The organism is Streptomyces sp. NPDC107521, assembly GCF_055598485.1.
Map to the genome: position 1 here is coordinate 1 of NZ_JBVKAT010000032.1, position 57671 is coordinate 57671.

The 57671-nt window shown below is 74.4% G+C and carries 38 protein-coding genes and 7 pseudogenes (1 of these 45 running past the window's edge); 28 read left to right on the plus strand and 17 right to left on the minus strand.

Annotated elements, in window-relative coordinates:
- From ACZ7LB_RS30585 to ACZ7LB_RS30600, 4 genes and pseudogenes are all read left to right on the plus strand, one after another.
- A pseudogene (locus ACZ7LB_RS30585) lies at window positions 1-146 on the plus strand (flavodoxin-dependent (E)-4-hydroxy-3-methylbut-2-enyl-diphosphate synthase); the annotation flags it as partial.
- Between the two features lie 98 nt (window positions 147-244).
- Window positions 245-1093 (plus strand): GNAT family N-acetyltransferase, encoded by an 849-nt coding sequence (locus ACZ7LB_RS30590; protein ID WP_471472741.1) that lies wholly within the window; start codon window positions 245-247, stop codon window positions 1091-1093.
- 497 nt (window positions 1094-1590) lie between these two features.
- On the plus strand, window positions 1591-2154 hold the full coding sequence (locus ACZ7LB_RS30595) for a GNAT family N-acetyltransferase (RefSeq protein ID WP_471472743.1): 564 nt from the start codon (window positions 1591-1593) through the stop codon (window positions 2152-2154).
- 74 nt (window positions 2155-2228) lie between these two features.
- On the plus strand, window positions 2229-3932 hold the full coding sequence (locus ACZ7LB_RS30600; RefSeq protein ID WP_471472745.1) for a proline--tRNA ligase: 1704 nt from the start codon (window positions 2229-2231) through the stop codon (window positions 3930-3932).
- 215 nt (window positions 3933-4147) lie between these two features.
- On the opposite strand, the gene ACZ7LB_RS30605 is transcribed toward ACZ7LB_RS30600, so the two are convergent.
- Genes ACZ7LB_RS30605 through ACZ7LB_RS30615 form a run of 3 tightly spaced genes read right to left on the minus strand, consistent with a single transcriptional unit; the run spans window position 4148 to window position 6104 of the window.
- Window positions 4148-5047: an aminoglycoside phosphotransferase family protein gene (locus tag ACZ7LB_RS30605; RefSeq protein WP_471472747.1), complete on the minus strand. Its 900-nt coding sequence runs from the start codon at window positions 5045-5047 to the stop codon at window positions 4148-4150.
- 38 nt (window positions 5048-5085) lie between these two features.
- On the minus strand, window positions 5086-5547 hold the full coding sequence (locus tag ACZ7LB_RS30610) for a ferritin-like domain-containing protein (RefSeq protein ID WP_471472749.1): 462 nt from the start codon (window positions 5545-5547) through the stop codon (window positions 5086-5088).
- On the minus strand, window positions 5544-6104 hold the full coding sequence (locus ACZ7LB_RS30615) for a hypothetical protein (protein ID WP_471472751.1): 561 nt from the start codon (window positions 6102-6104) through the stop codon (window positions 5544-5546). The genes ACZ7LB_RS30610 and ACZ7LB_RS30615 overlap by 4 nt, the downstream gene beginning before the upstream one ends.
- Before the next feature lie 241 nt (window positions 6105-6345).
- On the opposite strand from ACZ7LB_RS30615, the gene rimP reads away from it, so the two are divergent.
- The 9 genes from rimP to ACZ7LB_RS30660 all read left to right on the plus strand — a co-directional run bounded on the left by rimP (window position 6346) and on the right by ACZ7LB_RS30660 (window position 20403).
- Entirely contained in the window at window positions 6346-6909 is a 564-nt protein-coding gene (gene rimP / locus ACZ7LB_RS30620; RefSeq protein WP_471472753.1) for a ribosome maturation factor RimP, read from the plus strand.
- 2 nt (window positions 6910-6911) lie between these two features.
- Window positions 6912-7949, plus strand: coding sequence for a transcription termination factor NusA (gene nusA, locus ACZ7LB_RS30625; RefSeq protein ID WP_471472755.1), 1038 nt, complete (start codon window positions 6912-6914; stop codon window positions 7947-7949).
- Window positions 7950-8051: 102 nt separating this feature from the next.
- A complete protein-coding gene (locus ACZ7LB_RS30630; RefSeq protein WP_471472757.1) occupies window positions 8052-8333 on the plus strand; it encodes a YlxR family protein in 282 nt (93 codons plus the stop codon).
- A 174-nt stretch (window positions 8334-8507) separates the two neighbouring features.
- On the plus strand, window positions 8508-11579 hold the full coding sequence (gene infB / locus ACZ7LB_RS30635; RefSeq protein WP_471472759.1) for a translation initiation factor IF-2: 3072 nt from the start codon (window positions 8508-8510) through the stop codon (window positions 11577-11579).
- Window positions 11580-11733: 154 nt separating this feature from the next.
- Entirely contained in the window at window positions 11734-12027 is a 294-nt protein-coding gene (locus tag ACZ7LB_RS30640; protein ID WP_471472761.1) for a DUF503 domain-containing protein, read from the plus strand.
- Between the two features lie 51 nt (window positions 12028-12078).
- Window positions 12079-12534, plus strand: a complete 456-nt coding sequence (gene rbfA / locus ACZ7LB_RS30645) for a 30S ribosome-binding factor RbfA (RefSeq protein ID WP_265296272.1) — start codon at window positions 12079-12081, stop codon at window positions 12532-12534.
- Window positions 12531-13436, plus strand: a complete 906-nt coding sequence (gene truB / locus ACZ7LB_RS30650; protein WP_471472763.1) for a tRNA pseudouridine(55) synthase TruB — start codon at window positions 12531-12533, stop codon at window positions 13434-13436. Before rbfA ends, truB begins: the two co-directional genes overlap by 4 nt.
- A 497-nt stretch (window positions 13437-13933) precedes the next feature.
- A complete protein-coding gene (locus ACZ7LB_RS30655) occupies window positions 13934-18805 on the plus strand; it encodes a hypothetical protein (RefSeq protein ID WP_471472765.1) in 4872 nt (1623 codons plus the stop codon).
- A gap of 638 nt (window positions 18806-19443) precedes the next feature.
- The gene (locus ACZ7LB_RS30660; RefSeq protein WP_471472767.1) at window positions 19444-20403 is read left to right on the plus strand and encodes a bifunctional riboflavin kinase/FAD synthetase; all 960 of its coding nucleotides are present in this window, start codon (window positions 19444-19446) and stop codon (window positions 20401-20403) included.
- 550 nt (window positions 20404-20953) lie between these two features.
- Here the strand turns inward: ACZ7LB_RS30660 and ACZ7LB_RS30665 are convergent.
- The 4 genes and pseudogenes from ACZ7LB_RS30665 to eccE form a co-directional block, all read right to left on the minus strand.
- Window positions 20954-22585, minus strand: a pseudogene (locus ACZ7LB_RS30665) (MinD/ParA family ATP-binding protein); the annotation flags it as partial.
- Between the two features lie 1743 nt (window positions 22586-24328).
- A pseudogene (locus ACZ7LB_RS30670) lies at window positions 24329-24457 on the minus strand (SCO5717 family growth-regulating ATPase); the annotation flags it as partial.
- Between the two features lie 338 nt (window positions 24458-24795).
- On the minus strand, window positions 24796-25569 hold the full coding sequence (locus tag ACZ7LB_RS30675; RefSeq protein ID WP_471472769.1) for a hypothetical protein: 774 nt from the start codon (window positions 25567-25569) through the stop codon (window positions 24796-24798).
- Entirely contained in the window at window positions 25569-26894 is a 1326-nt protein-coding gene (gene eccE, locus ACZ7LB_RS30680) for a type VII secretion protein EccE (protein ID WP_471472771.1), read from the minus strand. The genes ACZ7LB_RS30675 and eccE overlap by 1 nt, the downstream gene beginning before the upstream one ends.
- A gap of 218 nt (window positions 26895-27112) precedes the next feature.
- On the opposite strand from eccE, the gene eccB reads away from it, so the two are divergent.
- The gene (gene eccB, locus ACZ7LB_RS30685) at window positions 27113-28636 is read left to right on the plus strand and encodes a type VII secretion protein EccB (protein WP_471472773.1); all 1524 of its coding nucleotides are present in this window, start codon (window positions 27113-27115) and stop codon (window positions 28634-28636) included.
- Entirely contained in the window at window positions 28636-29928 is a 1293-nt protein-coding gene (gene mycP, locus ACZ7LB_RS30690; RefSeq protein WP_471472775.1) for a type VII secretion-associated serine protease mycosin, read from the plus strand. Before eccB ends, mycP begins: the two co-directional genes overlap by 1 nt.
- Window positions 29929-30144: 216 nt before the next feature.
- On the opposite strand, the gene ACZ7LB_RS30695 is transcribed toward mycP, so the two are convergent.
- The 6 genes and pseudogenes from ACZ7LB_RS30695 to ACZ7LB_RS30720 form a co-directional block, all read right to left on the minus strand.
- Complete coding sequence (locus tag ACZ7LB_RS30695; protein WP_471472777.1) at window positions 30145-30825, minus strand: hypothetical protein; 681 nt, start codon at window positions 30823-30825, stop codon at window positions 30145-30147.
- Complete coding sequence (locus ACZ7LB_RS30700) at window positions 30798-31619, minus strand: ABC transporter ATP-binding protein (RefSeq protein ID WP_471472779.1); 822 nt, start codon at window positions 31617-31619, stop codon at window positions 30798-30800. The genes ACZ7LB_RS30695 and ACZ7LB_RS30700 overlap by 28 nt, the downstream gene beginning before the upstream one ends.
- 824 nt (window positions 31620-32443) lie before the next feature.
- Window positions 32444-33510 (minus strand): annotated as a pseudogene (locus tag ACZ7LB_RS30705) (IS630 family transposase).
- A gap of 60 nt (window positions 33511-33570) precedes the next feature.
- Entirely contained in the window at window positions 33571-34200 is a 630-nt protein-coding gene (locus ACZ7LB_RS30710; RefSeq protein WP_471472781.1) for a hypothetical protein, read from the minus strand.
- An 11-nt stretch (window positions 34201-34211) separates the two neighbouring features.
- Window positions 34212-36482, minus strand: coding sequence for a hypothetical protein (locus ACZ7LB_RS30715; RefSeq protein ID WP_471472783.1), 2271 nt, complete (start codon window positions 36480-36482; stop codon window positions 34212-34214).
- A 60-nt stretch (window positions 36483-36542) separates the two neighbouring features.
- Complete coding sequence (locus ACZ7LB_RS30720) at window positions 36543-37028, minus strand: hypothetical protein (RefSeq protein WP_471472785.1); 486 nt, start codon at window positions 37026-37028, stop codon at window positions 36543-36545.
- Between the two features lie 466 nt (window positions 37029-37494).
- Here ACZ7LB_RS30720 and ACZ7LB_RS30725 point away from each other — a divergent pair, with 466 nt between their 5' ends.
- The 4 genes from ACZ7LB_RS30725 (at window position 37495) to ACZ7LB_RS30740 (ending at window position 42035) form a co-directional block, all read left to right on the plus strand.
- Window positions 37495-37947 (plus strand): hypothetical protein, encoded by a 453-nt coding sequence (locus ACZ7LB_RS30725; protein WP_471472787.1) that lies wholly within the window; start codon window positions 37495-37497, stop codon window positions 37945-37947.
- A 1856-nt stretch (window positions 37948-39803) separates the two neighbouring features.
- A complete protein-coding gene (locus ACZ7LB_RS30730) occupies window positions 39804-41114 on the plus strand; it encodes a S8 family serine peptidase (protein WP_471472789.1) in 1311 nt (436 codons plus the stop codon).
- A gap of 64 nt (window positions 41115-41178) precedes the next feature.
- Window positions 41179-41526 carry a WXG100 family type VII secretion target gene (locus ACZ7LB_RS30735; RefSeq protein WP_471472791.1) on the plus strand — a complete coding sequence of 116 codons (348 nt, stop codon included), beginning with the start codon at window positions 41179-41181 and terminating at the stop codon, window positions 41524-41526.
- Between the two features lie 209 nt (window positions 41527-41735).
- On the plus strand, window positions 41736-42035 hold the full coding sequence (locus ACZ7LB_RS30740; protein WP_161225666.1) for a WXG100 family type VII secretion target: 300 nt from the start codon (window positions 41736-41738) through the stop codon (window positions 42033-42035).
- Between the two features lie 253 nt (window positions 42036-42288).
- Here the strand turns inward: ACZ7LB_RS30740 and eccCa are convergent, their stop codons facing one another.
- Window positions 42289-46269 (minus strand): type VII secretion protein EccCa, encoded by a 3981-nt coding sequence (gene eccCa / locus ACZ7LB_RS30745; RefSeq protein ID WP_471472793.1) that lies wholly within the window; start codon window positions 46267-46269, stop codon window positions 42289-42291.
- A gap of 505 nt (window positions 46270-46774) precedes the next feature.
- Here eccCa and eccD point away from each other — a divergent pair.
- Window positions 46775-48352 (plus strand): type VII secretion integral membrane protein EccD, encoded by a 1578-nt coding sequence (gene eccD, locus ACZ7LB_RS30750; protein WP_471472810.1) that lies wholly within the window; start codon window positions 46775-46777, stop codon window positions 48350-48352.
- A gap of 389 nt (window positions 48353-48741) precedes the next feature.
- Here eccD and ACZ7LB_RS30755 read toward each other — a convergent pair whose 3' ends face one another.
- Window positions 48742-49077: a DUF397 domain-containing protein gene (locus ACZ7LB_RS30755; RefSeq protein ID WP_471472795.1), complete on the minus strand. Its 336-nt coding sequence runs from the start codon at window positions 49075-49077 to the stop codon at window positions 48742-48744.
- A gap of 317 nt (window positions 49078-49394) precedes the next feature.
- On the opposite strand from ACZ7LB_RS30755, the gene rpsO reads away from it, so the two are divergent.
- The 5 genes from rpsO to ACZ7LB_RS30780 all read left to right on the plus strand — a co-directional run bounded on the left by rpsO (window position 49395) and on the right by ACZ7LB_RS30780 (window position 54984).
- The gene (gene rpsO / locus ACZ7LB_RS30760; RefSeq protein WP_161225662.1) at window positions 49395-49682 is read left to right on the plus strand and encodes a 30S ribosomal protein S15; all 288 of its coding nucleotides are present in this window, start codon (window positions 49395-49397) and stop codon (window positions 49680-49682) included.
- 404 nt (window positions 49683-50086) lie between these two features.
- Window positions 50087-52309 carry a polyribonucleotide nucleotidyltransferase gene (locus ACZ7LB_RS30765; RefSeq protein WP_471472797.1) on the plus strand — a complete coding sequence of 741 codons (2223 nt, stop codon included), beginning with the start codon at window positions 50087-50089 and terminating at the stop codon, window positions 52307-52309.
- Window positions 52306-53685 (plus strand): M16 family metallopeptidase, encoded by a 1380-nt coding sequence (locus ACZ7LB_RS30770; RefSeq protein ID WP_471472799.1) that lies wholly within the window; start codon window positions 52306-52308, stop codon window positions 53683-53685. The genes ACZ7LB_RS30765 and ACZ7LB_RS30770 overlap by 4 nt, the downstream gene beginning before the upstream one ends.
- 30 nt (window positions 53686-53715) lie before the next feature.
- Window positions 53716-54468, plus strand: coding sequence for a 4-hydroxy-tetrahydrodipicolinate reductase (gene dapB, locus ACZ7LB_RS30775; RefSeq protein ID WP_471472801.1), 753 nt, complete (start codon window positions 53716-53718; stop codon window positions 54466-54468).
- Window positions 54469-54525: 57 nt separating this feature from the next.
- Window positions 54526-54984 carry a tetratricopeptide repeat protein gene (locus tag ACZ7LB_RS30780; protein ID WP_471472803.1) on the plus strand — a complete coding sequence of 153 codons (459 nt, stop codon included), beginning with the start codon at window positions 54526-54528 and terminating at the stop codon, window positions 54982-54984.
- A gap of 184 nt (window positions 54985-55168) precedes the next feature.
- Here the strand turns inward: ACZ7LB_RS30780 and ACZ7LB_RS30785 are convergent, their stop codons facing one another.
- Together ACZ7LB_RS30785 and ACZ7LB_RS30790 are read right to left on the minus strand one after the other, a co-directional pair.
- Window positions 55169-55723 (minus strand): hypothetical protein, encoded by a 555-nt coding sequence (locus ACZ7LB_RS30785; RefSeq protein WP_471472805.1) that lies wholly within the window; start codon window positions 55721-55723, stop codon window positions 55169-55171.
- Between the two features lie 172 nt (window positions 55724-55895).
- A complete protein-coding gene (locus tag ACZ7LB_RS30790) occupies window positions 55896-56135 on the minus strand; it encodes a hypothetical protein (protein WP_471472807.1) in 240 nt (79 codons plus the stop codon).
- A 236-nt stretch (window positions 56136-56371) separates the two neighbouring features.
- Between ACZ7LB_RS30790 and ACZ7LB_RS30795 the strand changes: the two are divergent.
- The 3 pseudogenes from ACZ7LB_RS30795 to thyX form a co-directional block, all read left to right on the plus strand.
- Window positions 56372-56719, plus strand: a pseudogene (locus ACZ7LB_RS30795) (FAD-dependent thymidylate synthase); the annotation flags it as partial.
- A 246-nt stretch (window positions 56720-56965) separates the two neighbouring features.
- Window positions 56966-57559: pseudogene (locus tag ACZ7LB_RS30800) on the plus strand (HNH endonuclease); the annotation flags it as partial.
- Window positions 57560-57562: 3 nt separating this feature from the next.
- Window positions 57563-57671, plus strand: a pseudogene (gene thyX, locus ACZ7LB_RS30805) (FAD-dependent thymidylate synthase) (its annotated part continues 341 nt past the right edge of the window); the annotation flags it as partial.

Sequence of the window (57671 nt, forward strand, 5' to 3'; positions counted from 1 at the left end):
AGATCTTCGTGAAGGGCGAGGTGATCAGGACGGTGCCCGAGTCGAAGATCGTGGAGACCCTGATCGACGAGGCCCTGAAGATCGCCGAGCAGATGCAGAAGGACGGCGTCGCCTCCGGCGAACCCTCCGTCTCCGTCTCCGGCTGACCCGAGCCCGCCGGCCCGCGCCGCCCTGGCGGCGGCGCGGCACAGGCCCGGCAGGTACAGTGCGGAGACCAGCAGAACTCAGGGTGAGGCCGCCGCACGTGTTGACGCAGACCACCTCCCGTGTGCTCGAACCGGGGGACCTGGAGGCCGCGCTGGCCGTCCTCGGCCGCGAGCCGGTCGCCAACGCCTTCGTGACCGCCCGGGTGCAGATCGCCGGCCTCGACCCCTGGCGGCTCGGCGGCGAGATGTGGGGCTGGTACGAGGACGGCACGCTGACCTCGCTCTGCTACGCCGGAGCCAACCTCGTCCCCATCTGCGCCACTCCGCGCGCCGTGCGCGCCTTCGCGGACCGCGCCCGCCGGGCCGGGCGCCGCTGCTCCTCCATCGTCGGCCCCGCCGAGCCCACCGCCCTGCTCTGGCGGCTCCTCGAACCGGGCTGGGGCCCGGCCCGCGAGGTCCGCGCCCGCCAGCCCCTCATGGTCACCGACCGGATGCCCGCCGGCGTCGCCCCCGACCCCTACGTCCGCCGCGTCCGCAAGGACGAGATGGAGCGGATCATGCCGGCCTGTGTCGCGATGTTCACCGAGGAGGTCGGCATCTCCCCGCTGGCCGGCGACGGCGGCCTGCTCTACCAGGCCCGGGTCGCCGAACTCGTCGGCTCCGGGCGCTCCTTCGCCCGCTTCGACGCCGACGGCAGGGTCGTGTTCAAGGCCGAGGTCGGCGCCGCGACGGACCGGGCCTGCCAGATCCAGGGCGTCTGGGTCGCCCCCGAGCACCGGGGCCGGGGCCTCGCCGCCCCCGGCATGGCCGCCGTCCTGCGCTACGCCCTCGCCGACGTGGCCCCCGTCGTCAGCCTCTACGTCAACGACTTCAACACCGCCGCCCGGAGCACGTACCGGAAGGTGGGCTTCCAGGAAACCGGCACGTTCATGAGCGTCCTCTTCTGACACCCGCCCCACCCGCGCGGGAGCCCGCCCTCCCCGGCGAAGCCCCCCGGCGGGCCGGCATCCTGCGGTCCCCGCCGGGTGCGCCCCGGGCCCCGGCCGGAGGCGGCTCCGGACCGCCGGGACCCCGGGTGCACCCGGCGTCCCGCCGGAGGCGAGTCCAGAGTCCCGGGGCTCCGGGGTGCCATGGGGCTCCCCCGGGGCGGCTGCGGACCCCCGGGCTCCGGCCGTTCCCAGGGCCCCACCGGGGACGGCTCCCGGATTCCTGGGCCCCGGGCGCTTCCCCGGCCCCTGCCGGGCACCCGGGATCCGGGGTGCCTCGGCCCGCGCCGGAGCGGCTTCCGGCCCCCGGGCTCCGGGCGCTCCCCGGGCCCCGCCGGAGGCGGCTCCGGGCATCCGGGCATCCGGGGCTCCCGGCGTCCCCCGGGTTCCCGCCGGGGGCGAACCGCTCGGCCACCCCGCACCTCACCCCCGTCGAAAACTGCCGGTAGGCTCCCCGCATGGACCTCACGATCGGCCCTCTCGACCTCTCCGCGCACGTCGACGAGGCCCTGGCCGTGCAGGCCGCGGCCTTCGGACTCGGCCCCGACGAGGTGGCCGTACGCCGCCAGATCGTCCTGCGCCACATGTCCTACCGCGACGCCCGCGCCCTCGGCGCCACCGTCGGCGGCAGGCTCGTCGGCTTCGTCTACGGCATGCCCAACGACCGCGTCCAGTGGTGGTCCACCGTCGTCGAGCCCTATCTGCGGGCCCAGGGCAACGGCGACTGGCTCGACGACTCCTTCGTCATCACCGAACTCCACGTCCACCCGTCCCACCAGAAGCGCGGCCTGGGCCGGGCCCTGATCACCCGGATCACCGACGCGGCCACCCAGCCCCGCTCGATCCTCTCCGCCATCGACACCGAGAGCCCCGCCCGCCACCTCTACCGCTCCCTCGGCTACCAGGACCTCGCCCGCCGGGTCCTCTTCCCCAGCGCCCCCAAGCCCTACGCCGTGATGGGCGCCCCCCTCCCGCTGCTGCGCCCCGCGCCCGGCCACCGGGACGCCGCCCCGGGCGCGTAACCGATTACCGCCCCGCCGCGCCCCCCGGCTAACCTCCTTGGCACCACCCTTTCGCAGCAGGAGATACGAGAACCATGGCCAAGGCACCGGTCCAGCGCATGTCGAAGTTGATGGCGAAGACGCTGCGCGACGACCCGGCGGACGCCGAGGTCCTCAGCCACAAGCTGCTGGTCCGTGCCGGATACGTGCGCCGCACCGCGGCCGGCCTCTGGAGCTGGCTGCCCCTCGGCAAGAAGGTCCTGGCCAACGTCGAGCGCGTCGTCCGCGAGGAGATGGACGCCATCGGCGCCCAGGAGGTGCTGCTCCCCGCCCTGCTGCCGCGCGAGCCCTACGAGGCCACCGGCCGCTGGGAGGAGTACGGCCCCGAGCTGTTCCGCCTCCAGGACCGCAAGGGCGGCGACTACCTCCTCGGCCCCACCCACGAGGAGATCTTCACCCTGCTGGTCAAGGACCAGGCGTCCTCCTACAAGGACCTGCCGGTCATCCTCTACCAGATCCAGAACAAGTACCGCGACGAGGCCCGCCCCCGGGCCGGCATCCTGCGCGGCCGCGAGTTCCTGATGAAGGACTCGTACTCCTTCGACGTGGCCGACGAGGGCCTCGCCGAGTCCTACGCCCTGCACCGCGCCGCCTACCGGCGGATCTTCGAGCGCCTCGGCCTCGACTACCGGATCTGCGCGGCGACCGCCGGGGCCATGGGCGGCTCCAAGTCCGAGGAGTTCCTCGCCCCCGCCGAGGCCGGCGAGGACACCTTCGCCGACTGCCCCGCCTGCGACTACGCCGCCAACACCGAGGCCGTCACCTTCGGGCTGGAGCCGGTCGACCCGGCGGGCGTCCCCGCCGCCGAGGAGATCCCCACCCCCGACACCCCGACCATCGAGACCCTCGCCGCCGCCCTCGGTGTCCCCGCCTCCGCCACCCTGAAGAACCTGCTGGTCAAGGTGGACGGCGAGATCGTCGCCGTGGGCGTCCCCGGCGACCGCGAGGTCGACCTGGGCAAGGTCGAGGCGCACTTCGCCCCCGCCGAGGTGGAGCTGGTCACCGCCGAGGACTTCGTGGGCCGCCCCGACCTGGTGCGGGGCTACGTCGGCCCGCAGGGCCTCGGGGACAAGGTCACGTACGTGGCGGACCCGCGCGTCGCCCCCGGCACCGCCTGGATCACCGGCGCCAACAAGGAGCACACGCACGCCCGGAACGTCGTCGCGGGCCGCGACTTCGAGGTCGACGCCCACGTCGACGTCGTCGTCGTCCAGGACGGCGACCCCTGTCCCAACTGCGGCACCGGGCTCAAGCTGGACCGCGCCATCGAGATCGGCCACATCTTCCAGCTCGGCCGCAAGTACGCCGACGCGCTCAAGCTCGACGTCCTCGGCCAGAACGGCAAGCCCGCCCGCGTCACCATGGGCTCCTACGGCATCGGGGTCTCCCGCGCGGTGGCCGCCCTCGCCGAGCAGCACGCCGACGACAAGGGCCTGGTCTGGCCCGCGGAGGTCGCCCCGGCCGACGTGCACGTCGTCGCCGCGGGCAAGGCCCTCCAGACGGAGCTGGCGCTGGAGGTCTCCCGGAAGCTCGCCGACGCGGGCGTCCGCGTCCTGGTCGACGACCGCGCCGGGGTCTCCCCGGGCGTGAAGTTCACCGACGCGGAGCTGATCGGCGTCCCGCGGATCCTGGTCGCCGGGCGCCGCTCCGCCGAGGGCGTCGTCGAGCTGAAGGACCGCCGCACCGGGGAGCGCGAGGAGCTTCCGGTCGACGAGGCCGTCGCCCGCCTCACCACCTGACCCCGCCCGGCCCGCCCCGGGGCGCCCGCACCACCGCGGCGCCCCGGCGCCGGGACCACGTCAACGGGGCGCCGGGGCCCCGCCCACGGCACCGGCGCGGGAGCCGCCCGCCCCCGCGCCGCCCCGCGCCGCCCCGTGCCGTTTCCGGCCCTCCGGACGCGCGCGCCGGGCGGCGCCGTCGTCGTGGGCGTCGGCCCGGCCGGCCGCGGCCCGCGTCAGAGCCAGCTCGCGAACTCCAGCAGCAGTTCCGCGTCCCGGTCGCGGCCGACCCGGCGGGCGCGGGCGCCCGACTCGACCGCGCGGAACAGGGTCCAGCCGCGCAGCCGCTCCCGGTCGACCTCCAGCGACTCCGCGAGCCGCTTGATCCGCCGCCGGGTCGTCGCGGCCCCGGACGGCTGGGCGACCAGGTCCTCCACCCGGTCCCGCACCAGCCGCGCCAGGTCGAACGCGGTCTCCCCGACCACCGGGTCCGGACCCACCGCCAGCCACGGCACCCGGTCCCCGGCGAGCACCTTGCTCTGCCGGAACGTGCCGTGCAGCAGCCGCCGTTCGGGCGGCGCGGCCAGCAGCTCCGCACGGGCCGCGAGGGCCGCGTCCACCAGCGGCGCCAGCTCCGGCGCGCCGTCCGCGCCCGCCCGCATCGCCTGCGCCTGCCGCCCGGTCCGCTCCGCCACCGTCTCGAAGCCGTGCCCGGCCGGCGGCTCCACCCACAGCCGCCGCAGTGTGCCCGCCGCCTCCAGCAGCGCCCGCGACTCCGGCAGCGAGCGCACCGAGACGTCCGGGTGCAGCCGCTCCAACGGCAGCACCCCCTCCTCCGCCGGTCCCTCAAGGAGCCGGACGGCACCCCGCCCGCCCCAGTGCGCCAGCGCCGCCCGCTCGCTCTCCGGACGCGCCCGGGGCGGCGCCAGCTTCAGCACCTCCGGCGTCCCGTCGGCCGCGCGCGCCAGGAGGACCAGACTGCCGCGCCCGCCGGGCACCTGCACCCGTTCGACGGTCAGGCCGCGCGACCGCGCCGCCCGCTCGGCCGCCTCCGGCAGCCCCGCCAGCCAGTCGTCGCCCTCCGGTGCCGTCTCACCGAGCGCCCTGACCAGACGCCGCGGCGGTTCGAATGCCATGCGCGAGCCATTCCCTTCCCGTACGGGCCCCGTACGCGTCACGCGGTCGGTGACGGCCGTCCGGGGCCGTCGGCCCGCTCCGCGAGCCCAGGGAAGGCTACGCTCCCGCCGCGCCAGCGCACGGCCCGCACCGCCGCCTCCCGCAGCGCCGCCGCGGCCGAGGCCCGGACCCCGCCGGAGGAGGCCCGCACCAGATCGGAGCAGACCCCGGCGACCCGGTCCTCCAGCTCGGCCGCCAGCCGCACCGCCGCCGCCCGGTCCGCCACCTCGAACGGCAGCGCGTACCCCGCCGCCGAGGCGGCCGGCGTGCCGCCCCGCTCCCGGACGGCCCGCGCCAGCGCGTCCCGCCGGGCCCGGTGCGCGTCGTGCGCCGAGCGGGCCTCCGCCCGTCGCTCCTCGCCGATCCGGCCGCCGACCACGCCGTAGCCGTACACGGCCGCGTGCTCGGCGGCCAGCGCCGCCTGGAGCGCCGTCAGCTCCCGTTCCTCCGTGCCGCTCACGCCGCCGTCCCCTTCGTCAGCAGATACACGTGCGCCGCCCCGGCCGCCGCCACCGACGCCATCAGCCGGGCCAGCTCCCCGGGCAGGCCGTCCAGCGCCCCGGTCCGACGGTCCGCCAGCTCCCGCTCGTCCCGGACGAGCCCGGCCAGCGCGTCCTTCTCCGCCGCCGGTACGCCGCCCGGGTCGTCGCCGGGGTCGCCGGACGGCCCGGCCGCCCGCGCGGAGACAGAGGGGGAGGGAGGCGGCGAGGGCGACGCGGACGCGGCCGGGAAGGCACCGAGGGCCGCCGCGTGCCGCTCCACCTCGTCCCGCAGCGGCCGCAGCCGCGCCGCCAGCCCCGGATGGGCGGCGATCACCGCGCCGTACCGCGCGGCCAGCCCCTCGCTGTCCCGCGCCGCCCGCGCGCGCACCCGCTCCGCGGCCGAGGGCAGCGCGCTCCCGGGCGCGCCGCCGGACCCTCCGGCGCAGCCGGTGAGCAGGACCGCGCCGGCGGCCGAGGCGAGCAGACTCCTGCGGCGCGGCCCCGGGGGCGCGCTCGACGGTGAGGGGAACGGCACGGCAGACGTCCTCGGCAGACTCGTACGGAAGCGAAGGGCGGACCAGGGCGGAGGGCGCGCGGCGGCGGGCGCGGGGCCCGCGGCGCGGTCCGCCGGTGATCACGGTACCCGTGCGGCGGGCGGGCACCACTCAGCGGCACCACCGCTCCCGGGTGGACGGCAACACCCTTCGGGACCGGATACCCTTTGACCCGAGACGCGACCATCCCACAACAGCACACGCGGCCGAGGAGTCACCCGGATGAGCACCACCCAGAGCGAGAGGCTGCGAGAGCTGCTGGAGCCGCTCGTCGCCGCCCAGGGCCTGGACCTCGAAGAGATCGCGGTGGACTCGGTCGGCCGCCGGCGGGTGCTGCGCGTCGTGGTCGACTCGGACACCGGTGCCGACCTGGACCGGATCGCCGAGGTCAGCCGCGCCCTCTCGGCGAGGCTCGACGAGAGCGACGCGATGGGCGAGGGGGAGTACACCCTGGAGGTCGGCACCCCCGGCGCGGAGCGCCCCCTGACCGAGCACCGGCACTACGCGCGCGCCACCGGCCGCCTGGTCCGTTTCCACCTCCACGAGGGCGGTGAGCTGGCCGCCCGCGTCCTCTCCGTCGACGACGAGGGGCTCGACCTCGAAGTGCCGGGCGTGAAGGGCCGCAGGGCCACCGCCCGCAGGCTCGCCTTCGGCGACATCGACCGGGCCCGCGTCCAGGTCGAGTTCAACCGCAAGGACCAGCAGGACGACGGGGACCGGCAGGACCGGCCGGACCCGCAGCAGCAGAAGGACCACAAGGACATGACGGAAGAGGAGGAGGCGTAGCCGTGGACATCGACATGAGTGCCCTGCGGGGCCTGGTGCGGGAGAAGAAGATCTCCTTCGACCTGCTGGTCGAGGCGATCGAATCGGCCCTCCTCATCGCCTACCACCGCACCGAGGGAAGCCGCCGGCACGCGCGGGTGGAACTCGACCGGGAGACCGGGCACGTGACCGTGTGGGCGAAGGAGGACCCGGACGACCTCGAAGAGGGCCAGCGGCCCCGTGAGTTCGACGACACCCCGTCCGACTTCGGCCGCATCGCCGCCACCACCGCCAAGCAGGTCATCCTGCAACGGCTGCGCGACGCCGAGGACGACGCCACGCTCGGCGAGTACGCGGGCCGCGAGGGCGACATCGTCACGGGCGTGGTCCAGCAGGGCCGCGACCCGAAGAACGTGCTGGTCGACATCGGCAAGCTGGAGGCCATCCTGCCGGTGCAGGAGCAGGTGCCCGGCGAGACCTACCCGCACGGCACCCGGCTGCGCAGCTATGTCGTCCGGGTCGCCAAGGGCGTGCGCGGACCGTCGGTGACGCTGTCGCGCACCCACCCGAACCTGGTGAAGAAACTCTTCGCCCTGGAGGTGCCGGAGATCGCCGACGGCTCCGTCGAGATCGCCGCCATCGCCCGCGAGGCCGGCCACCGCACGAAGATCGCGGTGCGCTCCATGCGGTCGGGCCTGAACGCCAAGGGCGCCTGCATCGGCCCGATGGGCGGCCGGGTGCGCAACGTGATGGGCGAGCTGAACGGCGAGAAGATCGACATCGTCGACTGGTCGGACGACCCGGCCGAGATGGTCGCCAACGCGCTCTCCCCGGCCCGGGTCTCCAAGGTGGAGGTCGTCGACCTGGCGGCCCGCTCCGCCCGGGTGATCGTGCCCGACTACCAGCTCTCGCTGGCGATCGGCAAGGAGGGCCAGAACGCCCGCCTCGCGGCCCGGCTCACCGGCTGGCGCATCGACATCCGGCCCGACACCGAGCAGCCGTCCGGCGACCGGCCCCCAACCCGGTCCGGCGAGGGCCACGGGGAGCGCTCGGGGGAGTAGATCCGCGCCGCGGTCGGCCGGGATCACGCCGGTCTTCCGTGCGGGAAGTGTTCGATGCCTCACCCGAAGGGGTGAGGGCGGTACGGGGAGGTAGACTGAGGAGTGTCTGGCCGGACACGTACCGGAGCATGCCCTGAGCGCACCTGCGTGGGCTGCCGGGAGAAAGCGGTCAGGACCGCGCTGCTGCGGACCGTGGCGATCGAGGACGCGTGCGTCCCCGACCCGCGCGGTACGCTGCCCGGCCGGGGTGCGTACGTCCACCCCTCCCCGGTCTGCATCGACCAGGCGGAGCGCCGCAGAGCGTTCCCCAGGGCGCTGCGTGTTCCGGGTCCGCTCGACGTAAAGGCGTTGCGCCGCTACGCCGAGCAGGCACAGGGTTGCTGAAAGCACCATGTGAGCGACGTGGTAAGGAAGACGTGCCGTGCGGAGCCCCGCGCGGCCAGGTACCTCGCGAGTCGAAAGCAGGTCGAGATTGCGATGAGCACTCGATGAGTACGCGATGAGTACGCCCATGAACTAGCGACGGTCCGGACGCAACCCGGACCTCAAAGGAGCGAAGTGGCTAAGGTCCGGGTCTACGAACTCGCCAAGGAGTTCGGTGTCGAGAGCAAGGTCGTCATGGCCAAGCTCCAGGAACTCGGTGAATTCGTCCGTTCGGCGTCTTCGACCATCGAAGCGCCCGTAGTACGCAAGCTGACCGACGCCTTCCAGGGCGGTGGCGGCGGCAGGTCCGCGAAGCCCGCCCCGCGCAAGGCGGCCCCCAGGCCCGGCGCGCCGTCCCCGGCGCAGGCGGGTGGCCCCTCCCGGGCCGCCAAGCCGTCCGGTGACCGTCCGGCCGCCCCGCGTCCGGCCGCGCCCCGGCCCGCCGCGCAGCAGCCCGCCGCGCCGTCCGCCCCGGCGGCGGCGCCCGGTCCGCGCCCGACGCCGGGTCCCAAGCCGGCTCCGAAGCCGGCCCCGGCCGCCCCGGAGTTCACCGCGCCCCCGGCGGCCCCCGCCGCCGCCCAGGCGCCGTCCGGTCCGCGTCCCGGTGGTGCCCGTCCGGGCGCCCCGAAGCCCGGCGGTCGTCCCGCCGGTCCCGGTCAGGGGCAGCAGGGCCAGGGTCAGGGCCAGCAGGGCGGCCAGGGCCGTCCCGGTGGCCAGCGCCCCGGTGCCGCCGCGCCGCGTCCCGGTGGCCGTGCCGCCGGTCCGCGTCCGGGCAACAACCCCTTCACCTCCGGCGGCAACGCCGGCATGGCCCGTCCGCAGGCGCCGCGCCCGCAGGGCGGCCCGCGTCCCGGCGGCCCCGGTGCCCCCGGCGCCGGTCCGCGCCCGCAGGCCCCCGGCGGCCAGGGCGGTCCCCGTCCCCAGGCTCCGGGCGGCAACCGCCCGACCCCGGGTGCGATGCCGCGTCCGCAGGGCGGTCCCGGCGGTCCCCGTCCCGGTGGTCCGCGTCCCAACCCCGGCATGATGCCGCAGCGTCCCGCTGCCGGTCCGCGCCCCGGCCCCGGCGGCCGCGGTCCGGGCGGCGCGGGCCGTCCCGGCGGTGCCGGCCGTCCCGGTGGCGGCGGCGGCTTCGCCGGTCGTCCCGGCGGCGGCGGCGGTGCCGGCCGTCCCGGTGGCGGCGGCGGCTTCGCCGGTCGTCCCGGTGGTGGCGGCGGTTTCGCCGGCGGCGGTGGCCGTCCCGGCTTCGGCGGCCGTCCCGGCGGTCCCGGTGGCCGCGGTGGCACGCAGGGCGCCTTCGGCCGTCCCGGCGGTCCCGCGCGTCGCGGTCGCAAGTCGAAGCGGCAGAGGCGCCAGGAGTACGAGGCCATGCAGGCCCCGTCGGTCGGCGGCGTGATGCTGCCCCGCGGCAACGGCGAGGCCATTCGCCTGTCGCGCGGTGCGTCGCTCACCGACTTCGCGGAGAAGATCAACGCCAACCCGGCGTCGCTCGTCGCGGTCATGATGAACCTGGGCGAGATGGTCACGGCCACCCAGTCCGTCTCCGACGAGACGCTGGAGCTGCTGGCCGGCGAGATGAACTACACGGTTCAGATCGTCAGCCCGGAGGAGGAGGACCGCGAGCTCCTGGAGTCCTTCGACCTCGAGTTCGGCGAGGACGAGGGCTCCGAGGAGGACCTGGTCGTCCGTCCGCCGGTCGTCACCGTCATGGGTCACGTCGACCACGGAAAGACCCGGCTGCTCGACGCCATCCGCAAGACGAACGTCATCGCGGGCGAGGCCGGCGGCATCACCCAGCACATCGGTGCCTACCAGGTCACGACCGAGGTCAACGAAGAGGACCGCCGGATCACCTTCATCGACACCCCGGGTCACGAGGCGTTCACCGCCATGCGTGCCCGTGGTGCGAAGTCGACCGACATCGCGATCCTGGTCGTCGCGGCCAACGACGGCGTCATGCCGCAGACGGTCGAGGCGCTCAACCACGCCAAGGCGGCCGACGTCCCGATCGTCGTCGCGGTCAACAAGATCGACGTCGAGGGCGCGGACCCGACCAAGGTGCGCGGCCAGCTCACCGAGTACGGGCTGGTGGCCGAGGAGTACGGCGGCGACACCATGTTCGTCGACATCTCCGCCAAGCAGGGGCTGAACATCGACAGCCTCCTGGAGGCCGTCGTCCTCACCGCCGACGCCTCGCTCGACCTGCGGGCCAACCCGACGCAGGACGCGCAGGGCATCTCGATCGAGTCCCGGCTCGACCGCGGCCGCGGTGCCGTGGCCACGGTCCTCGTCCAGCGGGGCACCCTGCGGGTCGGCGACACGATGGTCGTGGGCGACGCCTACGGCCGGGTGCGCGCCATGCTCGACGACAACGGCAACAACGTCGCCGAGGCCGGGCCCTCCACGCCCGTCCAGGTGCTGGGTCTGACCAACGTGCCCGGCGCCGGCGACAACTTCATCGTGGTCGAGGAGGACCGTACGGCCCGCCAGATCGCGGAGAAGCGCGCCGCCCGGGAGCGCAACGCCGCGTTCGCCAAGCGCACGCGCCGCGTGTCGCTGGAGGACCTGGACAAGGTGCTCAAGGCCGGCGAGATCCAGCAGCTCAACCTCATCATCAAGGGCGACGCGTCCGGTGCGGTGGAGGCTCTCGAGTCCTCGCTGCTCCAGCTCGACGTCGGCGAAGAGGTCGACATCCGGGTCCTGCACCGCGGCGTCGGTGCGGTCACGGAGTCCGACATCGACCTGGCGATGGGCTCCGACGCCATCGTGATCGGCTACAACGTGCGCGCCGCCGGGCGTGCCGCGCAGATGGCCGAGCGCGAGGGCGTGGACGTCCGGTACTACTCGGTCATCTACCAGGCGATCGAGGAGATCGAGGCGGCCCTCAAGGGCATGCTCAAGCCGGAGTACGAAGAGGTCGAGCTGGGCACGGCGGAGATCCGCGAGGTCTTCCGCTCGTCCAAGCTGGGCAACATCGCGGGTGTCCTCATCCGCTCCGGCGAGGTCAAGCGCAACACCAAGGCGCGCCTCCTGCGCGATGGCAAGGTCATCGCGGAGAACCTCAACATCGAGGGTCTGCGTCGCTTCAAGGACGACGTCACCGAGATCCGCGAAGGCTTCGAGGGCGGTATCAACCTCGGGAACTTCAACGACATCAAGGTCGACGACGTCATCGCGACGTACGAGATGCGCGAGAAGCCGCGGGTGTGACACACCCCGGTTTCCGGGACGACGCGGTCCGGGGCCGGTCGACGGAGAGCAATATCCGTCGATCGGCCCCGGCCGTTCGTTGTACGGTTCTGATGGCCCCGCCCCGTGGACGGCGGGGCCATCGATCCCGGACCGGCGGGTGAACCGGTGACACATGTATGTGGGGACGCTGTCCTTCGACCTGCTCCTCGGCGACGTGCGCTCGCTGAAGGAGAAGCGGTCCGTCGTCCGCCCGATCGTCGCCGAACTCCAGCGGAAGTACGCGGTGAGCGCGGCCGAGGTGGACCACCTGGACCTGTACCGGCGAGCCGTCGTCGGCCTGGCCGCGGTGAGCGGCGACGCCGGGCACCTCAGTGACGTGCTCGACCGGTGCGAACGGCTGGTGGCCGGCCGCCCCGAAGTGGAGCTGCTGTCCGTCAGGCGGCGCCTCCACGGCGACGACGACTGACCCACCAACCCCCAATGACACGGAAGCACAGAAAGAACGGGAGACGGACCAGTGGCCGACAACGCGCGGGCGAAAAGGCTGGCGGACCTCATCCGAGAGGTGGTGGCCCAGAAGCTGCAGCGCGGGATCAAGGACCCGCGGCTCGGCACGCACGTCACCATCACGGACACCCGGGTCACGGGTGACCTGCGGGAGGCGACCGTCTTCTACACGGTGTACGGCGACGAGGAGGAGCGGCAGGCCGCCGCGGCGGGCCTGGAGAGCGCCAAGGGCATCCTGCGCTCCGAGGTCGGCAAGGCGGCCGGGGTGAAGTTCACCCCGACCCTCGCCTTCGTCATGGACGCCCTGCCGGACAACGCCCGGAACATCGAGGACCTCCTCGACCGGGCGCGCCAGTCCGACGCCAAGGTGCGCGAGGCGTCCGCGGGCGCCGCGTACGCCGGCGAGGCGGACCCGTACCGCAAGCCCGGTGACGAGGACGACGAGACGGACGACACCGCCGAATGACCGAGAAGAACACCACGCCCGACGGCCTCGTCATCGTCGACAAGCCGTCGGGCTTCACCTCGCACGACGTGGTCGCCAAGATGCGGGGCATCGCCCGCACCCGGCGCGTCGGGCACGCCGGCACGCTCGACCCGATGGCGACGGGCGTCCTGGTTCTCGGAGTGGAGCGGGCGACCAAGCTCCTCGGGCACCTCGCCCTCACCGAGAAGGAGTACCTGGGCACCATCCGGCTCGGGCAGAGCACCCTCACCGACGACGCCGAGGGCGAGCCCACCGGGTCCACGGACGCCTCCAAGGTCACCCGGGAGGCCGTCGACGCCGGTGTCGCCCGGCTGACCGGCGAGATCATGCAGGTGCCCTCCAAGGTCAGCGCCATCAAGATCAACGGAGTGCGCTCCTACAAGCGGGCCCGCGACGGCGAGGAGTTCGAGATCCCGGCCCGGCCGGTCACCGTCTCCTCGTTCGCGGTGTACGACATCCGGGACGCCGTCGCCGACGACGGCACCCCCGTGCTGGACCTGGTGGTGTCGGTGGTCTGCTCCTCCGGCACCTACATCCGCGCCCTCGCCCGCGACCTGGGCGAAGGGCTCGGCGTCGGCGGCCACCTCACGGCGCTGCGCCGCACCCGGGTCGGGCCGTACAAGCTCGACGGCGCCCGGACCCTGGACCAGCTCCAGAAGGAGCTGACCGTCATGCCCGTCGCGGACGCGGCCACCGCCGCCTTCCCGCGCTGGGACGTCGACGCCCGGCGGGCCCGGCTGCTCACCAACGGCGTACGGCTCGACATGCCCGGGGAGTACGCGGGCGCCGGTGCCGTCGCCGTCTTCGCGCCCGAGGGACGCCTCCTCGCGCTGGTGGAGGAGGAGCGGGGAAGGGCCAAGAGCCTGGCCGTCTTCGGCTGAGCCGACCGGGGCGGGACGTGCCGGACGGCAGGCGAGCGGGACGGGCCCACCGGCATGGGACCGTGCCGAGCCGGCCGACCGGAGCGGCCCCGTCCCGGCCGGTGCGCGAGCGGGGCGGACCGGCCGAAGTGCGAGCGGGCCTACCGGGGCGCGGGCGGATGCGCCCCGTGTGCCCCGCGTGCCCGGTGGCGGGGGCGGCGCCCGGGAAGGGGCCGCGCGGCGCACGCCGGGCGGCCCCGGCCGGGGCCCGGCCGCTCCCGGCGGCGCCCCGCCGCCCCGCGACCCCTTCCGCGCCCGCGCGCCCCCGCTCCGCGCCGTCCCTGGTCCGGGCGTCCCGGGACGGGTCGGGGACCCCGCCGGACTCACCCGTCCGGCCGGGCGCTCGGAGCGAACCGGGGGAGTGCAGGGGGGCGCGTTCACCCGGGGAACTGTCCCGCCGAACACCACCCGCCTACCGTCGGGGACGGAGCACGGAGGTACGGCGGGGAGGGTCGACGATGGCGTCGCGGAACCGGTCCCGGGAGGCGGGCGGCAGCCCGCGGCGGTCCCCGGGCGAGCTTCGGGGGCCCGGCCTCCCCGGTCCCGGACCGGCCGGGCCCCCTGCCGCGCCGCCCGCCCCGGACGACGCCCTGGTCCGCGTCCACGACCTGGCCGGGCGCCCGCGCGGCACCGGGTTCGCCGCCGACCACCACGGCACCGTGATCACCAGCCACGAGGCCGTCGACGGCGTCTCCCGGCTCGTCCTGCACGGCGCGGGCGACCACCGCCGGGTCGTCTCCGCCGCCGATGTCACCGCCCTGCCCGGCCTCGGCCTCGCCCTGGTCCGCGCCGAGGGCCTCGGCGGCCGTCCGCTGCCGCTCACCGTCCGCGACCGCGCCGACCCCGGGACCTACGTCCGGATCCCCGCCGGGGGCTGGCGCGAGGCCCGGGTCCTCGGCACCACCGACGTCACCTACACCGCCACCGACCGCTTCCACCGCCTGCGCGGCGCGCTGGAGCTGGCGATGGGCACGGCGGGCCGCGACGCGCTGCGGCTCGGCGGCGGCGCGGCCGGCGGCCCCGTCCTCGACGCCGCCACCGGCGCCGTCCTCGGGGTCCTCGGCACCGCCCTCGCCTCCGGCCACCGCGACGTCGGCTTCGCCGTGCCGCTGCGCCCCGCCGACGGCGGTCCGCTGGCCGGACTGCTCGCCGACAACGCCGCCACGGTGCCCGCGTACGGCGCCGACCTCAATCTGGCCGGTGTCCTCGAACTGACGGCCACCTCGGTGGGCGAGGACGGCCCGCCCGGCCGCGACGGCACCGGCCTGGGCACCGTGGCGCCCGTCGAACGCGCCGCACCGGCACGGGAGTTCGCCGCCTTCGCGGCGGGCCGCGCCGAGGTGCTGGCCCTCGTCGGAGCCCCCGGCAGCGGCCGGACGACGGAGCTGGCGGCCCTCGTCGCCCGCCGCGCCCGGGGCGCGCGCCCGGCCCCCACGCTGTGGCTGCGCGGCGCCGACCTGCGCGCGGACGACGGCTCCGTCGCGGACGCGGCGCGGCGGGCCCTCGCACGGGCCGCCCGTATCGTGGCCGCCGACGGCAGCCGCCCCCGCCCCGCCGGGCTGGGCGTCATCACCCCGGACCGGCTGGCCCGCCTCGCCCGCGCCGCCGGGCGGCCCCTGCTGCTGCTCCTGGACGGTCCCGAGGAGATGCCGCCCCTGCTGGCCCACCGCCTCCCCGCCTGGACCGGGGGCACGGCCACCTGGCTCCACGAGACCGGCGCCCGCCTGGTCGTCGCCTGCCGCCCGGAGTACTGGGAGCGCGCGGGAGCCCATTTCCCCCCGGAACTGCTCCACACACCGGGCACGGTGCGGCTGCCGCCGGGCGGCACGTGGACGGGACGCGGTTCCGGCCACCGGACGGGGCCGGGGGACCCGGGGGGCGAGGGATCCGCCGGGGAGCGGGCCGGACACGGCGACGGCACCGGGTACGGCGACGGCACCGGACACGGCCCGGGAGCCGCGGCGGACGGGGGACCGGGTGCCGTGGAGGGCGCGGGGGGAGCGCGCGGATGCGTGGGGCGTGCGGGTGGCCCGGGCGCGGGTCGGGGAGACGGTGTTCCCGGGGGCGGTCCGGCGGTGGACCGGGTGCCGGGGAGGTGGGGGCGCGGCGCCACTGGGGCGGGGGGAGCGTACGGGAACGTGGGGCGGGCGGCCGGTCCGGGAGCGCCCGGGGGGCCGGAGAAGCGTGAGGGGCCGGGAGGCGGTTTCCCCGGGGGCGGTCCTCTGAGGGATCGGGTGTCAGAGACGGGGAGGCGGGGTGCCGCCGGGACCGCCAGGACCGCCGGGGCGGGCGGAGCGGCGGGCGCTGGCGCGCCCGCGGTCGGTCCGGGCGCGTCCGGGGAGCCGACGCGGGGTGACCGTCCGGGAGAGGGCCGCCCCGCCGGTCACCCCACGCACCCGGCGGCAGGGGAGCGGGACGCCGCCGGGCCAGGACCGGCGGGTGCGGAACCGCCCGCGCCGGGACGGCCGGGAGCGGTGGGCGCCGGTGGCGGCGCGGCGGTGGAGCAGTGGGTCCGGGCCTCCCCGTACGACGGCGGCGGACAGGCATCGTCGCACGGGATCGGTGACCCCGGTTCCGCCCACGGGAGGGGTGAGCCGGGTCAGTCCTACGGGAGCGGTGATCCGGACTCGCCGTACGGGGCCGGTGACCCGGGCACCCGGCACGGGACCCGCGGCCCTGAGTCCTCGTACGGGAGCAGCGGGTCGGGGTCCTCGTACGGGATCGGTGATCCGGGCTCCTCCCACCGAACCGGTGAGCCGGGTTCTCCGTATGGGAGCGGCGACCCGGGTTCTCCCCGCGGGAGGGGCGACCTCGGTCCCTCGCACGGGACCGGTGACCCGGGCCCGGCGTGCGGGGCCGGTGACCCGGGCCCCCCTTACGGGATCGCTGACCCGGGCTCTCCGTACGGGGTCGGTGAGCCGGGTCAGTCCTACGGGAGCGGTGATACGGACTCGCCGTACGGGGCCGGTGGGTCGGGGTCCTCGTACGGGGCCGGTGGCCAGGGTCCCCCGTTCCGGATTGCTGACCAGGGCTCCCCCTACGGGGTTGGTGACCAGGGCTCCGTCCACGGAGGTGGTGGGGGCCGGGGGGCCGGGGTGGTCGCCGTTGTGGGGGGCGGTGCGTGGGGCGGGGGGCTGCCGCCCTGCGTGGTGCTCGGGGACCTCGGGGCGGACGAGGCGCGGGAGGCACGCGGGCGGTACCGGGTGCCGGAGGGGGTCCTGTCGCCCGCCGACGAGCGGCACCCCCTCACCCTGCGCCTGCTCTCGGAGGTGTACGCCGCGCTCCCCGGCCCGCCGCCGCCCGTCCGGGTCGACCGGGACACGGTTTTCGCCGCCCACCTGGACCTGATGTGCCTGCGGATCGCCGCCCGGCTCGCCGCCGGGAACGGCCTCACCGGCACCGCCGTGCGCAGGCTCGCCGCCAGGGTCTCCGGCCGGGTCCACGAGGCCGCGCGGCGCAGCCTCGGGCCCGGCCAGGGCGAGCTGGACCGGGAGTCGTTCGAGGCCGTGTTCCCGTGGGGCCCCGCGCCCGCCCGGCCCGGCGGCGTCACCGGCTGGGCCTCCGCCGTGCTCGCCGAGGGCCTGCTGGTGCCCGCCGGGGCGGGCTACCGCTTCGCCCACGAGGAACTGGCCGACTGGGTCCAGGGCGGTCACCTCGATCTGGACGAGGCGCTCCGCGTCCTCGTGCACCGGCGGCGCGAAGGACGGGACGCCGCCGGCCCGCCCGTGCCGCACCACCGCATCGGCCCCGTCGCCGAGGCCCTCCTGCTGCTCGCCCGCCACCACGGCACCCCCCAACTCGCACTCACGCTGGAGGAGTTGGTGCAGGCCCTGGACGCCGGGCCGGACTCCTGGTGGGCCGCCCGGCTGCTCGCCGGGACCCTGACCCGGGTGCCCGACGCGACGCCGTACACCGAGGTGCTGCGGATGCTCGCGGACGGTGTCGCGGAACGCGGCGGCGGGGAGCGGGACGCCCCGGGACGGTTCGGGCCCGCCTTCTGGACCGGCCTGCGGCTGCCGGCCGCCGTACGGCTCGACCTGCTGCGCCGGGTCGTCCCCACCGACGGCCCCCCGCACCGTCCCGCCGCCCGCCACCTCGACGCCGCCGCCCGCCAACTCACCGCCGACCCCGTCGCCGTACAGCCGCTCCTGGCACGGTGGTTCGACGACGACCGCCCGCTGCCCGCCACCCCGCACGCCACCGTGGCGACCGCCGCGCAGGCCCTGCTGCACACCCACCGGCACCGCGCCCCCGACCACCTCGTCGAAGTGCTCGCCAGGTGCGGGCACCGGCGGGCCGACGAACTCCTCGCCGTCCTGGCCGAGGAGGAGCCGGCCGCCCTCTGCCGGGCCGTCGCCCGCTGGTCCCGCGACGAGCGGCCCGACCGGCGCGCGGCGGCCGTCGCCAACGGCCTGCTCGCCGCCCCGCACACCCGGACCGCCGCCGACCGCGCCCTGCTGAGCGACGCCGCCCTCGCCCTCCTCGCCCGCCCCGCGGACGCCACCCTGCACGGCGGCGCGCTCGCCCTGCTGCTCCAGGACCCCGGCAGCCGTGGACGCCATCTCCCGCGCGCCCTGGTCCACTTCACCGCCGGTGACCCCTGTCTGCCGGCCGCCGCCGTGGCCGCCACGCTGCCCGACCACCCGGAGCCCGTCCTCGACGCCTTCCGCACCCGGCTGCTGCGCGGACCCGACGCCGACGCCGTGCTGCGTGCCCTCCTCGACGCCACCCCGCCCGGCCTCGCCCACCGGGTGGCCGACCTCGTCGCCGCCGTGGCCGCGGAGCACCCCGGGACCGCCGGGCACCTCGCCGGACACCTCGACAGCGCCCTCGGCCGGGACGGCGCGGCCGGCACCCCGCTGCGCCCCCTGGTCACCCGGCTGCTGGACCGGGGGCCCGAGCCGGTGCGGGCCGCCCTCGCCGGGGTCCTCGCGCCCGACGGGACCGGCACCCCGGCCCGGGACCACCTCCGCCGCGAGCTGTGCGCGCACCTGCTGGCCCACGAGCGCGACCCCGCCGTCCTCGACGCCCTGCTGCGCGCCGCCGCCGCCCGCTGCGCCGCCGGGGACCTGCCCGCCCTCGTCCACCGCACCGGCCTGCTCCTCGGCCGCACCCCCGACGGCGCGGAACGCCTCGACCGGGCCCTGGCCGACCTCGCCCGCCATCTCCCGGGCTTCGCCGCCCGCCTCGCCGGATGGCTCCGTGCCGCGCCGGGGGAGTGGGCGCCCCTGGTGGGTCCGGACACCCGCCGCACCGTGGAGGAACCGGCGGAGCCCCGGACCCCGGCGCGGTCCGGTCCCGGTCCGGCCCGGCCGGGGGCGCGGGGATGAGGAGGGGTGCGGCGGGGTACGGCCTCGCCGGGGTGCGGACCGGCGGTGACGGCGGCTGCCGGGGCGCCCCCTCCGGTCGACCGCCGGTGCGCCGACGCCCCACGGCCGGGGCGGTCGGGCGTCCGCGGTCCGGGTCGGCGGCCGGGGCGGTCGCGGGTGCGCCGCAGGGCCCTCCGACCGCGCGCTGGTCGCGGGTCCGCGCCCACCGGCTCGTCGGCGGCGGGTGCGGTCCCGCGCCGCACCGGCCCGCGTCCGCGCCGGACCTGCGCCGCACCGGCCCGTATCCGCGCCATCTCCGCGCCGGGTCGGCGCGGGGTCCGCGCCCGGTCCGCGCCCGAACGGTGCCGGATCATCCCCCGCTCCCGGCCCGGCCGGTGCGGGGCCGCGACCCCGCCGGTGCCCGTGCCCCTGGCGGTCGCACCGGCCCCGTACCGCGCCCGACCGGCCCCGCCGCGGCCGTGCACCGCCCCGCACACCGCCCCCGGCGCGGGCCCGGGAACGGCCTCCCGGAGGCCCCCGTCGACGTGCGGACCGTCACAGCGTCCATGCCGATGCGGGCGGGGGCCCGAGGGCATGGCACCCTTAGAGTCGCGTAAGAGGCTTCGACTTCGACGAGTTTGCGACAAGGAGCAGACACAGTGCAGCGCTGGCGTGGCTTGGAGGACATCCCCGAGGACTGGGGACGCAGCGTCGTCACCATCGGCTCCTACGACGGTGTCCACCGGGGGCACCAGCTCATCATCGAGCACGCGGTGGACCGCGCCCGGGAACTGGGCGTCCCCGCCGTCGTCGTCACCTTCGACCCGCATCCCAGCGAGGTCGTCCGGCCCGGCAGCCACCCGCCGCTGCTCGCCCCGCACCACCGCCGTGCGGAACTCGTGGCGCGGCTGGGCGTGGACGCGCTGCTGATCCTGCCCTTCACCCCGGAGTTCTCGAAGCTGTCGCCCGCCGACTTCGTGGTCAAGGTGCTGGTCGACCGGCTGCACGCCAAGGCCGTCGTCGAGGGCCCCAACTTCCGCTTCGGCCACCGCGCCACCGGGAACGTGGACTTCCTCGCCGAACAGGGCAAGGTCTACGACTTCGAGGTCGAGGTCATCGACCTGTACGTGTCCGGCGAGGCGGGCGGCGGCGAGCCGTTCTCCTCGACCCTCACCCGCCGTCTGGTCGCCGAGGGCGACGTGCGGGGCGCCGCCGAGATCCTGGGCCGCCCGCACCGCGTCGAGGGCATCGTCGTCCGGGGCGCCCAGCGCGGTCGCGAGCTGGGCTTCCCCACGGCCAACCTGGAGACGCTGCCGCACACCGCCATCCCGGCCGACGGTGTCTACGCCGGGTGGCTGCACGCCCAGGACGAGGTGATGCCGGCGGCGATCTCCGTCGGCACCAACCCGCAGTTCGACGGCACCGAGCGCACGGTGGAGGCGTACGCCATCGACCGCGTCGGCCTCGATCTGTACGGGCTGCACGTCGCCGTCGACTTCCTGGCCTTCGTCCGGGGGCAGGCCCGGTTCGACACGCTGGAGGCACTGCTGGAGCAGATGGCCGCCGACGTGGCGCGCTGCCGCGAGCTGCTCGCCGTCGCCGAACGGCCGCCCACCTAGGGCCTCTCGTTTGGATCATGCCGGGCTCGCGGGCCCTGGCGCCGCACCTCGCCGCGTTGCCGTCGGTCGCCGGGGCTCCGCCCCGACTCCCTCCTCCGCCTCGCGACGCACGGCGCCGGACCCCGCTCCCCGATCCGGCCCGATCCGAGCGAAAGACCCTGGAGGGTTCCCTCCCGCCCGGAGGCTTCCCGCCCGTGCCGTGCGGTGTCGCCGTGCGGCACCGCATCGCCGGTCGGAAGCGGCCGCCGGGCGGGATCGTGCCCGGTCCCGTGCCACGGGGCTCCGCCGGGGGCGTACGGCTCCGGCCGGCGCGGTTTCGGCGGGTGTGCGGCGCGGGGTGCCGTGAGAAGCGGTGTCCAGGACGTCCGAGGGCGGCCGGTGCGCGGTGCGCCGGCCGCCCTTCGCTCTGTCCCTACTGGCCCGGCGGGTGCGGTGCCTGGCCCGGAAGGGGCTGTCCCGGATACGGCTGCCCGCCCTGCTGGTGGGGGTGGGGCGGCTGGGCCTGCTGCTGGGGGGCGTACGGCCCGCCCGGCTGCGGGTGGGGCTGTCCCGGCTGCGGATACGGCTCCCCGGGCTGCTGCTGGGCCTGCTGCTGCGGGTACGGGCCGGGAACGTCCGGCCGGGCCGGGGCGCCGGGGACCTGCTGCCCGGGCAGCGGCGGGGCGGCCACCGGGGGCGGGTTGCCGTCGGAGGTCCAGAGGCCGTGCGACTGCTGGTGGCGCACGAAGTCCTCCGCGACCATGGCCGCGAGGGTGAAGTACGCCTCCCTGACCTTCGGCCGCATCATGTCGAGGTCGACCTCGGCACCGGCCGCCAGGTGCTCGTCGAACGGCACCACCACGACCCCCCGGCACCGCGTCCGGAAGTGCGCCACGATGTCGTCGACCTTGATCATCTTGCCGGTCTCGCGGACCCCCGAGATGACGGTCAGGGAGCGGGAGACGAGGTCGGCGTACCCGTGCGCGGACAGCCAGTCCAGCGTCGTGCTGGCGCTGCTGGCCCCGTCCACCGAGGGCGTCGAGATGATGATCAGCTGGTCGGCCAGGTCGAGCACGCCGCGCATGGCGCTGTAGAGCAGTCCGGTGCCCGAGTCGGTCAGGATGACGGGGTACTGCTTGCCCAGCACGTCGATGGCGCGCCGGTAGTCCTCGTCGTTGAAGGCGGTGGACACGGCGGGGTCGACGTCGTTGGCGATGATCTCCAGCCCCGACGGCGCCTGTGAGGTGAACCGCCGGATGTCCATGTACGAGTTGAGGTACGGGATCGCCTGGACGAGGTCCCGGATGGTGGCCCCGGTCTCGCGGCGGACCCGGCGGCCCAGCGTGCCCGCGTCCGGGTTGGCGTCGATGGCCAGGATCTTGTCCTGCCGCTCGCTGGCGAGGGTGGCGCCGAGGGCGGTGGTCGTGGTCGTCTTGCCGACGCCGCCCTTGAGGCTGATGACCGCGATGCGGTAGCAGGACAGCACGGGCGTGCGGATGAGCTGCAACTTCCGCTGCCGCTCGGCCTCCTCCTTCCGGCCGCCCAGCTTGAAGCGCGAACCGCCCACGGGACGGGTGCTCTTGGGCTTCTGCCGCCTGGTGTTGAGCAGCCGGTCCGACGACAGCTCGACGGCCGCGGTGTAACCCAGGGGTGCGGCACCCGGGTTGGTGGGCTGCCGCTGGTCGTGCCGCATGGGCTGCGGCCAGGCGGACCCGAGCCGGGGGTCCGTCGGTGGCTGGGCCGGCTGGGGGACCTGCGGGGCGGGCCGCTGCGCCGGAGGAACCCGCTGTGCCTGCTGCGCCTCCGGGGGCGCGGCCGGGGGCTGGTGGGGCTGCTGCTGGTGCGCCGGGGGTTGCGGGGGGACGTAGGGGGACTGCGGGGCCTGCGCCGGCTGCGCGCCGTGGGGCGGCCGGGCGGCCTGCGGGGCGAACTCGTGCGGCACCGGGGGCTGCGGGAAGCCGTGGCCGGTGGGCTGCGCGGGCGGCTGCGGCACGCCCGGCACGGATGCCGTCTGCGGGGGCGCCACCGGGGGCGCGGAGCCCTGGGGCGGGAAACCGTACCCGGCCGGGGGTGGGAAGCCGTACCCGGCCGGGGGCGGGAAGCCGTACCCGGCGGGGGGCGGAGGCGCCGTCGGCGGGCGCGGCACGGCGGGCGCGGGGTCCCACGCGGCGGGCGCCGGCTGCGGGGCCTGCGGCTGGTATGGGGACGGCGGCAGCGGCACCGCCCGCTCCTCCGTCGCGGGGGCCGGGACCGGCGGATGCGGGGGCCACCGGTCCGCCGAGGCGGGGGCGGCCGGAGGCGGCGCCGGGGTCGCGGCCCGCGGTGCGGCGTCCCCGGGCGGGGTGCCGTGGGCCGTGATGCCCTGGGGAGGCGTGCCCGGGGACGAGGTGCTCCGGGACGGGGCGCCACCGGGCGGGCCGTCGCCGGAGGCGGTGTCGGCGGCGCCGACGGGAGGGAGGCCGACGGAGGGGGCAGTGCCCGGGGACGCGCCCTGGTGCGGGGTTCCCGGGGCCGCCTCGGCGTCCGTGCGGGGTGTGCTCCCGGGGGTGCCGATAGCGGTGTCGGGGGCGGCGTCGCTGTCTGTGCCGGTGCCCTGGCTCTGGCTCTGGCCGGGGACGGTGCTTGCGCCGGTGTCCGGAGCGGGCGCGGCTGTGGTGCCTGGATCCGGGACGGGTCCGCCGTCAGGGACGGAGGCGCGGTCGGCGCGGGAAGCGGTGTCCGTGCCGGTGGGGGAGCCCGGGCCGGTGACGAAACCGGGGCCGGTGCCGGTGTCCGGAGGGGTGCCGAGGTCGGGGGCGGCGCCGAGGCCGGGGTCCGAGCCCGTTTCCGTGCCGGTGTCGCCGTCGGGGGCGGAAGCCTCGCCGTCCGGCGTCCCGGAACCGAAGGCGCCGCCGACCGTGCCTGCGCCTGCGCTGCCTGCGCTGCCTGCGCTGCCTGCGCTGCCTGCGGTGCCTGCGGGGACGGCGCCACCCTCGCCGGTGCCCGCGGGGACGGTGCTCACGGGGACAGCGCCTGCGGTGTCGACCGTGCCGCTGCCCGCGCTGCCCGCGCTGCCCGCGCTGCCCGCGCTGCCCGCGCTGCCCGCGCTGCCCGCGCCGGCCTCGCCGGTGCCGACCCCGTCCTCCGCCGTGTCGTCCGGCCCGGCGGGCGCCCGGAGTCCGGACCGCGCGCCCTCTCCCTCGTCGCCCCCGGCGTCGCTCCCGTCCGGTGCCTCCGCCGCCGGGGCCACGCCTCCGGTGGTTCCGGGAGGCTCGGCCGCCCCGTCGACACGGGTTTCACCGGCGGCCTCCGGTCCCCCGGGGGTTGCGGTCCCCGAAGCGGTCCCGGTCTGCCCGGCCGACTCCCCGGCACCGAGCGCTCCCGCCCCGCCCGTGCCCGCGTACGAACCCGCGTCCGGGTCCGTGTGGGAAGCCGTGCCCGCACCCTCCGGCTCCCCGGCCGGGGGCTGCCCCGAGCCGTCGGCCGCCTCCGGGTGCGCCCCGGCCGGGGCGACGGCCTCCGCCGGCTCCCGCCTCAGCGCGGCGGCCGAGAACCGGATGGTCGCCCCGCTCTCCAGGCCACCGGCGCCGGACCCGAACCCCGGCTCCGCTCCCTGGGGCTCGAACCCGCTTCCCACGGGCAGGCCCGGAACCCCCACCGCCCCGGTCACCGGAGGCGCGGACGGCGGCGGGGGAGGCGTGACGGCCGTGCCGGGGAAGGGGGGCGGGGCGGCCGGTGCCGGGTCCGCCGGCCCCGGAGCGGCCCCGCCCGCCGCGCGGGGACCGAAGGCCTCCGACGGGGCCGGCCCCGTCGCCATGGCCCCCGGCGGAACGGGCCCCGGACCACCGGGTCCGGGCTGGATGGCCCCCGGAACACCGGCCCCTGGCGGAACGGCCCCCGGCGGAACGGCCCCCGGCGGAACGGCCCCCGGCGGTACGGACGGTGGTGTCATGCCGGTCGCGTTCTGCGTGTACCAGGCCGGTGGCGCGTAGTCGATGGTGAACTCGCCCGTCGCCTCGATCGCGGACTCCGCGTCGGGCTGGTCGTCGCCGGGCGTCGCCCAGCCCCCGCGCGTCCCGTCCCGGTCGCTGCTCACAGTTCCTCCTGGTGTGGTCGCGCATCCGACTGCCGTACCGGGGGCGACCCTTGCTCGTCATCCGCAGTTGTCCGAGGCCGTTCGGGGGCGTCCGGTCCCACCGGTCCCCCGGGACGCCGACGCCGTTCCCGGGCGTCGCGCCGCGCCGGTACCCAGCCTAATCACCCGCGACGCCGCCCCGGCAGCCCCGGCGGCCACCGACCCGCCCCGCGCGGAACCAACCGCGCCCGGAACATACCCCGTTCGCGGCCCCGGACGCCGTGCCCGCCGGGCCGCGGGTCCGTCCGCACGGGGAGACCGGAGCGGGCGGACCGTCCCGCGCGGCCGGAGCGCCCGGGTCAGTCCATCCGGCGCGGCGCGCCCAGCAGTCCGGCCTCGGCGTCCGTGGGCCGCGTCATCACATACCGCCGCTCGCGGCCGGCGCACCACAGCGTGACCCCGTCGGCGAGGGTGGGCAGGGCCTCGTACTCGTCCCGGGGCAGCCGTGCCTCGCGGCCGATCCGCTCCGCCTCGTCGGGGGAGACGCGCTGCACCCCCGTCAGACGCGCCTGGCGCATCAACCGGGGTGCCACCGGGCTCAGATAGGGCAGGACGGTGAGCACCGACTGCCAGGGCGCCGCCGTCACCCGGCCGCGCGGCGGACGCATCCCGCAGTCGCGGACCACCAGCACCGGGCTCATCGCCGACGCCCCCTGCGGAGGCACCCGCCCCACGTCGTGCACGGTCATGCCGGACTGCCCGCCGCCGACGGCCCGCACGACCTGGGCCCAGTGCTCCGGCCTGCCCGTCTCCACCGCGACCCGGGCGCCCGTCGCCGCCACCCGCAGCGCCAGCACCTGGGCCGTCCACAGGCCGCCGATGAACAGGATGTCGAACGGCGCCGGACGATTCACCCCGAGCACCGCGGGCCGCTCGTCGGAGCCGACCCCCACCACCACCCCGTCGTCCCCCACCGGCACGGCCAGCGCGTCCAGTCGGGACAGGGAGAGCACATGGCGCGGATGCCGGGGGCCCGACAGGCCCGCCCCGGCGCGCAGCCGCCGCAGGATTCCGGAGCCGGACGGCCGGGGCCCCTCGGGACCGCCGGGCGTCGGCGACGCGGTCACGGACATCAGCGGGCGCCTCCGAGGGGCAGGGTGGCGAGCACACCGGGCAGTTGCTCCCGGTCGAGGCGGACGATCCCGGTCCGCGCCTCGCGCGCGGCCCGCTCCAACGCCCACCGTGCTTCGGACAGTTCGGTACTGCTGCGCCCGGTGACCCGCAGGTGCCCGGTGACCGCCGCCTCCCGGGCGCCCGCCGGGGCCAGCGTCAGGCTGAAGGTGGTCGCCAGGGCCGGGACGGATGTCAACCGGGCGACCAGTTCCGGCAGTCCGCCCCCCGCTCCGCCGAGCCGGGGCCACCGGCGCACCCAGTACGTCGTGTGGCGCCGGTTGTCGCACCGCCAACTGCGTGCGGACTCGGCGGTCCTGCGCGGAGCGGGGGCGCCCGCCGGGCCGGGACCGGTGGTCACCAGCGGGTTGGCGCACGCGGACGTGGCGATCGCCGCCGACAGCTCCTCCTCCGTGAGCACACCGGCCCGGAACCCGGCCCCCGCCAGCCTGCTGGAGAGGTGCTCGGCGGCGCGCAGCAGACACTTCTGCGCCCCGGTCAGCCCTCCGCCCCGGGCGGCCACCGCCTCCGGGCACAGCTCCGGGGAGAACTTCAGGGCGATCCACACGATGCGCACCGCGGGCACCGCCGTGTCCCCCTGGAGCTGGGCGTAGTTGGTCACCACGACCGACTCCCGGGGCAGGTGCGGGGCGGGCGCGGGCTGGGTGTGCAGAACCACCTGCGCCGACTCCAGGCGGACGTCGTCCACCTCCAGCGCGTCCCGCACCAGGGCGAGGGGAAGCGGCACGCGGCCCTGCCCGCCCCGGGGCGCGACCGCCCCCGACTCCACCCGCAGGACCGCCGTGAGGAAGCTCCCGTCGCCCACCATGCCCACCGGCCGCCCCTCGTCGTCCCGGCGGTACCGGTACGTCCGCAACGACGGATCGCACTCCACGGCCGGGGCCAGGGCGGGGTCGACGTCCGGCGGCAGCGGTGCGTCCGGGACCGCGCGCAGCCGGGCGCGCAGGGCCAGCCGGCCGCGCAGCCACTCGGGCAGCGAACGCCCCCGCAGTCGCACGAGGGCCGGTACCAGGAGGACGCCCGCGACGGCGGCCGCCGCCCCGAGCACCGCCGGACCGCCCGGCCACGCGCACACCAGGGCCGCCGCCGCCAACTCCAGGAGCACCAGCCGCTGGAGCCCGGGCGAGCCGCCCCGGCCGCCGCGCGTCCTCCCCCGGCGGGGGGAGGCGGACCCGCCCGGACCCACCGCGCCGCCACCGGCCGGGGACGGCCCCGCCCGGCGCGCCGTCGACGCTGCGCGCACCGGGCCCCGCGGCGTGGACGCCATCACTCGGACCCCCGAACTCTCCCGGACGAGCACGGAACTGACCGCGCATCAGGACGCCGGACACCCTACCCGCCGCACACGGACCCTCACGCGAAGGGCATAGTAGGGACCCGGCCCGGCAGCCGGTGTTGCGCGGCCGCGCGAGGCAGGGCACCACCGCCCGTCGTCGGCACCCCACCGGCCCGGCACGGCTTCGTACGGGGGAGGACCGCGGACAGATGGCATCACGGCGCGACGAACTGAACGCCCACACCTTCGCCAAACGCCGCCTGCTCGCGTCCTTCCTCCGCCCGTCCCCGACCGGCTCCGAGGAGGACGCCCCCAAGCCTCTCCGCGCCATCGTGCCCGGGGCCGTCGTCGGCGTCGTCGTCCTGGCCGTCTTCGGCGCCATCGGCCTGTTCAGCCCCACCGCGCCCAAGGGCTGGGACGAACCCGGCGCGCACGTCATCGTCGCCGGCGACTCCACCACCCGGTACGTCGTGCTGAGGACGGACGGCCGCAGACAACTGCACCCGGTCCTCAACATGGCGTCCGCCCGGCTCCTCCTGTCCCCGGACCGGACCGACGTCATCACCGTCGACGAGGACGTCCTGGACAGCGGGGACCTCCCGCACGGCGCCACCATCGGCATCCCCTACGCCCCCGACCGGCTGCCGTCCCCCGACGAGGCGGGGCGGGCCGCGCGCTGGGCCGTCTGCGAGCGCCCCGGGCCCGGCGGCCGGGCCGTCCAGAAGGCCGCCTTCGTCCTCGCCGAGCGCGACCGGCCCCGCACCGAGGGCCGCGGCCGGCTCACCCGGGGCGATCTGATGCACGTCGTCGGCCCGGACGGCCGCAGCCGCTACATCGTCGACTCCCGCGGCTACGCCTACCCGCTGGCCGACCCCGCCGACCCGGAGCTCCTCAAGGCCCTGGACACCCAGGGCCGTGCCCCGCAACGCGTCTCGCAGGAATGGCTCGACACCCTCCACCGGGGCGACCCGGTCGCCATCCCCCGCGTCGCGGGCACCCCCGGCGCCCCCGCCGGCGCCTCGGCCGGACTCGGGCCCCACGACCGGATCGGCATGGTCATCAAGGCGTACGACGGACAGCGCATGCAGTACTACGTCGTCCTCAAGGGCGAGGTGGCCCGCGTCTCGGAGTTCACCGCCACCCTGCTGCTCAACAGCCGCGCCCTCGTGGACGTCGGACAGGCGGGCGAGGCGCGGCAGGTCAGCCCCGGCGCCGTCGCCGACAGCACCGCCTTCCGGGGCCAGCGCACCTGGCCCTCCCACCGTCCCCGGACCGTCAACGACACCTCCGCCGCCGACGGCCGCACCACCGTCTGCGCCGTGCTCCGCGCGGTCGACGCCGGCACCGGCGCCACCACCCTCTCCACCTGGGCCGGAACCGGCTACCCCGCCCCGCTGCCCACCGGCTCCTCCAGCGCCTACGTCACCCCCGGCACCGGACAGCTCTACCGGCAGTTCCAGAACACCGAGACCGGGGCCGGCGCGGTGTTCCTCGTCACCGACACCGGCCTGCGCTACGCCCTCCAGGCCAACAACGACAGCGCCGTGGACGACCGGGGCATCGGCGTCTCCGGCGAGGAACGCGAACGCCGCCTCGACGAGGCCAGGACCGCCCAGGTCCGCCTCGGCTACGAGAAGGTGGCCCCGTCCCCCGTGCCCGTCCAGTGGTCCACCTTCCTGCCCACCGGCCCGCGCCTGTCCGAGGCGGCGGCCCGGCAGCCGCAGGGGTCCTGATGGCGACGGCCGGCCGGGCGGGCCCCGCCGTGCCAGGGGTCCGTCCCGCCCGGCGGCCCCCGCGCGCGGCCGTGCGCACCCCGGCCGCCGTGCTCGCGGCGACGGCCCTCACCGCCACCGCCCTCGGCTGGACCGCGCCCCCGGCCCGCGCGGACGACGGCGGCCGGTGCACCTTCCCCGCGCGGCGCTACGAGGGCCGCCCCTGGTCGCTCCAGCGCGTCAACCTGGACGAGCTGTGGGAGCAGTCCACCGGCGAGGGCGTGAAGGTCGCCGTCATCGACACCGGCGTCGACGCCCGCCACCCCCAACTCGCCGGTGCCGTCGACGCGTCCAGGGGCCGCGACTACCTCCGCGCCAAGGACGCCGACGGCGGACCGGCCGACCGCGGCGACTCCCGGGGCACCACCGACACGGTCGGCCACGGCACCAAGGTCGCGGGCATCATCGCGGCCCGCCCCGCTCGGGGAACCGGCTTCGTGGGCCTGGCCCCCGGCGCGACGATCATCCCCGTCAAGCAGAACGACGCGGAGGGCAACGGCACCGCCCACACCCTCGCCTCGGCCGTCCGCTACGCCGCCGACGTGGGCGCGGGCGTCATCAACATCTCCCAGGACACCGCCGACGCGGTCGAGCCCGAGCCGGAGTTGAGGGCGGCCGTCGACCACGCCCTGGCCCGGGGCGCAGTGGTGGTCGCCTCGGCGGGCAACGACGGCCTCGGCGGCAAGGTCGGCACCACCTATCCGGCGTCCTACGACGGTGTCCTCGCCGTGGCCTCCTCCGACCGCAACAACGAACGGGCGCCGTTCTCCCAGTCCGGCGAGTTCGTCGGCGTGGCGGCACCCGGCGTCGACATCGTCTCCACCGTGCCCGGCGGCGGCCACTGCTCCGACAACGGCACCAGTTTCTCCGCGCCGTACGTCGCCGGGGTGGCGGCCCTGCTGAAGGCCAAGTACCCCCGGTGGAGCCCCGCGCGGATCGTCGCCCGGATCGAGCAGACGGCCGAGCGGTCCGTCCCCGGCCACGACCGCCTCGTCGGCTGGGGCGTCGTCGACCCCGTCAGGGCCCTGACGGACGTGGACCCCGCTCACCCCGCAGGCTCCCCGGCACCCGACGAGCAGGGCCTGCTCCCGGCCCGCCCGCCCTCGGTGCCCCCGGTCCGCCTCGGCGAGTCACCGCAGGCCCGTGACGCCCGCGTGGGCACGTACGCGGTCGTCGGCGGCCTCGTCCTGGTGACCGCCCTGGCCGGCACCGCGGTGGCCACCCGGGACGCCCGCCGCCGCGACAAGGGCTGACCGCACCGCCCGGCCCCCACCGTGCGCCCTCCCCGCCCGAAGGCCCCCGCTCGGGCGATCCGGCCTCGACGGCACCCCCAGATGACCGGCCGGAGAAGGGGACGTGGAGTTGAGGATGACGACGGGGTTGTCCGGAGCGGCCCTGGTCGAGACTCCCCGCGGTGGCTGAGCCTCTCCCCACCCGGCTCACGCCGGTTCGGCACACCACCGCAGGGTTCATGCCCTCCTGCGGTTGATCACCTGGGTGACAGCCGTGCCGACCACCAGGAAGCCCGTAGCGACCGCGAGTAGGACACCCGTGGGCACCAGGGCATCCGCCGAGTCCGGAGCGTTCTGCAGATAGGTGAGCATGATGTTGACCGGAGAGACGCCGTTGCCCAGCAGCGCGGCCAGCAGGAGCCCCAGGGCGAGGACGAGTGAGTGGCCCTGCCGCCGGAACACCAGCCGTGAGCAGACCAGCCCGATGGCTGTGCCCGTGAAAGCGCAGGTGAGTTGGGCTTCGATCCCCAGGACCAGATCCGCAGGGCCGGGCGTGTGGGTTCCGAACACCAGGGGCAGCACCAGACCGGCAGCCGTCAGCAACAGGCACCACAGGGCGACCGTTCCGACCGTCGCGAGCAGAACGCGCAGACGGCCGCCTGCACTGACGACCACGATCGATCGGTGCGGCTGGTCCTCGAGACCGATCACCGCCATGGTCAGCCAGACCGAGCACAGCAGCACGACCCCGGCCACCGAGGCGTACGTCGCGCTGAGCGGGCCGGTGTCGCTGCTGGTCAGCACGGCCACCAGAGCGATGAACAGCAACAGCGGCGCCAGGTAGCGCTGGGAGAGCAACAGCACGGTGAACATGTAGCGGACCAGGGCGATCACTGGGAAGCCCTCCTTACATCGCATCGTTGATCAGATTCCCCCACGGTCCCGGTCAGGCTGGCCACCGACCACCGGTGCTGCAATGCCGTCAGCAGCACGGCGTCCGAGTGCTCCCGCGTCACCCGCAGGACGACATCCCTGCCACGCCGTGCGGAGTCCACCACACCGGGCAGCGCGGACCAGTTCACCTCGGCGGGCGTGACGCCGGTGCGCGGCAGCGTCAGGACCAGTGCGACCGTCGGAGTCCGACCCCCAGCGTGACGGCCGCCCTGCGCGACGACCCGGCCGCCGCCAATGACGAAGACGCCGCCGGCACGGGTCTCGATGGTCGCCTCGCGGTGGTCGGTGAACACCACCGCTCCGCCCTGTGCGGCCACTTCGTCGATGAACTCGGCAAGGACCCGGTGGGCGGAGGCGTCCAGACCCGACCACGGTTCGTCGAGAACGAGCAGTTCGGGCTGGACGAGCAGCGCCTGGGCGAGGGCCACCTTCTGCGCGTTTCCCTTCGACAGCGTGCGCAGCGACGAGTTCCGCCCGTCCGCCAAGGACAGCCGCTCCAGCAGATGGTCGCCGCGGGCACGGGCCATGGGAGTGGTCAATCCGCGAATACGCCCCATGTGGGTGAGATAGGAGATCGCCGAGATGCGGTCGTGCGCGGTGAAGCGGTCCGGTACGTAGCCGACGTGCGGTGGTCGGCCCGAAACGCTTCCGGAGGTGGGCGGGGTGAGTCCGGCGAGGATCCTCAGCAGGGTCGACTTCCCGCAACCGTTGCCGCCCATCACCGCGAGCACGTCACCGGCCGGGATGTCGATGCTCACGTCACGGAGGATCCAGCGTCCCCCGCCGTAGTGTTTGCCGACTCCGTCGCAACGTAACAACCCGTTCCTCCCTGGTCCATGTGTCGGCGTCTTCCGCCCGGCGGACGGACTTGACAGTTAAGCCGAGAAGCGGGTGAAGCCCCTGTCAGGCGGCCTCCATCAGGAGCACTGTCCGCACCAGGGGGACTGAGCTCTCCCCAACCTCAGTCCGAGCGGGCCAGTTGCGGACGGAGGGCAGCCTGGACAAGGACGGTCATGCGGGTGGTCGAGCACAACGGTGCGCGGGGAAGGGGCGCCAGGACTTGAAGGCTGCGACGGTCTGGTCCACCAGGCTCGAATCTCTGCGTGGATCGGATGACGGCCTTCAGGCCCGTGCGAAGGGCCTCCCGGGGCCCCTGGCAGCGGACCCGGACCGTGTCCCCGGGAGGCCCGCGGTGATGCGGTCGATGGGCAGCGGCGTGCCGACCGGCAGCACGAATGCCTTCGTCGGTGCAGTCCGGACCGCCTCCCGGAGGATCGTAGCGAGCGCGGCCAGGGCTTCGATGGTCTTGACGATGTGCCGGTAGGCGGTGCCGGTGCCAGGCCGGCCGTACGCCTGGCCGTGCGAAGGCGGACAGGCGTGGGGCAGGGCCTGCCACCCGAACTCAGCCGCCCCCGAAAGGTGCCGAGTTCTCGCTGGTGCCGGCGGAGCCCGGCGGACAGGAAGCGCGGGGCGGGGCAGGACACGTGGACGCCGGACGGATGATGACGTCCATTCCCTGGAACGGGGCCACTTGTACGTCCGGAGTGCTACTGAGCTTGAACTCGTGATGTCGTCGGGTTGCTCAGGTGGGTCTGATGGTCAGGCCGGTTTCGGTAAGGCAGCCGTCTATGAGGTGGCTGCGGTACTGGTTGCGCCGCAGGCCGCGTCGGATGCGCTGGACGAGGTGTTCGGGAGTGCTGAAGGCGACGTTGGAGAGCCAGCCGCGGCGCAGGAGGGACCAGATGCCTTCGACGGGGTTGAGGTCGGGTGCATAGGGCGGCAGGTAGTGGATGGTGAGCCAGTCCCGGGAGGCGGCGAACTCCCGTAGTCCGGCGGCCTTGTGGACGTTGAGGTTGTCCCGGACGAGCACGATCGGGCCGCCGAGCTGCTGGTGGGCGGCGATCAGCAGGTCCCGGTAGTCACGCCAGGAAAAGCTCTTGCGCCCGTCACGGTTGCCGTCGTCGCGGCGAGGCCGGTAGATCAGTCGTGACCGGTGGCTGGGTTTGTAGCAGGTCAGCGCCGCGATGGATATCCGTCTGCGGGAGCGGCCGCGGACCCGGACCACCGGGGTCCGGCCGCGTGGCGACCATGTCTTTGCGTGCGGCGGCGTCATGGAGAATCCGGCTTCGTCCTCGAAGACGAGCCAGGCTCCACGGGCCGCCGCGAGCCTTCCGCGCGGGGCCACACCTCCTTGACCCACCCCGCGACCGCATCGTCATCCCGCTCCATCGCTCTGCGGGCCGGTACCTGACAGGACCAGCCGTTACGCACCAACAGCTTCCGCACACCCTGGATCGTGTACGTCAGATGGAAGCGCCGGCCGATCACCGTCTTCACACGGGCCAGTGTCCAGCGCTGGTCCTCCCAGCCATGCGCGGCCGGCCCCTTGGCCAGCTCCGCCTCCAACTGCGTGAACTGCTGATTGCTCAGCCTCGGGAGCGACGCTGGCCCCTGCGACCGCAAGGACCGCGGGCCGCCCTCGGCCCACGCATGGCGCCATCGCTGCACGGAGCGGACACTGACCCGCAGGTCCCTGGCAATCACCGTACTCGCCTCGCCCCGGGCGAACCGATCGGCTGCCTTGAGCCGTAACTCCTCACGGAACTACTGCCGTTCGGCGGTCAGACCACCCCCCTGTGGATACCGCATGCACCGGTGACACCGCACGGGCGACGAACCATCAGCCCCTACGACTCCACAAGCTCAACCTCAGTAATTGCTGGGTGCCGGTACTTGCTCTGGCAACCGTGCCTCGTCGGCGCAACCGATATGCCTGGAGAAAGCGCGGGACATGGAGTTGAGAATGGTCATCAGATCCTTGTCGGTTGCTTTCTTGGACTGCTCGTCGGGAGAGCTGTAGAGAGACGCCCAAACATACGGTGTCTTTTTCTTCTCGCGGTCGATTGTCGTGCACTTGAAGTAGAGCGTGGCCGCGGTTCCTCTGTCAGTCAACGCATACACGCCGATTGGATACTTCACAGCGCCACGCTGGGTATCACCTTCGGAGGCTTCCGGAAGTGATGATCTTGCGTGGAACCTGACGTGGATGAGCGGATGGCTGGTTTTTGTCTCGGCTCTGGTGATGTAGCAGCTATTAATTTCTACGGAAGAGTGCAGAAGTTGATATGAAAGTTCGAAAGAGAAGGCGTCGTTCGGGTCTTCGTAGGCTTCGTCGAATTGTGTCGCATCCCCCATGCGTTCGAGTGACCTGGCTGCCTCGTGGTCCAATGAGGATGCGCAGACCTGTGCGGCGTTCAAGTGGGATTCATTGTTCTCACCGTTGCTGCAGGCGGAAACGGTTAGTGCGATCAATGCGGCTGTCGTCGTGATTTCACGCATTCTGGTTCGCATTAGTCTGCCTTGTGAGGGTTGTGGCCGCGAAATTGATTTTCGGACGCGCCGACTGTGTAGTAGGCGCTCTCGATCTGATTTCCCCATTCGGGGGCAGAGTAATCGCTGTCCTTGAAGCCGGCGGAATAGGATTCGTAGGCCGATCCGAGTTGCTTGGCCCCGGCTCGATAGAAGTTTCGGCTTGTGATCTGGCCTTTCTCGGCGGGGTCCTGTGACCTTTCCGATACCGTGTCGTCGATTCCGTGGTTGATGAAGGTGTTGACGACCTGGCCGAGCGTGCTGGTGGCGATCGGGGTGATGACCACTGCCGCCGCCGTGGCGCCGGGCATCGGGATGGCCGCGACGCCTGCTCCCACCAGGACTCCCGTCCCCGCCTTGATCCAGTCGGCCGAGCGCCCCAGCGACTTGTTGGCCTTTTCCGAGTCCGCCTTGAAGTCCGACTCCGCCTGCGAGACGCGCGAATGGTCGAGGATGCCGCGTGCTTCCGCGCCGACCATCAGACCGTCGTGGGCACGTCCGATGCCGACCTCGCTCGTCGGAGGGTTGGCGTCCATCACACTGAGGGTGTAGAGGTGCTGGGCCGCGGTGACGGCCCCGTGGGAGGTCTCGTTCTGGCCGAGCACGCTCAGGAAGTCGATGGCTCCCGCTTCGCTGAAGTAGGCGCGCCCCGGGTACTTGGGCGGGAAGGTCTCCTCGTTCCGCATGTGGTCGCCGACGCCGGAGAGGCTGTAGTCGATGTCATCGATGTAGGCACCGGCCATCTTCCCCAGGCTGTCGGCCAGCTCGGGCTGCTTGTGCAGCATCTCGGGGCCCTTTTCGCCTCCGTACAGGTACGAGACCTGCTCCATGACCGCCGCCGTCTCGGCCGTGCGCTGTGCGCCACCGGTCGCGAGGATGTGCTTGATGTCCGTGTCGTAGGCGAGTCCGGTCGTGGCCGCTTCCAGTGCGTGGCCGAGGGAGTCCCGTCCGGCGACATGATTGCTGTCGCCCAGGAACGAGCTGTCCGACGCCCAGGTGCGTTGCTGCGTGAGGTATTTCAGATTCTCGTTGACCTTGTAGTCGTCGGCATTCGGATCGCTCGTCGGATCGGGGGCGCCGAAGAACTCGGTCGCGGCGTCGGGGTTGTGTCCCAGGGCTTCGAGGAAACCCGTCATCGGGTCACGACCGCGGTCGTTCTCGTGGTTCCAGAGGTTCAGGTCCGACTGGGCCGCGCCGCCCACCCAGAGGTTGAACTTCATACCCGTGAACTGCTTGTCCTGGGCCAGGAGCCTGGTGCCGTAGTCGTTCAGGAACCGGTCGTCGTAGTCGCCGAAGCGCATGAGGTTGCTCATCGTGGCGAAGCCGGTCGGGTTGCTCGCGTCGTCGATCTCCAGCCGTTGATCCCCGAGCGCGATCATCTGCTTCTTCCACTTCGCCATCCCCGCGCTGTCCGAGAGCGTGGCCTGCCCCAGGGTGATGCCCAGGTTCTTCTGGAGCCGCTTCGCCTGCTCGCCGCGCGCCGGGTCGAAGGTCGCCTGGAAGGGGTCGGCGATGCCCGCCCAGAAGGCGAGGACCCCCTTCGGGCCCACGTTCCTGGCGAAGGTCTCGGCGAAGAGCGGGTCGTTCCGGTACGTGGCGAGGGTGGAGTTGAACGCGGCCAACTCCGTCGTGGTCACGTCGCGCGGGTTCTTCCTGGCCACCTCGGCCAGCGCCTCGGCCTTGGCGATGGCGGCCGCCGCGCTGTCCCGGTCTCCGTAACTCGCACCGGAGAAGCCCAGTTTGCTCTGGTCGGCGAGGGCGCGCAGGACCGTCCTGGCGGAGTCGTCGCTCTTGGTGGCCTCCTTGAGGATCCTCTCGAGCTCGTCCCGGAGCGCGACGGCGCCCGCGTCGGAGTCCTGGCCCGTGGAGCCGCGCTCCTGCGGGGGAGCGTCGGAGGAGACGGTGAAACCGCCCTCGTGGCCGACGACCTTGAGTCCCTTCCTCCGGCCGCCGTCCAGGGCGGTGACGAGCCGGCGGTGGTAGCCCTTCAGCTCGCCGGCGGTGTCGCTGAGGATCTTGTGGACGGTGGTGGCCTGGGTGTGCGCGTCCTCGAACTCGTCGGCCGTCTTGCCGATGAACTCCTTGGACACCTTGGCGTTCACCCCGCCCCACCGGGCCTTCTCGGCCCGTCCGCGCAGCCGGCCCGCCGCGTCCTTCCTCAGGCCCTCCAGAGTGCCGACGAGCGTCGACCAGTCCTTGACGGCGTCGTCCAGCAGTTTGAAGTCCGCGTCGCGGAGCGTGTCGAGATCCATGGGGCGTGTCCTTGGGGATGAGCTGGTCGGCGGACGAGAGGGCGGGGCCCGGGCAGTGCGCTACGTGGCCTGCTCCCCGTCCGGCCGGCCCGTCCGCTCGTTGAACCCGGCGTCCAGGGCGGCGATGGAACTGAGCCGGCGCTGGATGTACACCTCGTCCCCGTCGTGCAGCTTCTTGGTGACCCGCAGATGGTTGGAGATCTGCGCGCAGGCGTCCACCAGGGACATGAGCTGTTCCTCCCAGCGGTCAGCGACGTGCTGGAGCCCCGAGCCCAGGGCGAAGCCCTGCCGGGACAGGTCGGCCGCCGCCGCCTCGCTGCTCGGCACGTTGACGCGGACCGTGTCCCACAGGTCGTCGTGGAGTTCGAACGCGGCGGCGCCGATGCCGGCGAGGTCGTCATCGGTGACCTTCAGGTCCCCGTAGGAGCCCGGGAGGCCGGAGTCACCCGAGGAGCCGCCGTCCAGGGTGTTCAACCGCGTGTGCGGGGAGTCCCGCTGACGGCCGAGCGCCTCCGCCTTGAGCTCTTCCCACTCGTTCCATGCCATGGTCGGCGACCTCCCCGTGTGCGGGAATCCCCCAACCGGGGGGCTTCCGCGGTGTCCGGACGACAGCCCAAAGTTAGCAACTGTGTTGCCGGAACGGTCCGTAGCCCAGGCGGTCGGACCCGGTCGGTGCGGTGTACGGGGGCAGGGACGCCCGAAGATGGCGAGATCCCGTTCCCTGGTCAAGGGGCGGACGGGAGCCCCCGAAGTCGCTCCATGACCATCTCTCGTTGCAGCGCCAGTGACTTGACGAACAGTCAGTGAGACTCGGCGCACCCTAGCTCCGCTCGCGCAAGCCGACACATTTGGCGCACAACGCGGTTGGCCGTGTTGTACCCGTTGACTACAGTGGTGATCACAGTGCGCGACGCCCGCGTTGCGGGTGCAAGCCGCGGGTGCAAGCGGGGAGCGGGCCGCCGGAGGGGCGCACGGCCGGGGCATTCACGGGGTGGAGCGGGGAGGGAGCGGAGTGCTTCCAGCGGACATGGTCGGGGGCGTGTCGGCCGCGCGGGCGGCGAATCTGGAGGTGGCGGGCGATGCGCTCGGCACGTTCGTGAAGCGGGTGGACGGGGTCCTGCGCGACCTCGAGGGGTCGCCCGGCGACCCGAAGCGCGTCGGGGCGCAGACCTTCGCTCCCACGGCGCTCAACAGCGGGGCCGCGAGCGCTTTCCCGGAGGCGCACGGCCTCTACCTGGAGTACCAGCGGGTGCATGAGAAGCTCACCTCGCTCTCCACGACGCTGCACCTCCAGATCGAGGCCATCGGGATCGCCGTGCGGGGCGCCCACGTGGGCTTCGACAACCTCGAGGAGGAGCAGCGGCGCCGGTTCTGGGCGATCCAGACGCGGCTCCGGGCGGAGCGGCTCGTGGAGACCGTCCCCGAACGGCGCGCCCAGGGCGACGACACGGCTGGGGGTCTGTGACGATGACCGGGCAGCGGTACGAGGGGGACCTGCGGCGGGTCGCCCAGCAGAACTCGCTCACGGACACCACCCGTTGGGTGCAGGCGTTACCCGGTGGCGGATCACTCATGGGGGTGGTGCGCTCGGCGGTCACCGAGACTCCCGTCGGCCGCGCGATGCGGGGGCGCACCGACTTCGAGGGCCACCGTCTCAACGACATGATCGATCTGGTGGAGCGGACGGAGCCGGAGGTCCTGGAGTCGTCCGGCCGGGCGTTGTGGGACGCCCGGGACGCCATCGAGGAGGCCGCCAGGGAACTGGACGGCCACATCGGGAAGGTGCACTGGGTCGGGAGGTCCGGGGACGCCTTCCGCGAGTGGGGCCGTTCGCTGGTCACGGCCACCTACGGTCTGGGCGACTTCGCGGGCGGGGCGGGCGACCAGCTCACCGCGGCCGCCGTCGGCCTGGCTTCCGTGCGCAAGGCCATGCCCCCGCGGGACACCCGCCCGGACGCGAAGGCGCTCCCCCCGGGACAGCTCCCCGCGGCCGATCGGGTCGACGGGAACAAGGACTACGCCGCCGCGGTCCGGGTCGAGAAGGACCGCCAGGAGGCGATCAACCAGATGAACCGGTTGTCGTCCTACTACGCGGTGGCGCAGGAACGCCTGTCGTCCCTCGACGCACCCCGCTTCACGACGATGCCGGAGTTGGGCGTGCCGCAGCCCACTCGGGGTGAGCCAGGCGATGTCTTCGGTCCTGGCGGCGATGTTTCGACCGCTCCCAGGGGTACTGGAACGACGGCGTCCACAGGTCAGGACGTGGTGTCCGCGGAGTCCCCGGGTATCCGGTCAACGACCGCGGACCCTGCGGGCCCGCCTTCGGTGATCAGGGAGGCGGGGCGGTCCGCAGCGCACGTCTCGGGGGAGGTCTTCAACCCTCCGGCCGGGGCCTCGCGTGTGACGCCGGTGGCAGAGCCCACGGTCGGTACGACGATCGACAGCGTCGTCACCCCGTCGGTCCCGGCACCGCACGCTCCTCCGCCCGGTGCCCCGCCCCTGGGCGCCCCCACCGGGGGTGGCGGGCCGACCGGAGTGGCAGGGGGCGGCTACGGAGTGCCCCTGCCGGTTTCGGGGACGGTCCCCGGAGCAGGACCGGGCGGGACACGCGGGGGCGCCTTCACCGTGAGGGGAAGCGCGGTCGCATCTGGTGCGGGCGGAACGACCGGTGCGGCACCCGCCCGGGGAACCGTTGAGGGACCCGCGGGCCGCGCGGTCGCGACCGGACAGGCCGTGGCCAGAGGGGTTTCTCCCACGACCGGGACTCCGTTCATGGGGCCGAGCGCGCCCGGGGGCACGGCACGACCGGGCGGAACGCCCGCCCCGAGGCCCTACGGTGGCGCGACGACCGGAGCCGGGCGGACGAACGGTGTGGTCGGAGGGCGGCCCGTGAGCGGTGCCGGGACGTCGGCCGGAAACGTGCCGAGGACGTCCCGGGGCACCGTGGTCGGTGCCGAGGCGGCCAGGCCCCGGGCGGACCGCCGGCCGGGGCAGCGTGGTGTGCTCGGGGCTCCGGGCTCCGCAGCGGCCCCTGGCTCTGGGGGCAGAGCGCTTCCGGGGGGCTCGGCACCGTCCCGGGCCATCACCGGGACCCCCTCCGCGCGCAACTCCGCCGCCGTGGCCCGGCAGAACGGACTGACCCGCGGCGGTACCGGCCTCGTGCGCGGCCCCGCCGGGCGGGACAGGCCCGGGGAGACCCGGGGCGGGGATGCCGGGGCACGTTCCTCCCGCCGGGACGAGGAGGAACGCCCTCCGGCCGCCCACGAGCCGCCCGGCGTGCCGCCGGCCTGCAACTGACCCCCAACGAGGACCTACGACGCCATGAGAGCAGTGACCGGCCGGTCGGCCGAGAAGAAGCCCGTATCAGGGGCCCGCGTCGGGCGCCGCGCACGTGTGGTGAGCGCCGCCGTCGGCCTGTTGACGGCGGCGGGCGTGGTCTTCGCTCCGAGCGCGTCGGCCCTCGACGTTCAGCAGGACCAGTGGTACCTGGGGCCGATGCAGGCCGAACAGATGTGGAAGGCCAGCACGGGGAAGGGCGTCAAGGTCGCAGTCATCGACTCCGGCGTGAACCCGAACACGGACTCCCTCAAGGGTCAGGTGCTCATGGATGAGGTTCCCGACTCCGTCGCCTACGGTGCCACGGACGACTTCTCCGGGCATGGGACGAGCATGGCCGAGTTGATCGCGGGAACCGGGGCGGGTGGCGGTGTGCAGGGACTCGCGCCAGGGGCGAAGATCGTTCCGTACCGCGTCGTCCTTCGTGGTCTCTCGGAAGCGGAGAAGGGGAAGACAGCCCAAGCCGCCGAGGCGATCAGGGCGGCGGCGGACACCGATGCCAGGATCCTCAGTATGTCCTTCTCATCCGACTACGTCGTTCCGGAGATGGAGCGGGCGCTCATCTACGCCGCCTCGAAGGGCAAGCTGCTGATCGCCGGTGTGGGCAACAACGGAGAGGGCGACGCGCACATCGGCTACCCGGCCGGCTACCCGTACGTGATCGGCGTCACGTCCATGAATCGGAACAACAAGATCTCGAAGTTCTCCTCACGTGGTCAGTACGTGGATCTGGTGGCCCCGGGAGAGGGAGTTCCCGGATACTGCCGACCCGAGTTCAGTACCTACTGCCACGGACTGGTGGGCACCAGCGCCTCCACCGCCATCGTCTCCGCCTCCGCCGCCCTCATCTGGTCCGCCCATCCCGACTGGACGGCCAACCAGGTGACCCGGGCGCTGATCGACACCGCCAGCCGCAAGTGGCCGAAGGACGACCCGACCCAGTACGCAGGGTACGGGACCGTCCGCCCCCGCAAGGTGCTGGAGGACCCGGAGTACGACGCCGGACCCGCCTACTCCGACCCCCTCGCCGAGTGGAACCGCTCGGAGGGGGAGCCGCTGGTGACGGAGATCCCGCCGTCCTCCGCCCCGGTGTCCCCCTCCGTACCGGCGTCCTCGCCGCCGCGGGCCGCGGGAGGCGAGGCGGACGGGGACCGGCCGACGGCGGCGCCCGCGCAGAACGCCTCCTCCGCCGGGGACGGCGGCTACGGCCTCTGGATCGCGCTCGGTGCCGCCGTCGCCGCGATCGTGCTCGTCGGCGGCACCGTGGCCGTACGCCGGTCGCGCCGCACCGCGTGAAGCCCGCACGGGCCGCGGAACCGCACTGTTGGATCGAAACGGGAGACAGGGAGGGCCGACGATCATGGCCGTCGACCAGAAACTCGAAGACGCCGCGGTAGTCAAGCTGCAGAAGGAGATGTACGAGAAGTTCGAGAGCATCCGCAAGCGGGTGCGCAACCTGCACGGGGTGATCGACAGCCTGGAGGGCCAGTGGCAGGGCATCGGCCGTGCCGCCTTCGACAAGAAGCAGTACGAGATCAACACGTCGCTGCAGAACATGGGCCGCATCCTCGGTGACGTCATCGACGCGATGACCGCCACCCGCAACATCAAGGACACCAAGGAGGACGAGGTCCGCGCCGCCGTGAACAGGATCAACGTCTACGAGGGAGCACCCACGGTGCAGTCGTCACCGTTCAGCTCGATGTGACGGCCGCACCGGGAACGACGGACCAGGAACGGCACACCGGGCACCGGGCACCGGGCACCGCGCCCCGGGCACCGACGGGCACCACGCACGCCGCCTGGCGCCCCGGTGGCACGGTGCCCCCGGTGGACCACCGGCCGGGGCATGAGCCGGACGCCGGCGCGACGACCGGCGCGGCGGACCCATACGCAAGGGAAACGAGGTAGGCGGGGATGAACCACAACGCGGACGGCCTGCAGGTGACGTACGACGGTCTCGACTTCGCGGCGACGAACATCGCCAACGAGGCGAGGCAGCTCGACGAGGACATCCAGCACCTGCGGCAGCTGGTGCGCAACAGCAAGCAGTACTGGGTCGGCAAGGCCCAGAGCACCTTCGACCAGAAGCTGGCGGCCTGGGACAAGGAGGCCGCCGACATCCACGAGGCGCTGAGGGGCATCGGCCACGTCGTGGGCCAGTCCGGCGGCACGTACATGGACGGTGACCTGGCGGCCTCCAAGTACCTGGCGTAGTACCCGGCGTGGCCGACGCGACCGCGGCGACCTCCGCGATGGCGACCGCGGCGACCACCTCCGCGATCGCGACAGCGACGGCGACGGCGGCCGGAGTCGGTGAAGGGCCGGGGTGGGCGTGCACGGGAGACGTCCACCCCGGCCCTTCGCCGGCTCACCCGTCTCCCGCCCCGGTCCCGCCGGCCCCGCCCCCGCCCCCGTCCCGTCGGCCCGGTCCCGTCAGCCCCGCAGCGGCCCCGCCGGCCCCCGGTGGTCACCTTCCCGTCGGTCCCTCCGCCACCCGTGCCACCTGGACCAGCGGCTTCCCCTGGCGTCGTGACACGAACACGCCCCGCCCCGGCGGCATCGGCCGCGCCCGTACCCCGCCGAGCAGGTCGCCCTCGGCGCGGTCGCCGCTGAGGATCACGCCCTGGGCCCCGAGTTCCTTGATGCGCTGCATGAACGTCTCGTAGCCGGAACGCCCCGCGCCCGCCGTGGAGCGGGCGATGATGAAGCGCACCCCCACGTCCCGGGCGAAGGGCAGCATCTCGGTGAGCACCGCCAGCGGGTTGCCGGTCGACGTGGCCACCAGGTCGTAGTCGTCGACGACGACATAGACCGTCGGCCCCTGCCACCAGCTCCGGTCCCGCAACTGCTCCGGTGTGACGTCGGCGGTCGGGGTGCGGCGCTGCATCAGCTCCGCCAGCGCGTCCATGTGGTGCTGCATCCGGTTCGACACCGGCACGTACTCGGCCAGGTGGGAGGCCGGGACGGCACCCAGCAGCGAACGGCGGTTGTCGACCACGAACAGCTTGCAGGAGTCCCCGTCGTAGCGCTCCGTCAGGCGCTGGATGAGCAGCCGCAGCAGATTCGACTTGCCGGACTCGCCCTCGCCGAGGACGAGGAGGAACGGGTCCTGCTCGAAGTCCACGAACACCGGTTCGAGGTTGTCCTCGTCCAGGGCGAACGAGACGCCCCGACGGGGGAACCGGTCGCCGGAGGGGAGCCGGTCCGCCGGGAACTCCCTCGGCAGCAGGCGCACGGCGGGCGCCCCGGGGCGCGGCCAGAGCCGCGCCGCCTCGGCGGCGAGCGCCCGGGTCGCCGGGGCCAGCTCCGCGTCGGAGGGGCGGCCGTCGAGACGCGGCACCGCCGCCATGAAGTGCTGCTTGCCCGGGGTCAGTCCGCGTCCGGGCACGGCCGTCGGCACATGGGCGGCGACCCGGCGGTCGATCTCGGAGTCCATCGGGTCGCCGAGCCGCAGCTCCAGCCGGTTCATCAGCAGGTCCTTGAGGTTGCCCCGCACCTCCATGGAGCGGGACGCCGTGAGGATCAGGTGGATGCCGTAGCCGAGGCCGCGCGCCGCGATGTCCAGGACGAACGGCTCCAGGCCGTCGTAGTCCGTACGGAAGCTGCCCCAGCCGTCGATGACCAGGAACACGTCGCCCCAGGGCTGGTCGTCGGCGGAGATGTCGCCGCGCGCCCGGCGTTCCCGGAACTCCGCGATCGACGGGATGCCGGCCGTGCGGAAGAACTCCTCGCGGCGCGTCATCACGCCGTACACCTCGGCCGCCGTGCGCCGCACCTGCTCCGGGTCCAGGCGCGAGGCCACCCCGCCGACATGGGGGAGACCGGCCACGGCGGACAGCCCGCCGCCGCCGAAGTCCAGCGCGTAGAACTGCACTTCGTGCGGGGTGTGGGTGAGGGCGAAGGAGGCGATGAGGGTGCGCAGCAGGGTCGACTTGCCGGACTGCGGGCCGCCGAGGATCTGGAGGTGCCCGGCGGAGCCGCCGAAGTCCACCCACAGCGGGTCGCGGCGCTGCTCGTAGGGCTTGTCCACCAGCCCGGCCGGGACCACCAGGCTCCCGGCGCCCTCGTGGCCGGGCGGGGCCAGCCCGCGCCCCGGGACCTCCGCCAGGCCGGGCAGCAGCGCGTCGAGCGTCGGCGGGCTGTCCAGCGGCGGCAGCCACACCTGGTGGGCCGCCGGGCCCTGCCCCTCCAGGCGCCGCACGACGACGTCGAGGACGGTGTCGGCGAGCGCCTCGTCGGCCCCCTCGGGCGGCTCCTCCGACCGCTGCGCGGGCACCGCCGGGAGCGGCACCGGGACCGGGGCGGCGGTGAACAGCACCGGCCGCCGTCCGGCGGGCAGCGGCCCGCCGGGGGACACCGGGCGCGGCGCCCCCGCGCGGTACGGGCCGGAGACGTAGGCGGCCTTGAAGCGGACCATCTCGTCGGTGCCGAACTTCAGGAAGCCGGAACCGGGCACGTTCGGCAGCTCGTAGGCGTCCGGCACGCCGAGCGCCGACCGGGACTCCGCCGCCGAGAAGGTGCGCAGGCCGACCCGGTAGGACAGATAGGTCTCCAGCCCGCGCAGCCGCCCCTCCTCCAGCCGCTGCGAGGCGAGCAGCAGATGCACGCCCAGCGACCGGCCGATCCGGCCGATCTGCACGAACATCTCGATGAAGTCCGGCTTCGCCGTGAGCAGTTCGCTGAACTCGTCGATCACCAGGACGAGGGAGGGGACGGGCTGGAGCGCGGCCCCGGCGGCGCGGGCCCTCTCGTAGGCGTGGACGTTGGCGTAGTTGCCCGCGTCGCGGAGCATCTCCTGGCGGCGGTTGAGCTCGCCCCGGAGGGAGTCGCCCATCCGGTCGACGAGGGTGAGGTCGTCCGCGAGGTTGGTGATGACGGCCGCCACGTGCGGCAGGTGCGCCATGCCCGCGAAGGTGGCCCCGCCCTTGAAGTCGGCCAGCACGAAGTTGAGGGTCTCGGAGGAGTGGGTGACCGCGAGTCCCAGCACCAGCGTGCGCAGCAGCTCGGACTTGCCGGAACCGGTCGCGCCGACGCACAGCCCGTGCGGGCCCATGCCCTCCTGCGCCGCCTCCTTCAGGTCCAGCATCACGGGCCGGCCGTCCTCGCCGACGCCGATCGGGACTCGCAGCCGCTCCGACGGCGAACGGGGCCGCCAGGTCCGCCGGGTGTCGACGGAGGCGGCGTCGCCGAGGGCCAGAAGATCGGTGAACTCCAGGTCGGCGAGCAGTGGTTCACCGTCGTCCCCGCCCGATGCCGGCCGCAGCGGGGCGAGCTGGCGGGCCAGAGCCTCGGCCGCCTCGTACGACAGCCGGTCGGGCGCGCCCTCGTAGACCATGCCGTCCGCCGACTCCAGGCGCAGTTCCTCCGGGCCGAGGACGACCGAGAGGTCGCCGCGTCCGGCGGCGGGACCGCCGGGCACCACCTCCAGCACCGTGACGCCCTGGAGTCCCTCCGGGGCGGCGAGTCGCGCGGTGGGCGGCAGGGAGATCCCGTCGAGGACGACGACCAGATGCGGCTGGTCGGGCACGGGCGGCCCGTCCGGGTGGAAGCGGGGGCGGCCCTGGAGCCGGTCGTCGAGCAGTTCCTCCAGTTCCAGCGGGTCGGTGGTGATCAGCCGGGTGCTGCCCGCGCCGTCCGAGGAGGTCCTGGACTGGGTGTGGGGGAGCCACTTGGCCCACTCCCACGCGGGCGCGCACGCGTCGCCGACGGCGAGGGCGACGACCAGGTCGTCGGGGGAGTGCAGGGCGGCGAGCGAGGCGACGACGGCGCGTGCGCCGGAGCGCGCGCTGCCGGGCTCGCCGCCGAGGGTCACGTGGTAGAAGGCGCGCAGCGAGACCGCCATCGGCAGCCGGTCGAGGGTGCCGTGCGTGGCCAGGAAGCGGCGCATCGCGTCCGCGGTCAGTGGCTCCAGCCGGTCGACGGGGGCGGTCTCCGGGGCGATCAGGGGGGTGGCCAGGGACTGCGGGCCGAGGCCGACCCGGACCTGGCCGAAGTCCTCGTCCCCGGCGCGCCGTTCCCAGACCCTGCTCCCCTCGGCGACCAGCGCCCAGAGCTGTTCTGGGGAGGGGTGCAGGTAGTACTGGGCGTCCCGCTGCGCCCGCGCGGTCTCACGGGCGGACTGCCGGGTCCGCGACAGATAGCGCAGGTAGTCCCGGCGGATGTCGTCCAGTTGCCCCTGGTTGCCCCGGCGGTAGCGGACCAGCATGGCGACGCCCATGGCGATCGTCGAGGCCACCATCACCATGCCCATGATCTTCATGAAGGGCTGGGCCTGCGGATTGAAGAAGAAGACCACCGAGCCGCCCATGCCCAGCATGGGCAGGATCTGCATCAGGGCGCCCTCCCGCTGCCCGCGCGGCAGTTCGGGCGGCGGCTGCACCAGCACGTCGTGGGTGGGCACGTCCTTCGGCAGTGCCCGTCGTGGACGCTTGACGACGATGTGGCTCACTTCGCATCAATTCCCTTGCCCGGCGGCCTCGTTCACCCGTCTGCCCGTTGCCCGGCACACGTCGACGCGAAGGGTGATCCTACTGCGCCGCCCCCGCCGCGGCCGGACGGCGGGGCGTGCGACGGGCGTGAGCGGATGCGAACCGGCCGCGCCCGGCCGCCCCAACCCGCCGATGGTGCGGACCGGTTGGGACGGGGGTCCCGCACTGCGGCATGATCGGACGCGAAGGACGCCGACGGACGGCGCCGGAGCGCACCGGCGCACCGGCGGGCGGTGCCGGGGACCGTGGAATGCGGTGCCGGGAACCGGCGGGCCGCGCCGGGACCGTCGGCCGACGGGGTGCGCGAAGGCGCCGCACCCGCCCCGGTCACCGGCGGAGCCGGCCGACCGCCGACCGCCGACGGCCCCGGCCCGACCGAAGGCAGACCCGATCCGCACCACCGACACGTCCGGCGAGGGCCGAACGGCCCGGCCCGCACCACCGACAGGGGGAAACCAGGTGAGCATCACGGCCTCCACGCCCACCGGCCGACCGGACGGCCCGGCGGCGCTGCCCGGCTCCGGCGCGGGACCCGGCTTCTGCCGGGTGACCATCGTGGCGCCCGACAGCCGCGTCGACGTGGCACTGCCCGACGACGTGCCCGTCGCCGACCTCCACCCGGAGATCCTCCGCCTCTCCCGCCCGAGCCCCGCCGAGGACGCCCCGGTCGGCCACCACCTGGTGCGCCGCGACGGCACCGTCCTCGACGGCGACCGGTCCCTCGCCGCCCAGCGCGTCCTGGACGGGGAACTGCTCGCCCTGCGGCCCTTCGCCGAGTCGCTGCCGCCCGCCGTCGTCGACGACGTCTCGGAGGCGGTCGCCGCCGCCGTCACCCGCGACCGCAGCCTCTGGCGGGACGAGTACACCCGGACCGCGGGGCTGGTAGGGGCGGGCGTCCTGCCCGTGGTGCTCGCCCTGGTGGCCTGGAGCTCCCAGATCCGCCACGACATGCACGGCCTCCAGGGCGTCGTCGCCGCGGTCGCCGGCGTCCTGCTGACCACGTTCGCCTGCGTCCGCGCCCGCGTCTACGGGGACCGGGGCGCCGCCGTCGCGCTGGGCCTGGGCGCGCTGCCCTGCGTCGCCGTGGCGGGCTCGGGACTGGTGCCGCTCGCCGAGGGGCAGGGCATCGGACGGCTCCAGTTCCTGCTGGCCTGCGCGGCGGTCCTGGTCGCCGCCGTCGTCCTCACCCTGGTGTCCCCGGGTGGCGACAGCCCCTTCGTGGCGTTCGTCCTCGCCGCCGCCACCGGCATGCTCACCACCTTCGCCGCGCTGCTGACCGGGATGACCCCGGTGGAGACCGCCGCGGTCGGCGCGCCGCTGTCGGTCTGCGCCCTGGCCTTCCTGCCCGGCCTGTCCCTGCGCCTCGCCCGGCTGCCCGTCGGCTTCGAGCCGCCCGGGGCCTCCTCCGGCACGGGGCCGGACGCCCTCACCGGCGGCCGGGGACCCACCGGCGGTCAGGGGCACTCCGGCACTCCGCGCGGCGCCCGCCCGGCGGGCCGGGCGGACCTCCCGGACGCCGTCGACGCCGAGCGGATCGCCGCCCGCGCCCGCCGGGGTCACGAACTGCTCGCCGGACTGGTCGGCGGCTGCGCGATCGTCGCGGTGGGCACCGCGCTGGTCCTCGGCTTCTCCGCCGACGGCTGGGCCCAGACGCTCGCCCTGGCCACCGGGATCGCGCTGCTGATGCGCGCCCACCTGTTCCGCTACACGGTCCAGGTCGCCGCGACGCTCGCCGCCGGGCTCGGCACCCTCGTCCTGCTCGGCACCGGTCTGGCGCTCAACCCCCCGGACGGCCTCTGGACCGACGCCCTCCGGGGCGACACCGCCGCCCTGGACCTGCGCAGCGTCTGGCTGGCGGCCGCGCTGGCCGCGTCCGCCCTGCTCGTCACCGCCATCGGCCTGATCACCGCGCGGCGCGGGGTCACCCCCTTCTGGGGCCGCTTCACGGAGATCGCCGAGTCCTTCGTCCTGCTGACCCTGATCCCGCTGGCCCTCGCCGTGTTCGACGTCTACGGGGCGGCACGGTCGATGACGGGGAACTGACACCGCCCCGCCGCCGGCCGTGACCTCCACCGGCCGGGGGAGGGCGTACGCCCCGGAGCGGAGGGCAGGTGACGGTACCCGGGGCCGGAGCAGAGCCCGGGCCGGGTACCGGTGCCGGGAACAGGGGCCCGGCCCGATCCGGCACCGACCGGCGCACGCGCGGTCCCCACCAGGGCCTCCCCGGCGGACGACCTCGTCGGAACTTCACCCTGCCGGGCCCCGCTGCGGGACGCCCTTTCCACCCGGGACGCCCCTTCCGGCCGAAGGCACTCCCGAGGGCACACCCCACGTGGACGCCCCCACCGCGGGCACCCGTGCGGCGGGCACCCCGACCGCGGGCACCCCTGCCCGGGAACGCCCCGCGCGGCGGCGCCCCCGGGTCCCCGGGGTCAGCCCTCCGCGCCGGGCGCCGGCTGGAGATCGAACTCCCCGTCGCGCGCCCCGAGCACGAACGCGCGCCACTCCGCCTCCGTGTACCGCAGCACGGTGGCCGTGTCCAGGGAGGACCGCATCGCCACCGCGCCGTCGGGCAGGTACGCGATCTCCACCCGCTCCTCGTGCTCCTCGGTGCCGGGCGCGCTGTGCCACTCCACGCCGGAGATGTCGAGTGCGTAGAGTTCGTCCCGCTCCCGGTCCTTGCGCGCCCTGAGTTCCCGGGCCCGGTCCTCCCCGGCCTGGTCCTGCTCCCGGTTCCGGTCCGTGTCCCGGCCCTCGGCGTCGGTCATCGTGGCTGGATCCTTCCTGAGATGCGGGCGGCTGTGCGGGCGTCACCCTACTGGCTGTGTTTCCGCCCGGCCGGGGGATCGCGGATGTCCGCCACCGCACGGGTGACCGCACCGGCGTTCCCCGGCCACCGGGCCCGCGGCCACCGCCGCCCCGCCACCCTGGTACTCTGTGTGACGGCCGTATGTGTACGCGCCCCCGGAACCGAGGGTTCTGGAGGCCGCGCCCAGCGGATCCCCGCCTTCCGAGTCATGGAAGACCCCCCGAGACGCAGACCGGGGGCACTCGGTGGCCACTCTCAGTGCAATGAGGAGTACACGTGTCGCTCGACGCCGCAGTGAAGAAGCAGATCATCTCCGAGTTCGGTACCAAGGAGGGCGACACCGGCTCCCCCGAGGTCCAGGTCGCCCTGCTGTCCCGTCGGATCTCCGACCTGACCGAGCACCTCAAGAGCCACAAGCACGACCACCACTCCCGTCGCGGTCTGCTCATCCTGGTCGGCCAGCGCCGCCGGCTGCTGCAGTACCTCGCCAAGAAGGACATCCAGCGCTTCCGTGCGCTGGTCGAGCGCCTCGGCATCCGCCGCGGTGCGGCGGGCGCCAAGTAGGACGCCGTGGAGGGAGCGGTTCCCAGCGTTCGGGGGCCGCTCCCTTTGCCGTACGCGCCGGTGCGCACCGGCGCGCGGACCACTCTGCGTGCGCGGTGTCACCGCGGCTTTGTAGTGTGGTAGCAGAACAAGGGACGTACGACACCGCGTGATACGCGCCGCCCGCACCCCGCGGGCCGTATCCCGCGCGTCGACGGGTCAGCGGACACGTCGACGGACAACGGACGAACGAGGAGGAGCGCACCCCGCCGCCGCCGGTCCTCGGTAGTGGCCCCCGGAGGAGAACCCCCGGGAGCTTCGATCGAAGACCGGCCCGCACCGGACGGAGCGCTTCTCCGTACACCGTCCCCTCCGCCACACGGGCGGGGAGGGACCAAAGACGACAAGTAACGGAGAAAACGCTAGTGGAGAACGAGACCCACTACGCCGAGGCCGTCATCGACAACGGCGCCTTCGGCACCCGCACCATCCGCTTCGAGACGGGCCGCCTGGCCAAGCAGGCCGCCGGCTCCGCCGTGGCGTACCTGGACGACGACACCATGGTGCTGTCGGCCACCACCGCGTCCAAGAACCCCAAGGACCAGCTCGACTTCTTCCCCCTCACGGTGGACGTCGAGGAGCGGATGTACGCCGCCGGCAAGATCCCCGGCAGCTTCTTCCGCCGCGAGGGCCGGCCCTCCGAGGACGCCGTCCTCACCTGCCGCCTCATCGACCGCCCGCTGCGCCCGTCCTTCAAGAAGGGCCTGCGCAACGAGATCCAGGTCGTCGCCACGATCATGGCGCTCAACCCGGACCACCTGTACGACGTCGTGGCGATCAACGCCGCCTCCGCGTCCACGCAGCTCGCGGGCCTGCCCTTCTCCGGCCCGATCGGCGGCGTCCGCGTCGCGCTGATCCGCGGCCAGTGGGTCGCCTTCCCCACGCACACCGAGCTGGAGGACGCCGTCTTCGACATGGTCGTCGCCGGCCGTGTGCTGGAGGACGGCGACGTCGCGATCATGATGGTCGAGGCCGAGGCCACCGACAAGACCGTTAAGCTCGTCGAGGGCGGCGCCGACGCCCCCACCGAGGAGATCGTCGCCGCCGGTCTGGACGCCGCCAAGCCCTTCATCAAGGTGCTCTGCCGCGCCCAGGCCGACCTCGCCGCCAAGGCCGCCAAGCCGACCGGCGAGTTCCCGATCTTCCTGGACCACCAGGACGACGTCCTGGAGGCGCTCTCCGCCGCCGTCCGCCCCGAGCTGGCCCAGGCGCTCACCATCGCCGGCAAGCAGGAGCGCGAGGCCGAGCTGGACCGCGTCAAGGCGCTCGCCGCCGAGAAGCTCCTGCCGGAGTTCGAGGGCCGCGAGAAGGAGATCTCCGCCGCGTACCGCGCGCTGACCAAGTCCCTGGTCCGCGAGCGCGTCATCAAGGAGAAGAAGCGCATCGACGGCCGCGGTGTCACCGACATCCGCACCCTGGCCGCCGAGGTCGAGGCCATCCCGCGGGTCCACGGCTCCGCCCTGTTCGAGCGCGGCGAGACCCAGATCCTCGGGGTCACCACGCTCAACATGCTCCGCATGGAGCAGCAGCTCGACACCCTCTCCCCGGTGACGCGCAAGCGCTACATGCACAACTACAACTTCCCGCCCTACTCGGTCGGTGAGACCGGCCGCGTCGGCTCCCCGAAGCGCCGCGAGATCGGCCACGGCGCCCTCGCCGAGCGCGCCCTGGTGCCGGTCCTGCCGACCCGCGAGGAGTTCCCCTACGCGATCCGCCAGGTGTCCGAGGCCCTCGGCTCCAACGGCTCGACGTCCATGGGCTCGGTCTGCGCCTCCACCATGTCCCTGCTGAACGCCGGTGTGCCGCTGAAGGCCCCCGTCGCCGGCATCGCCATGGGCCTCATCTCCCAGGAGATCGAGGGCGAGACGCACTACGTCACCCTCACCGACATCCTCGGTGCGGAGGACGCCTTCGGCGACATGGACTTCAAGGTCGCCGGCACCAAGGAGTTCGTCACCGCCCTCCAGCTCGACACCAAGCTGGACGGCATCCCCGCCTCCGTCCTGGCCGCCGCCCTCAAGCAGGCCCGTGACGCCCGCCTCCACATCCTCGACGTGATGATGGAAGCGATCGACACGCCGGACGAGATGTCCCCCAACGCGCCGCGGATCATCACCGTGAAGATCCCGGTCGACAAGATCGGCGAGGTCATCGGCCCCAAGGGCAAGATGATCAACCAGATCCAGGAGGACACCGGCGCCGAGATCACCATCGAGGACGACGGCACCATCTACATCGGTGCCGCCGACGGCCACTCCGCCGAGGCCGCCCGCACCACGATCAACGGCATCGCCAACCCGACGATGCCCGAGGTCGGCGAGCGCTACCTGGGCACGGTCGTCAAGACCACGACCTTCGGCGCCTTCGTCTCCCTGCTGCCCGGCAAGGACGGCCTGCTGCACATCTCGCAGATCCGCAAGCTGGCCGGCGGCAAGCGCGTGGAGAACGTCGAGGACGTGCTCGGCGTGGGCCAGAAGGTCCAGGTCGAGATCGCGGAGATCGACTCGCGCGGCAAGCTCTCCCTCATCCCCGTGATCGAGGGCGAGGACGCCGAGTCCGACGACAAGAAGGACGACGCCGACAAGTGACGTCCCGTAGCGCCGAGGCGACGGCCCGCACCTCCCAGGAGGCGCGGGCCGTCGCCCGTACCCAAACCCTGATCAGGGGCGAGAACGGCATCGGCACCGTCCGCAGGACCACCCTCCCCGGTGGTCTGCGGATCGTCACCGAGACGCTGCCCTCGGTCCGCTCCGCGACCTTCGGCATCTGGGCGCACGTCGGCTCCCGCGACGAGACGCCCGCGCTGAACGGCGCCACCCACTACCTGGAGCACCTGCTCTTCAAGGGCACCACCCGCAGGTCCGCCCTGGACATCTCCTCCGCCCTGGACGCCGTCGGCGGCGAGATGAACGCCTTCACGGCCAAGGAGTACACCTGCTACTACGCACGGGTGCTCGACACGGACCTGCCGCTCGCCATCGACGTGGTCTGCGACATGCTCACCGGCTCGCTGATCGAGGAGGAGGACGTCGACGTCGAGCGCGGCGCCATCCTCGAAGAAATCGCCATGACCGAGGACGACCCCGGTGACTGCGTGCACGACCTGTTCGCGCACACCATGTTCGGCGACAACGCCCTCGGCCGCCCCGTCCTCGGCACCGTCGACACGGTCAACGCGCTGACCGCCGACCGCATCCGGCGCTTCTACCGCAAGCACTACGACCCGACCCACCTCGTGGTCGCCTGCGCCGGGAACATCGACCACGCCAAGGTCGTGCGGCAGGTCCGGGCCGCCTTCGAGAAGGCCGGGGCGTTCCGCGACCCGGTGGCCCGGCCCGTCGCCCCGCGTTCGGGACAGCGCGCCATCCGCACCGCCGGCCGCGTCGAACTGGTCGGACGCAAGACCGAGCAGGCCCACGTCATCCTCGGCATGCCCGGTCTGGCCCGCACCGACGAGCGCCGCTGGGCGCTGGGCGTCCTCAACACCGCCCTCGGCGGCGGCATGTCCTCCCGCCTCTTCCAGGAGGTCCGGGAGAAGCGCGGCCTGGCCTACAGCGTGTACTCGTACACCTCGGGCTTCGCGGACTGCGGCCTCTTCGGCGTCTACGCGGGCTGCCGCCCGTCCCAGGTGCACGACGTGCTCCGGCTCTGCCGGGACGAGCTGGACCGGGTCGCCGCCGAGGGGCTGAGCGACGAGGAGATCGGGCGCGCCGTCGGCCAGCTCCGGGGCTCCACCGTCCTCGGCCTGGAGGACACCGGCGCGCTGATGAACCGTATCGGCAAGAGCGAGCTGTGCTGGGGCGAGCAGATGTCCGTCGACGACATGCTCGCCCGGATAGCCTCGGTCACGCCGGACGACGTCCGCGCCGTCGCCCGCGACGTCCTGGGCCGGCGGCCGTCGCTGTCGGTCATCGGCCCGCTCAAGGACAAGCAGGCGGCCCGGCTGCACGACGCCGTCGCCTGACGGCGCCCCCAGAGAAGGAAGCAAGGTGACATGAGCAAGCTGCGCGTGGCCGTCCTCGGTGCCCGGGGACGCATCGGTTCCGAGGCCGTACGGGCGGTCGGGGCCGCCGACGACATGGAACTGGTCGCGGCCCTCGGCCGGGACGACTCCCTGGAGACGCTGACCGAGCGCGGCGCCCGGGTCGCCGTCGAGCTGACCACCCCCGACTCGGTCATGGCCAACCTGGAGTACTGCCTCGCCCACGGCATCCACGCCGTCGTCGGGACCACCGGCTGGACCGAGGAGCGGCTGGCCCGGCTGCGGGAGCTGCTCGACGCCTCCCCGGGGACGGGCGTGCTCATCGCGCCCAACTTCTCCATCGGCGCCGTCCTGACCATGAAGTTCGCGCAGATCGCCGCGCCGTACTTCGAGTCCGTCGAGGTGGTCGAGCTGCACCACCCGAACAAGGTCGACGCCCCCAGCGGCACCGCCACCCGCACCGCCCAGCTCATCGCCGAGGCCCGGCAGAAGGCAGGCGCCGCCCCGGCGCCCGACGCCACTGCCACCGGCCTGGAGGGAGCCCGCGGCGCCAACGTCGACGGCGTGCCCGTGCACGCGGTCCGGTTGCGCGGCCTGCTCGCCCACCAGGAGGTGCTGCTGGGCGGAGAGGGGGAGACCCTCACCGTCCGGCACGACTCCCTGCACCACAGCAGTTTCATGCCCGGCATCCTGCTGGGCGCCCGCCGGGTGGTGACGACCCCGGGCCTCACCTTCGGCCTGGAGCACTTCCTGGACCTGGGCTGACCGGCCAGCCGCCGACCCGCCCGCCGCACCGAACCCCGAACCGAGCTGCCAACTGACATGCGCGCGAAGATCTCCTACGTCATCACGGCCGCCGTCCTGGTCTTCTACTTCGTCCTGGTCGGCAGCCGCGGCGTCCTGCTCATCGACGCCGGGACCCCGCTCACGGTCGCCATGGGCGTCGCCGTGCTGGTGCTGCCGGTGATCGGGCTGTGGTTCCTCTGGAAGAACACCCAGTTCGTCCGCCGGGCCAACCAGCTCGCCGCGGAACTCGACGCCGAGGGCGGGCTGCCGGTCGACGAGCTGAGACGCACCCCCAGCGGGCGCGTCGACCGCGACTCGGCCGACGAGGTCTTCGCCCGCCGCCGGGCCGAGACCGAGGCCGCCCCCGACGACTGGCGGAGCTGGTTCCGGCTCGCCGTCGCCTACCAGGACGCCCGGGACACCCCGCGCGCCCGCAAGGCGATGCAGCGGGCGATCGCGCTGCACGACGGCAGGCCGGCCGCCGAGGCGGCCTGACACCGGACCGGGGCCGGAGCGAGGCCGGAGCGGCGCCGGACACCCGGCCGGCCGTGTCCGGACCGGCCGGGTTCCCCGGCACCCGTCCGGCCCGTGCCGGTACGACGGCGCACGCCGCGGAACGCCGGTGGCCCGGTCCCCGCCGAGGGGACCGGGCCACCGGCGTTCCGTCACGTTCGGCGGATCAGCCCCGCCGGTACTCGTCCGCCCACGCCTCCACGGTGTCGGCCGCCCGGTCGAAGGCCTGCTCACGGCCCAGGAAGTCCGCGTTGTGCGTGGTCATCAGCGGCGGCAGGACGTCCGTGCCCCGGCCCTGGCGCGCCAGCAGCAGCGCCTGCCCCTGCACCGTGCGCGGCAGCCCGAGCCAGCGCACCGGCTGCTGCGTCGTGCGCACGCTGGCGACCTGGTCCCAGGCGACCGTGCGGGTGGCGAGGAAGCCCGTCTGGCGCACGCCCCGCGCGCTCACCCAGGTGCCCATCCGCAGCAGCCGCAGGGCGCACGCGATCATGACGAGCGCGATGGCGAAGACCGAGGCGGCGGAGGACAGCGGGCCCGTCGCCCCGATGACGACCGCCGCGAACAGCACGAAGGAGGCGAGCAGCAGCGCGAGCGCCGCCGTGCCCACCCGCCAGGGCCCCGGCCGGTAGGGACGGCGCCAGAGGTCCCGGTCGTCGTACGGCAGCGCGACATCGTCGGTGGTGTCGAAGGCTCGGTCGGCCGTCAGGAAGGGGAGGGGCACGGTCGGTCCTCACTGGTTCCGGGCGAGTGCTGTGCCGGTGAGGCTATCGACCCGCGCCGGGGGTCACCACCCTCGGGGGGCCGGACGGGCCGCCGCCCACCGGCCGCACCGGCCCCGGTGGCGCACCGGCTCGGGTGGCGCACCGGCCCGGGGCCGGGCGGAGGCGCCGGGCTCAGCGACCGTCGGTCGCCTGGTTCTGCTGGTGCTGCCGCGACGGCTGGTCCGCCGACAGCGCGGGCATCCCGAGCACCAGGGACCCGACCAGCCCGGCGACGATCGTGAGGCCCAGCAGCGAACGCCCGGCCAGGCGGCCGGGGGAGAGCCGCTCGCGCGGCGGGGGAGTGACGTTGCTGCGGAACCTGTCGGTCTCGGAGACGAAGGCGAAGGGCACGGGTTCACTGCGGCGGGCCATGGATGCTGCTCCCTTCCGGGACCGGTCGGATCCGGGACGTGTGTGCGGGGCCGGCGGATCGGATACGGCACCGGCCGTCACCCCTACAGACGAACGAACGCCCGCACTGGTGCCCGTTTTCGCCGACTTCATCGCCTCAGGGCCGGGAACGCCCCGATTGACGGCCCGTGAAGCTCCCGTCCGGGCGGGCCGTAGAGTGGCCTCGCCAAGCGACACGATGGGAAGGCCCGCCACCCGTGACCGACACCCCCGCCGACGACACCCCGATCGACCTCCGCAGCGACGTCACCGTCGAGCTGGTCAGGAGCAGCGCGACCGACTCCGACGTGCTGTTCGCCGCACGGGTCTCGACCGCCGGGGAGCAGTCCCTCGAGGAGCTGGAGAAGGACCCGCAGCGCTCGAAGGGCCTGATCAACTATCTGATGCGGGACCGGCACGGCAGCCCGTTCGAGCACAACTCGATGACCTTCTTCATCAGCGCCCCGATCTTCGTCTTCCGCGAGTTCATGCGCCACCGGGTCGGCTGGTGCCTCGCGGGGGACACCGCGGTCACGCTGGAGAGCGAGTCCGGTGAGCTGCGCAGGCGCACCATCGCCGAGCTGTACGAGCGCTGGCACCTGGGCGGGGACGACCGGCTGCCGGCCTCGGCCGCCGGCGTGACCTGGCACGGCGGGGCCGGCCGGTGGGCCGCGCGGGTCCGGCGCGACGGGACCGACCACCACCTCGGGCTCTACGCGTCCCGGGAGGCGGCCGGAGCGGCCGTGGCGGACTTCCGGGAGCGGGACCCCGGCACCCGGCTGCGCGGGCTGGAGCCGGTGCGCGACAGCCATGTGCGCTGCCACGACGAGGAGACCCTGCTCGCGGGGCGGGCCAGGATCGTCGACGTGATCCGGTCCGGGGTCAAGAGCCTCATCAGGATCACCACCGCCTCCGGCCGGACCCTCCGCTGCACGGTCGACCACGCCGTGTTCACCCCCGAGGGCTGGCGCAAGGCGGGCGATCTGGCCGTCGGCGACGAGGTCATGGCCTCCGACGACGCCCCGCGGCCCTCCGGCGCCCTGCCACCCGCGCTGGAGCGCGGCATCGGGGTGTGGATGTCCACCCTGAGGGAGCGGCTGATCGGGGACGTCGACACCTGCCACCGCTGCGGCCGGGACCTCCCCCGCGAGGAGCTGGCCCTGGACCACGTCGTCCCCGTCGAGGACGACCCGGCGCGGGCGCTCGACGAGCGCAACCTCGCCCCCGCCTGTGAGCCCTGCCACGCGGCGCGGAGCGCGGAGCGGCGGGACCGGCGCGGGAGCGGCGCGGCCACCGCGGTGCCGGACCGGATCGTCGGCATCGAGGACGACGGCGAGGAGATGACCTACGACCTCTCGGTCGAGGGCCCCTGGCACAACTTCGTCGCCGACGGCATCGTCGTGCACAACTCCTACAACGAGGAGTCCGGCCGCTACCGCGAGCTGCGCCCGGTCTTCTACGTCCCGGACGACTCGCGCAAGCTGGTGCAGCAGGGGCGGCCCGGCAAGTACGTCTTCG

Coding starts and splice junctions, on each gene's coding strand:
- ACZ7LB_RS30595 (WP_471472743.1), top strand. CDS start 1,591: ATGGACCTCACGATCGGCCCTCTCGACCTCTCCGCGCACGTCGACGAG.
- ACZ7LB_RS30600 (WP_471472745.1), top strand. CDS start 2,229: ATGGCCAAGGCACCGGTCCAGCGCATGTCGAAGTTGATGGCGAAGACG.
- ACZ7LB_RS30605 (WP_471472747.1), bottom strand. CDS start 5,047: ATGGCATTCGAACCGCCGCGGCGTCTGGTCAGGGCGCTCGGTGAGACG.
- rimP (WP_471472753.1), top strand. CDS start 6,346: ATGAGCACCACCCAGAGCGAGAGGCTGCGAGAGCTGCTGGAGCCGCTC.
- ACZ7LB_RS30640 (WP_471472761.1), top strand. CDS start 11,734: ATGTATGTGGGGACGCTGTCCTTCGACCTGCTCCTCGGCGACGTGCGC.
- truB (WP_471472763.1), top strand. CDS start 12,531: ATGACCGAGAAGAACACCACGCCCGACGGCCTCGTCATCGTCGACAAG.
- ACZ7LB_RS30655 (WP_471472765.1), top strand. CDS start 13,934: ATGGCGTCGCGGAACCGGTCCCGGGAGGCGGGCGGCAGCCCGCGGCGG.
- ACZ7LB_RS30675 (WP_471472769.1), bottom strand. CDS start 25,569: ATGTCCGTGACCGCGTCGCCGACGCCCGGCGGTCCCGAGGGGCCCCGG.
- eccE (WP_471472771.1), bottom strand. CDS start 26,894: ATGGCGTCCACGCCGCGGGGCCCGGTGCGCGCAGCGTCGACGGCGCGC.
- eccB (WP_471472773.1), top strand. CDS start 27,113: ATGGCATCACGGCGCGACGAACTGAACGCCCACACCTTCGCCAAACGC.
- mycP (WP_471472775.1), top strand. CDS start 28,636: ATGGCGACGGCCGGCCGGGCGGGCCCCGCCGTGCCAGGGGTCCGTCCC.
- ACZ7LB_RS30695 (WP_471472777.1), bottom strand. CDS start 30,825: ATGCGATGTAAGGAGGGCTTCCCAGTGATCGCCCTGGTCCGCTACATG.
- ACZ7LB_RS30710 (WP_471472781.1), bottom strand. CDS start 34,200: ATGCGTGAAATCACGACGACAGCCGCATTGATCGCACTAACCGTTTCC.
- ACZ7LB_RS30715 (WP_471472783.1), bottom strand. CDS start 36,482: ATGGATCTCGACACGCTCCGCGACGCGGACTTCAAACTGCTGGACGAC.
- ACZ7LB_RS30720 (WP_471472785.1), bottom strand. CDS start 37,028: ATGGCATGGAACGAGTGGGAAGAGCTCAAGGCGGAGGCGCTCGGCCGT.
- ACZ7LB_RS30730 (WP_471472789.1), top strand. CDS start 39,804: ATGAGAGCAGTGACCGGCCGGTCGGCCGAGAAGAAGCCCGTATCAGGG.
- ACZ7LB_RS30735 (WP_471472791.1), top strand. CDS start 41,179: ATGGCCGTCGACCAGAAACTCGAAGACGCCGCGGTAGTCAAGCTGCAG.
- ACZ7LB_RS30740 (WP_161225666.1), top strand. CDS start 41,736: ATGAACCACAACGCGGACGGCCTGCAGGTGACGTACGACGGTCTCGAC.
- ACZ7LB_RS30755 (WP_471472795.1), bottom strand. CDS start 49,077: ATGACCGACGCCGAGGGCCGGGACACGGACCGGAACCGGGAGCAGGAC.
- dapB (WP_471472801.1), top strand. CDS start 53,716: ATGAGCAAGCTGCGCGTGGCCGTCCTCGGTGCCCGGGGACGCATCGGT.
- ACZ7LB_RS30780 (WP_471472803.1), top strand. CDS start 54,526: ATGCGCGCGAAGATCTCCTACGTCATCACGGCCGCCGTCCTGGTCTTC.
- ACZ7LB_RS30790 (WP_471472807.1), bottom strand. CDS start 56,135: ATGGCCCGCCGCAGTGAACCCGTGCCCTTCGCCTTCGTCTCCGAGACC.